Origin of the sequence: Pseudomonas viridiflava, assembly GCF_900602065.1 — a bacterium.
Taxonomy (GTDB): Bacteria; Pseudomonadota; Gammaproteobacteria; order Pseudomonadales; family Pseudomonadaceae; genus Aquipseudomonas.
The window spans coordinates 56,790-114,460 of the sequence record NZ_UWFN01000119.1 but is presented as its reverse complement, the minus strand read 5'-3'; the positions used below and the strand labels follow the sequence as shown (position 1 = coordinate 114,460).

At 57.5% G+C, this 57,671-nt stretch carries 45 protein-coding genes (2 of these 45 cut by a window edge); 16 read left to right on the top strand and 29 right to left on the bottom strand.

Features of this window, described 5'->3' with window-relative positions; translation table 11 throughout:
* Both EE949_RS08120 and EE949_RS08115 read right to left on the bottom strand, forming a co-directional pair.
* Window positions 1–162: the start of an outer membrane assembly lipoprotein YfiO gene (locus EE949_RS08120; RefSeq protein WP_122663841.1), read on the bottom strand. The gene continues 2,016 nt to the left of window position 1, outside the view; 162 of the gene's 2,178 nt are visible here — the first part of the coding sequence; it begins with the start codon at window positions 160–162; its stop codon lies off the left edge, out of view.
* An 80-nt stretch (window positions 163–242) separates the two neighbouring features.
* A complete protein-coding gene (locus EE949_RS08115) occupies window positions 243–782 on the bottom strand; it encodes a cytochrome b (RefSeq protein WP_122663840.1) in 540 nt (179 codons plus the stop codon).
* 709 nt (window positions 783–1,491) lie between these two features.
* Here EE949_RS08115 and EE949_RS08110 point away from each other — a divergent pair.
* The 5 genes from EE949_RS08110 to EE949_RS08090 all read left to right on the top strand — a co-directional run bounded on the left by EE949_RS08110 (window position 1,492) and on the right by EE949_RS08090 (window position 6,762).
* Window positions 1,492–2,640, top strand: a complete 1,149-nt coding sequence (locus tag EE949_RS08110) for a hypothetical protein (protein ID WP_122663839.1) — start codon at window positions 1,492–1,494, stop codon at window positions 2,638–2,640.
* A 138-nt stretch (window positions 2,641–2,778) separates the two neighbouring features.
* Window positions 2,779–3,696 carry a DUF72 domain-containing protein gene (locus EE949_RS08105; RefSeq protein WP_122663838.1) on the top strand — a complete coding sequence of 306 codons (918 nt, stop codon included), beginning with the start codon at window positions 2,779–2,781 and terminating at the stop codon, window positions 3,694–3,696.
* Window positions 3,693–4,478, top strand: coding sequence for an endonuclease/exonuclease/phosphatase family protein (locus tag EE949_RS08100; protein WP_430735978.1), 786 nt, complete (start codon window positions 3,693–3,695; stop codon window positions 4,476–4,478). Before EE949_RS08105 ends, EE949_RS08100 begins: the two co-directional genes overlap by 4 nt.
* Entirely contained in the window at window positions 4,475–5,758 is a 1,284-nt protein-coding gene (clsB, locus tag EE949_RS08095; protein WP_122663837.1) for a cardiolipin synthase ClsB, read from the top strand. Before EE949_RS08100 ends, clsB begins: the two co-directional genes overlap by 4 nt.
* Complete coding sequence (locus EE949_RS08090; RefSeq protein ID WP_122663836.1) at window positions 5,755–6,762, top strand: lysylphosphatidylglycerol synthase domain-containing protein; 1,008 nt, start codon at window positions 5,755–5,757, stop codon at window positions 6,760–6,762. The genes clsB and EE949_RS08090 overlap by 4 nt, the downstream gene beginning before the upstream one ends.
* A 756-nt stretch (window positions 6,763–7,518) precedes the next feature.
* On the opposite strand, the gene EE949_RS08085 is transcribed toward EE949_RS08090, so the two are convergent.
* The 9 genes from EE949_RS08085 to gloB all read right to left on the bottom strand — a co-directional run bounded on the left by EE949_RS08085 (window position 7,519) and on the right by gloB (window position 19,804).
* Complete coding sequence (locus tag EE949_RS08085; protein ID WP_122663835.1) at window positions 7,519–8,643, bottom strand: IS481 family transposase; 1,125 nt, start codon at window positions 8,641–8,643, stop codon at window positions 7,519–7,521.
* Window positions 8,644–8,856: 213 nt separating this feature from the next.
* Complete coding sequence (fabI, locus tag EE949_RS08080) at window positions 8,857–9,651, bottom strand: enoyl-ACP reductase FabI (protein ID WP_087274483.1); 795 nt, start codon at window positions 9,649–9,651, stop codon at window positions 8,857–8,859.
* An 18-nt stretch (window positions 9,652–9,669) separates the two neighbouring features.
* The gene (locus EE949_RS08075) at window positions 9,670–11,280 is read right to left on the bottom strand and encodes an ABC transporter ATP-binding protein (protein ID WP_122663834.1); all 1,611 of its coding nucleotides are present in this window, start codon (window positions 11,278–11,280) and stop codon (window positions 9,670–9,672) included.
* Between the two features lies 1 nt (window position 11,281).
* The gene (locus tag EE949_RS08070) at window positions 11,282–12,301 is read right to left on the bottom strand and encodes an ABC transporter permease (RefSeq protein ID WP_122663833.1); all 1,020 of its coding nucleotides are present in this window, start codon (window positions 12,299–12,301) and stop codon (window positions 11,282–11,284) included.
* A 1-nt stretch (window position 12,302) separates the two neighbouring features.
* Window positions 12,303–13,376 carry a microcin C ABC transporter permease YejB gene (locus tag EE949_RS08065; RefSeq protein WP_122663832.1) on the bottom strand — a complete coding sequence of 358 codons (1,074 nt, stop codon included), beginning with the start codon at window positions 13,374–13,376 and terminating at the stop codon, window positions 12,303–12,305.
* A gap of 1 nt (window position 13,377) precedes the next feature.
* Window positions 13,378–15,231 (bottom strand): extracellular solute-binding protein, encoded by a 1,854-nt coding sequence (locus tag EE949_RS08060; RefSeq protein ID WP_122663831.1) that lies wholly within the window; start codon window positions 15,229–15,231, stop codon window positions 13,378–13,380.
* Window positions 15,228–17,057 (bottom strand): extracellular solute-binding protein, encoded by a 1,830-nt coding sequence (locus tag EE949_RS08055; protein ID WP_122663830.1) that lies wholly within the window; start codon window positions 17,055–17,057, stop codon window positions 15,228–15,230. The genes EE949_RS08060 and EE949_RS08055 overlap by 4 nt, the downstream gene beginning before the upstream one ends.
* 281 nt (window positions 17,058–17,338) lie before the next feature.
* A complete protein-coding gene (locus EE949_RS08050) occupies window positions 17,339–18,925 on the bottom strand; it encodes a lytic transglycosylase domain-containing protein (RefSeq protein ID WP_122663829.1) in 1,587 nt (528 codons plus the stop codon).
* A 99-nt stretch (window positions 18,926–19,024) separates the two neighbouring features.
* Window positions 19,025–19,804, bottom strand: a complete 780-nt coding sequence (gene gloB / locus EE949_RS08045) for a hydroxyacylglutathione hydrolase (protein ID WP_122663828.1) — start codon at window positions 19,802–19,804, stop codon at window positions 19,025–19,027.
* Window positions 19,805–19,874: 70 nt separating this feature from the next.
* Here gloB and EE949_RS08040 point away from each other — a divergent pair, with 70 nt between their 5' ends.
* From EE949_RS08040 to EE949_RS08025, 4 genes are read left to right on the top strand one after another with little or no spacing between them, the layout of a single operon-like run.
* Window positions 19,875–20,636, top strand: a complete 762-nt coding sequence (locus EE949_RS08040; RefSeq protein ID WP_122663827.1) for a class I SAM-dependent methyltransferase — start codon at window positions 19,875–19,877, stop codon at window positions 20,634–20,636.
* Between the two features lie 30 nt (window positions 20,637–20,666).
* Window positions 20,667–21,119, top strand: a complete 453-nt coding sequence (rnhA, locus tag EE949_RS08035) for a ribonuclease HI (RefSeq protein WP_122663826.1) — start codon at window positions 20,667–20,669, stop codon at window positions 21,117–21,119.
* Window positions 21,112–21,870: a DNA polymerase III subunit epsilon gene (gene dnaQ, locus EE949_RS08030; protein ID WP_122663825.1), complete on the top strand. Its 759-nt coding sequence runs from the start codon at window positions 21,112–21,114 to the stop codon at window positions 21,868–21,870. The genes rnhA and dnaQ overlap by 8 nt, the downstream gene beginning before the upstream one ends.
* A gap of 40 nt (window positions 21,871–21,910) precedes the next feature.
* Window positions 21,911–22,462: a GNAT family N-acetyltransferase gene (locus EE949_RS08025; protein WP_122663824.1), complete on the top strand. Its 552-nt coding sequence runs from the start codon at window positions 21,911–21,913 to the stop codon at window positions 22,460–22,462.
* Between the two features lie 287 nt (window positions 22,463–22,749).
* Here EE949_RS08025 and EE949_RS08020 read toward each other — a convergent pair whose 3' ends face one another.
* Window positions 22,750–22,962 carry a hypothetical protein gene (locus EE949_RS08020; RefSeq protein ID WP_122663823.1) on the bottom strand — a complete coding sequence of 71 codons (213 nt, stop codon included), beginning with the start codon at window positions 22,960–22,962 and terminating at the stop codon, window positions 22,750–22,752.
* 294 nt (window positions 22,963–23,256) lie between these two features.
* Here EE949_RS08020 and EE949_RS08015 point away from each other — a divergent pair, with 294 nt between their 5' ends.
* Together EE949_RS08015 and EE949_RS08010 are read left to right on the top strand one after the other, a co-directional pair.
* Window positions 23,257–23,820 carry an NADPH-dependent FMN reductase gene (locus EE949_RS08015; protein WP_122663822.1) on the top strand — a complete coding sequence of 188 codons (564 nt, stop codon included), beginning with the start codon at window positions 23,257–23,259 and terminating at the stop codon, window positions 23,818–23,820.
* A 128-nt stretch (window positions 23,821–23,948) separates the two neighbouring features.
* A complete protein-coding gene (locus tag EE949_RS08010) occupies window positions 23,949–29,114 on the top strand; it encodes a dermonecrotic toxin domain-containing protein (protein ID WP_122663821.1) in 5,166 nt (1,721 codons plus the stop codon).
* Window positions 29,115–29,189: 75 nt separating this feature from the next.
* On the opposite strand, the gene EE949_RS08005 is transcribed toward EE949_RS08010, so the two are convergent.
* The 5 genes from EE949_RS08005 to EE949_RS07980 all read right to left on the bottom strand — a co-directional run bounded on the left by EE949_RS08005 (window position 29,190) and on the right by EE949_RS07980 (window position 36,810).
* Window positions 29,190–30,341: an acyl-CoA dehydrogenase family protein gene (locus EE949_RS08005; protein ID WP_122663820.1), complete on the bottom strand. Its 1,152-nt coding sequence runs from the start codon at window positions 30,339–30,341 to the stop codon at window positions 29,190–29,192.
* Between the two features lie 3 nt (window positions 30,342–30,344).
* A complete protein-coding gene (locus tag EE949_RS08000) occupies window positions 30,345–31,433 on the bottom strand; it encodes an enoyl-CoA hydratase/isomerase family protein (protein ID WP_122663819.1) in 1,089 nt (362 codons plus the stop codon).
* A 906-nt stretch (window positions 31,434–32,339) separates the two neighbouring features.
* A complete protein-coding gene (locus EE949_RS07995) occupies window positions 32,340–33,530 on the bottom strand; it encodes an HlyD family secretion protein (RefSeq protein WP_122663818.1) in 1,191 nt (396 codons plus the stop codon).
* Window positions 33,527–35,206 (bottom strand): MFS transporter, encoded by a 1,680-nt coding sequence (locus EE949_RS07990; RefSeq protein ID WP_122663817.1) that lies wholly within the window; start codon window positions 35,204–35,206, stop codon window positions 33,527–33,529. The genes EE949_RS07995 and EE949_RS07990 overlap by 4 nt, the downstream gene beginning before the upstream one ends.
* A 428-nt stretch (window positions 35,207–35,634) precedes the next feature.
* Window positions 35,635–36,810, bottom strand: coding sequence for an XdhC family protein (locus EE949_RS07980; RefSeq protein WP_122663816.1), 1,176 nt, complete (start codon window positions 36,808–36,810; stop codon window positions 35,635–35,637).
* A 469-nt stretch (window positions 36,811–37,279) separates the two neighbouring features.
* Here EE949_RS07980 and EE949_RS07975 point away from each other — a divergent pair, with 469 nt between their 5' ends.
* Both EE949_RS07975 and egtB read left to right on the top strand, forming a co-directional pair.
* Window positions 37,280–37,648, top strand: a complete 369-nt coding sequence (locus tag EE949_RS07975; protein ID WP_122663815.1) for a DUF427 domain-containing protein — start codon at window positions 37,280–37,282, stop codon at window positions 37,646–37,648.
* Window positions 37,649–37,776: 128 nt separating this feature from the next.
* The gene (egtB, locus tag EE949_RS07970; RefSeq protein ID WP_122663814.1) at window positions 37,777–39,927 is read left to right on the top strand and encodes an ergothioneine biosynthesis protein EgtB; all 2,151 of its coding nucleotides are present in this window, start codon (window positions 37,777–37,779) and stop codon (window positions 39,925–39,927) included.
* A gap of 157 nt (window positions 39,928–40,084) precedes the next feature.
* Here egtB and EE949_RS07965 read toward each other — a convergent pair whose 3' ends face one another.
* The gene (locus tag EE949_RS07965; RefSeq protein WP_122663813.1) at window positions 40,085–41,701 is read right to left on the bottom strand and encodes an inorganic phosphate transporter; all 1,617 of its coding nucleotides are present in this window, start codon (window positions 41,699–41,701) and stop codon (window positions 40,085–40,087) included.
* Between the two features lie 329 nt (window positions 41,702–42,030).
* On the opposite strand from EE949_RS07965, the gene EE949_RS07960 reads away from it, so the two are divergent.
* Both EE949_RS07960 and EE949_RS07955 read left to right on the top strand, forming a co-directional pair.
* Entirely contained in the window at window positions 42,031–42,858 is an 828-nt protein-coding gene (locus EE949_RS07960) for an aldo/keto reductase (protein WP_122663812.1), read from the top strand.
* Window positions 42,859–43,162: 304 nt separating this feature from the next.
* Window positions 43,163–44,185: a transporter gene (locus tag EE949_RS07955; protein WP_122663866.1), complete on the top strand. Its 1,023-nt coding sequence runs from the start codon at window positions 43,163–43,165 to the stop codon at window positions 44,183–44,185.
* Between the two features lie 789 nt (window positions 44,186–44,974).
* On the opposite strand, the gene EE949_RS07940 is transcribed toward EE949_RS07955, so the two are convergent.
* The 5 genes from EE949_RS07940 to EE949_RS07920 are packed head-to-tail and all read right to left on the bottom strand — an operon-like array spanning window position 44,975 to window position 50,049.
* Window positions 44,975–46,414, bottom strand: a complete 1,440-nt coding sequence (locus EE949_RS07940; protein WP_122663811.1) for an efflux transporter outer membrane subunit — start codon at window positions 46,412–46,414, stop codon at window positions 44,975–44,977.
* On the bottom strand, window positions 46,411–47,310 hold the full coding sequence (locus EE949_RS07935) for an efflux RND transporter periplasmic adaptor subunit (RefSeq protein ID WP_122663810.1): 900 nt from the start codon (window positions 47,308–47,310) through the stop codon (window positions 46,411–46,413). Before EE949_RS07935 ends, EE949_RS07940 begins: the two co-directional genes overlap by 4 nt.
* Complete coding sequence (locus tag EE949_RS07930; RefSeq protein ID WP_122663809.1) at window positions 47,307–47,516, bottom strand: DUF1656 domain-containing protein; 210 nt, start codon at window positions 47,514–47,516, stop codon at window positions 47,307–47,309. The genes EE949_RS07935 and EE949_RS07930 overlap by 4 nt, the downstream gene beginning before the upstream one ends.
* Complete coding sequence (locus tag EE949_RS07925; protein ID WP_162874704.1) at window positions 47,513–49,600, bottom strand: FUSC family protein; 2,088 nt, start codon at window positions 49,598–49,600, stop codon at window positions 47,513–47,515. The genes EE949_RS07930 and EE949_RS07925 overlap by 4 nt, the downstream gene beginning before the upstream one ends.
* Window positions 49,597–50,049, bottom strand: coding sequence for a MarR family winged helix-turn-helix transcriptional regulator (locus EE949_RS07920; RefSeq protein WP_122663808.1), 453 nt, complete (start codon window positions 50,047–50,049; stop codon window positions 49,597–49,599). The genes EE949_RS07925 and EE949_RS07920 overlap by 4 nt, the downstream gene beginning before the upstream one ends.
* A 531-nt stretch (window positions 50,050–50,580) precedes the next feature.
* Here EE949_RS07920 and EE949_RS07915 point away from each other — a divergent pair.
* Complete coding sequence (locus tag EE949_RS07915; protein WP_122663807.1) at window positions 50,581–51,249, top strand: polysaccharide lyase family 7 protein; 669 nt, start codon at window positions 50,581–50,583, stop codon at window positions 51,247–51,249.
* Between the two features lie 175 nt (window positions 51,250–51,424).
* On the opposite strand, the gene efeO (EE949_RS07910) is transcribed toward EE949_RS07915, so the two are convergent.
* The 6 genes from efeO (EE949_RS07910) to EE949_RS07885 all read right to left on the bottom strand — a co-directional run.
* On the bottom strand, window positions 51,425–52,243 hold the full coding sequence (efeO, locus tag EE949_RS07910; RefSeq protein WP_122663806.1) for an iron uptake system protein EfeO: 819 nt from the start codon (window positions 52,241–52,243) through the stop codon (window positions 51,425–51,427).
* Between the two features lie 39 nt (window positions 52,244–52,282).
* The gene (efeB, locus tag EE949_RS07905) at window positions 52,283–53,599 is read right to left on the bottom strand and encodes an iron uptake transporter deferrochelatase/peroxidase subunit (RefSeq protein WP_122663805.1); all 1,317 of its coding nucleotides are present in this window, start codon (window positions 53,597–53,599) and stop codon (window positions 52,283–52,285) included.
* A gap of 167 nt (window positions 53,600–53,766) precedes the next feature.
* Complete coding sequence (gene efeO / locus EE949_RS07900) at window positions 53,767–54,975, bottom strand: iron uptake system protein EfeO (protein WP_122663804.1); 1,209 nt, start codon at window positions 54,973–54,975, stop codon at window positions 53,767–53,769.
* An 8-nt stretch (window positions 54,976–54,983) separates the two neighbouring features.
* On the bottom strand, window positions 54,984–55,847 hold the full coding sequence (gene efeU, locus EE949_RS07895; protein WP_122663803.1) for an iron uptake transporter permease EfeU: 864 nt from the start codon (window positions 55,845–55,847) through the stop codon (window positions 54,984–54,986).
* A 256-nt stretch (window positions 55,848–56,103) separates the two neighbouring features.
* On the bottom strand, window positions 56,104–57,267 hold the full coding sequence (gene ampC / locus EE949_RS07890; RefSeq protein ID WP_122663802.1) for a class C beta-lactamase: 1,164 nt from the start codon (window positions 57,265–57,267) through the stop codon (window positions 56,104–56,106).
* A gap of 59 nt (window positions 57,268–57,326) precedes the next feature.
* Window positions 57,327–57,671 carry the 3' end of a LysR family transcriptional regulator gene (locus tag EE949_RS07885; RefSeq protein ID WP_122663864.1) on the bottom strand. The gene runs 549 nt beyond the window's last position, so the window shows 345 of its 894 coding nt (coding positions 550–894); the start codon falls outside the window, past its right edge — the gene reads right to left on this strand; its stop codon occupies window positions 57,327–57,329.

Here is a 57,671-nt window from a genome sequence, read left to right as displayed (position 1 = left end):
GTCGTTACCGGGGCTAAGGAAGGACAGGCTGCTGCATACGTCCAGATGCTCTTTGAGCAATGACCATGTCGGGTAGCAGGAATCATCGGAACTGGCATGAGCCGCCGAGCCGACGGTTGCACTCAGGGCAATGGCCAGAGCAGTGAGCAAGCGGGTATGCATGGAACGTCCTTGCTATCTGGAAGGCTCTGAAGGCGAGCGATGGCGATGATACCTTGCGTCACCGTCACGTCCACAAGTCTCTACAGCATCCGTTTGAGCGTATTGTCCTTGCGCACCGCGTGATGCCAGAGCGCGGCAATGACATGCAGGCCGATCACGTAGTAGAAAATCGACCCCAGCAGTTTGTGCAGATCTTCCAGAGATTCCGCGAAACGCTCGGACAGCGGAAAGGGTGACGGGATCAATAGGTGTGTCAGCGGGATGGGTAACGAGCCCTTTTCTATTAATACGGTAAACAGCCCCAATAGTGGTTGGGCTAACAGGAATGCATAAAGCAGATAATGTGAGAGGGTGGCCGCTCGCCGCAAAAAACCTTCAAGGGGCGGAGTGATGTCCGGGGGAGTATGGCGACGTCGCTCTGCAATGCGAAATACAGCCATGATCAACACGACAATGCCGACCCAGAAATGGCTTTGTACAACCAGTGCACGCAGTTCCGAACCCCGTGAAAACTGCGTACGGCTCAGAATAAGGGCGTAGGCCAGTACAATCAAAACCGCCATGACCCAGTGAAGCCAGCGAGCCCTGTAGCTGTAGCGTGCTACTGATGTTGTGTTCACGGCGTTTTCCTTGATTGATTTTATTGGGGAGGGGGTCCATCGACATCGCGTCCTTTGAACCGCCTCGACAGGAGCTGGCAGCTACGCCGGTTTCCTTTCGGACTCTCCGATATTCTCTGTTGCTTAATCTCAACAATAACCGTGACTTGTGCAATGACGTTTTTTTGACTGCTGGGTGTTTGTGTGTTCAAAGCAATCCCCATGCCTGATGTATGTCTTGCGCAAAGAGGGAGAAAGTCCACGGGGGCGGGAGAAAAAATCGAACGCTTGAATTAAACAGTTGAATTAAAAGAACTGGCTTTAAAAACGGCTCGGATTATATCCAATGATGATGGCAAGCACTGTTTCTCCATTTGACAGTAGTTTCGATTGGATCCATCTTGTTGTGCGGTGGATCTATTTATTGGCCGCGTATGTTTAGTGGGTGTGAGTGTATTAGGCGTTTTACACAGGCGAGCAGTGCGGGGTCTACAAGTCTTGAGTTTTTTGTGTGTCGTGTATAAGTAAAAGGGACGGAATTAGTCTGACGGCAAGTTAGCCGGTATAGGGGTTCTTTCGTCGGTGGTTTTTTATGGGTAAGTAGTTAAAGCCTGTTGGCCGATTTTAGGATGCGTCATCAAAACCGCAGAGGGCGTCGTCATTGCAGTCTGGTGCTCTTCGGAGCTGCAGACAAGGCGACGTAGAGCTCGCTGCGTTGGAGAAAACGTTAATGGAGCGGAAAAAGTTGATGTTAGTGGGCGGGGGGGATCTCTGCCTGCAAATTCTGAAAATGCTGGTGCCCCGTGATGGTTTTATCTTTTATGTCGCCGGTCGCGATACTGAAAAAATAACCCGAAGTTGTAATTTGTTGCGTTTGGGGTGTTTGCAAATGGGAGGGACTTGCACCGTTTATCCCGTGGCGATGGACCTTGCTGAAGGCAATGTCGAGGAAAACGCTGGCATCATTTATCGGCTTCGTCCTGATATTATTTTTAACAGTGCGTCCTTGCAGTCATGGCGAGTGATTACGCAATTACCTGCGGTGCACTATCAGGCGTTGGACAATGCCCGGTTCGGCCCTTGGTTGCCTATGCAACTGGCCCCGGCCTATGAACTCATGCGAGCGATCAAACAGTCAGGCATAAACGTTCTGACGATCAATGCGGCATTTCCCGACGCCGTCAATGCAGTGCTCGACAAAGTCGGCATGGCTCCCGATGCCGGAATTGGCGGCGTGGCCAATCTTGTCCCTGCCGTTCGACTTTCAATCGCCCGGTTAGCCCTGCGTCCTCCCGAGAGCGTCCAGGTCAGGCTGATTGCGCAGCAAGGTTTTTGTCATCAGGTGGCCCGAGAGGGATTAGCACCGGATGCGCAGTATCGACTCATCTATTGGGTGGATAACCGGGAATGTACCGGAGAGTTTGATGATGAGGTGATTTTCAATGCAGTGTGGACACACTTTCGTAGTCTGGGTGGGGTGGACATCAATTTCTTTAACGCAATCTCAGCCATTCGGCTGCTCGAGAATTTGCATGCCGAGCATGAAGTCATCACCCATGTTCCAAGCCCCGGTGGGCTGCCGGGCGGATATCCGGTTCGTGTGGGTATGGGGCAGGTGATGTTGGCGCTGCCTTACGGCGTGTCGCGTAGTGACGCGATTGCGGTCAATCAGGCGGGTCAGCGGCAGGACGGGATTCGAGCGATAGGTGCTGACGGCAGTGTCAGCTTCGAGTCGGAGAATATGCAAATCATCGAGTCATTGCTGGGGTTCGCTGTGTCGCACTTGAAACTTCAGGATGTTCACCAGTGTGCGGCAGAGCTTGGTCGTAAATATAACAACTTTGCGAGCGCTGTGGGCGAGGGGCGAATCAGCCGCTAGATCGGTATTGAACCTGTGCCAGTGCCAGGCTTCATATGATTTGAACATTCATGCTTGAACACGGACACGGACCCCAGCCAGGAGCTGCCCGGAGGTCTGAACTGCTCAAGCGACGCGCATAGCACTGGGCCTTTCATCATGAGCGATATCCGCATTGGCATCTCTGGCTGGCGTTACGTCCCGTGGCGAGGCGATTTCTATCCGGAAGGGTTGACGCAAAAAAACGAACTGAAGTTCGCTTCCAGAGCGGTCAACAGTATCGAGATAAATGGCTCTTTTTATGCCCTGCAGTCGCCTGATCTTTATGCGCGCTGGTATGCCGATACGCCGGATGATTTTGTGTTCAGCATCAAAGCGCCTCGCTTTATTACCCATGTGCGAAGGCTGAAGGACGTGGAAAAACCCATCGCGAATTTCTTCGCGTCAGGCATTTTTCAGCTCAAAAACAAACTCGGTCCGATTCTCTGGCAGTTTCCGCCGAGCTTCAAGTTCGATGCGCAGACATTCGAACACTTTCTGATGCTCCTGCCCCATGACATGAAAGAGGCCAGACGTTGCGCTGCCGGCTGTGACGAGAAAATGCACAAGCCTGGTTACCTGGATATTCCCAAAACAGGTCATCTGCGTCATGCAGTGGAAATTCGTCATGAAAGTTTCCGGGTCCCCGGGTTCATCACGTTGCTGCGCAAATACAAAGTGGCGCTGGTGACGGCGGACACGGCGGGGAAGTGGCCGTATATCGAAGACCTGACGAGTGATTTTTTGTACCTGAGGTTGCACGGGGACAAAAAACTCTATGCCAGTGGTTATAGCGATGAGGCTATCGAGCACTGGGGTGAGCGTATTGATGCCTGGCGTCACGGCTCACAACCTGCCGACGCAAACCTGGTGATGGCCAAAAGCGCTCCCGCGCGTAAATCCCGGGATATTTATTGTTACTTCGATAACGACATCAAAGTCCGGGCGCCTTATGACGCACGCCAGTTGCTGGAGCGCTTCGGCCTGGCCAGCGAATTGGACGTCGCGCCGGGCGATCTGAAAGGAGTTGAGTTTTGACCAGTGCCACAACGCCAGTTGGCGTGCGAACAGCAACACCTGCAAGCGTTTCCCTGAAAGTATTGACCATGAACATGCACATGGGATTTGGCTTTCTTAATCGTCGATTCATTTTGCCCGAGTTACGCGATGCCGTTCGTGCGGTGTCCGCCGACGTGGTGTTTTTGCAAGAGGTGCATGGCGAGCATCAAAACCACGCGCAGCGTGTCAAAGACTGGCCTACCACCTCTCAGTACGAGTTTCTGGCAGATAGCATGTGGACCGACTTCGCCTATGGGCGTAATGCGGTTTATCCCCATGGCCACCATGGCAATGCGTTGCTGTCCAAGTACCCGATCAGCTACCACGAGAACCTCGATATATCGATTCATGGCACTGAAGAGCGAGGTTTGCTGCACTGCGTGCTGGAGGTTCCCCATCACGGCCAGGTCCATGCGATCTGCGTGCATCTGGGCTTGCGGGAACATCATCGTCTGCAGCAGCTCAAACTGCTTGCCGGGTTATTGGAACGGTTGCCTGAGGGGGAAGCAGTGATCGTTGCTGGTGACTTCAATGATTGGCGGCAGCGCGCAGACGCGGTGCTGGAGGGCACAGGCCTGCACGAAGTTTTTGTCCAGCACTTCGGTGTGCCTGCCAAGAGCTTCCCTGCACGCTTGCCGCTACTGCGGCTGGACCGTATTTACGTACGCAACGCGACGAGCAATCGCCCCAAAGTATTGTCCAATCGTCCGTGGTCTCACCTTTCAGATCATGCACCGCTGGCTGTGGAGGTAACGTTATGAGTGACCAGGCGAATAACCGTGGGCAGTGGCAGGACGGCAATTCGGTTGAGTTGCTGATCAATGGCGAAGACTACTTCAGCCGGGTTTTCGAGTGTATTCGGGCCGCACGTAAAGAAGTGCTGCTTGAAACATTCATTATTTTCGAAGATCGCGTCGGTGAAGCACTGCAACAGGCCCTCATCCAGGCCGCGAGTAACGGCGCGCACGTCGTGGTTACGGTCGACGACTACGGCACCTCAGATCTGAGCAAATCGTTCGTCAGCCGCATGCTGGCTGCCGGTGTTCATATCCAGCTGTTTGACCCCCGGCCGCGTTTGATGGGCATGCGCACCAACCTGTTCAGGCGCCTGCATCGCAAAGTAGTGGTTGTCGATGGTGAGCTGGCCTTCATCGGCGGTATCAACTACAGCGTCGATCATATGAGTGACACCGGGCTGACCGCCAAGCAGGACTATGCGGTACTGGTGCGCGGCCCCATCGTCGCCGACATTCACAAGTCCGCCATGCGCCTGTTGAGTGAAGGCGTGCGGGCGAAAGTCCCGGCCTTGCGAGTAGCGACCCAGCACGCGGGCAGTGCGCGAATGCTGCTGTGCGAACGCGACAATGAAGAACACACCACTGACATTGAAGAGCAGTATCTGCTGGCAATTCGCAACGCGACCCAGCGGATCACCATCGCCAATGCCTATTTTTTCCCCAGTTATCGCTTCCTTCGTGAGCTGCGCAATGCGGCGCGGCGCGGCGTCAAGGTCACGCTGATTCTGCAAGGCCAGCCAGACATGCCTTTTGTGCGGGTCTGCTCACGCCTGACGTACACCTATCTGCTACGTGACGGGGTGAAAATCCATGAATACACCCAACGCGCCCTGCACGGCAAAGTCGCGCTGATCGACCGCGAATGGTCCACCGTAGGCTCCAGTAACCTGGACCCATTGAGCCTGGCATTGAATCTTGAGGTGAACCTGTTCATTCGCGATCAACAGCTCAACCAGCATCTGCATGAGCATTTGACGGGGCTGGCCGCCGCCCACAGTAAAGAAATGAGCCTGAGGGGCGCGGCACGCGGTCAATGGTGGCGAGCGCCAATGATCTTCCTGAGCTTTCACTTCTTGCGTCATTTTCCAGCCATTGCCGGTCTGTTTCCCGCCCATGGCATGCGCCTCAAGCCGTTGCGTGCAGATGACGTGATTCCAGAGGCCAGCGTTATTGAAAGCGAGCAAAGCAGTGTTGCGCAGCAGTTGAAGTCCAGTTTGCAGTCGGATCAGGAGAAGTCTCTATGAGCAAGGCTTATGAAGCGTCTTCAGACCAGCCGGCGGATCAGTCACCGGACAGGCATGGCAACAAGTGGAAGTGGGCCAAGCGCGCTTTCAATCTGTTCTTCTTCATCGCTGTGCCGGTGCTTTTGTTCTTGCTGGTGAAGAATCTGGACTGGCAAGAGGTGAAACAGGCGCTGCAGTCGTACAAGCTCAGTACCCTTGCCTTGGGTGTCGTTATAGCGCTGTGCAGCTACATGACCTATTGCTGCTTTGATGTGTTGGCGCGTTTCTATACAGGGCACAAGCTGACGATCAGGCAGATCGTCCCGGTGGCCTTTGTTTGTTATGCCTTTAACCTCAATCTCAGTTCCTGGGTGGGCGGCATTGCCTTGCGCTATCGTTTGTATTCCCGGTTAGGGCTGGATGTGCCGACCATCACTCGCGTGTTGAGTCTGAGCCTGATTACTAACTGGCTCGGCTATATGATTCTGGCGGGTGGCGTTTTTGCCATGGGCTTTCTGGAGTTGCCCAAGGATTGGGCGGTTGGTTCCGGGTCACTGCGTCTGATTGGCTTTGCATTGTTGGTCGTAGCGGGAGCGTATTTGCTGGCCTGTCGGTTTTCCAAACGGCGCTCCTGGACGATCCGCAAGCAGGAGATCAATCTGCCTTCGCTCAAGCAGGCGCTGTTGCAAGCAAGCCTTGGCGCATTGAACTGGTCGTTGATGGCGTTGGTGATTTATACGTTGTTGCCGGACAAGGCGTTCTATCCGGCGATTCTTGGGGTGTTATTGATCAGCAGCATCGCTGGTGTGATCACGCATATCCCGGCGGGGCTTGGAGTGCTGGAAACGGTGTTTATCACCTTGCTGCAGCATGAATTTTCCAAAGGCACGTTGCTGGCGGCGTTGATTGGCTATCGGGCGATTTACTTTCTGCTGCCGTTGACGATTGCTGTGGTGGTTTATCTGGTGCTGGAGAAGCGCAGCAAGAAGATGGGGGAGAGGAATCAGGCTGAGGGTGGGGCCTGATCATTTGTTTTGCGTACATATCCGTTGTTGGGGTAACGGCTGAAATTGGTTGCGCTTTTACAGCGCCTCACTTTTGAAAGGAGCGCAAAAGTAAGCAAAACGCTCTTGCCCCACCACTGGGTGCCTCGCTGTCGCTCGGCATACCCGTAATCCGACCTTGCTGCGTGGGGCCGCCGCCACCGGCCATCCATGGCCTGAGGCGGCTAAACCGGCATCCCTGCCGGTTTGCCCCACGCAGCAAGGTCGAATTACGGCCGGCGTGGTTTGACGGGGCGCCTAAGATCAAAATCAAAAGCGGATCAAAAGCAGATCAAAACCATATTGAGACAGCCAGTGGTAGCGCCTCGGACCGGTAGGAGCGAACTCGTTCGCGAGAACGTCACCACAACCAACGCATACGTCGTCTGACACAACGCATCGCAGCCTTCGGCAGCTCCTACAGAAGCCCGGAAAGCTCATAAACCAGGTCGGCTCTCAGGCAGCCGCGCTTTTGATTTTGATCTTAGGCGCCCCGTTAAATCACGCTGGCCGAACGCAGATCTGAAACCGTGGGCAACCCGGCAGGACGCCGGGTTAGCCGCATTGGGCCATGGATGGCCCGTTGCGGCGGCCCACGGTTTCAGATCTGCGGGCGGGCATCCCGAGCCTAGGCGAGGGACCGAGTGATGGGGCAAGAGCGTTTTGCTTACTTTTGCGCTCCATTGTATGGACCGGACACATCATTTACAGGTGTGCCGGGACATGATTTACGCATTATCAACCATAGTCTGGTTGATTGATGTCGATGGTTCGCAGGAGGTGATTGCAAAAATAGATCTTGAACAGTTCTTCGCTGTCGGGGTGTGGTCGTATGGCAATCAGTTGCCCGACGAGACCTTTGGCAATACTGAAATAACACCTCCGAAAGCGAAATCGGCTGTCATAGACCTTGGCCAGCACATCATCCGGCCCATACTCAAACTCTAAGAGTTTCTCTGGAAATGCCCAGGGACTGGCCCGATAGCGGCTTATCGGGACTTGATAGCCCAGTGCTTCATGAGGGCGCTGATGGTTATAAATTTCACGCCATTTATCGAACGCTGCCTGAGCTTCGATAAGGGTACGAAAATGGCGTCCGCTTAGAACCTCAGCTTTAAGTGAGCGATGAAATCGCTCCAGCTTGCCATTGGTTTGCGGATGTCGAGGTCGACTGAAACTTATCCGGATCCCCAAGCGGACTAACCAGATGCTCAGCTCAGAGAGCTCGCCAGGGTTACGCGGTGAGCCCCAAGGTGCCCCATTATCCAGATTGAGCCGTGCAGGCAGGCCGAAGCGGCGGAAAACATCGGTCAGCTTTTGCTGGACAGTGCCTTTTTGTTCATTGGCGCACGCCTCGATCGCCAGGTTGAATCGAGAGTGATCATCCAACAAAGTCAGTGGATGGCAGCGGCCTTGCTGGATGGCGAAATGCCCCTTGAAATCCATCTGCCAAAGGTCATTAGGGGCTTCGTGCTCGAAACGCTTATATCCCCCTTGGCCCGCGTTTTCAGACTGCAGAATCAGCCCATTGCGGTGCAAGACATTAGTGACGGTACTGGGGGCAATACGCTGGCTCAGCATGCTACTGATCTTGCGGCCGCCCCACGCAGGCTGTTCCTGCCGAAGCTTTACGACTTCCGCCTCCAGGGATGGCAGCGTCAGCTTAGGGCTGGAAATAGGCCGACGTGAGTGCTCCTCCAATCCTTCCAGCCCATGCATCTCGTAACGCTTGAGCCACTTGTATGCTGTAGGCGCGCTGATACCAAAGCGCCGACATAACTCTCTTTTGTTGCTACCGGGTTGCAGCGCTAGGGCGATGAACTCTTTTTTCAGGCTCATGGCATCTCTCGTATTCCAAGGCATGATGGCTTCCCGGCGAAGTGGGTTCGCTAGAAAGTGTTAACCATGTCCCCGTACACGTGTAAGCGATGTGTCCGGTCTATACACGCTCCATCAAAAGTGAGGCGCCGTAAGGGCGCAACCAATATCAGCCATCACCGCGATAACGGATATACACCCACAAAAAAGCCCGCAACTCTCACAAGCTGCGGGCTTTTTCACAGGCGTACTCGAAGATTACTCCTCGATATTGCCCATAGCGGTCGTGTTGAAACCACCGTCCACATACATGATTTCGCCGCTGATGCCGGACGCCAGGTCCGAACACAGGAAAGCGCCAGCGTTGCCGACTTCATCAATGGTCACGTTACGACGCAGCGGAGTTTGTGCTTCGTTCGCGGCCAACATCTTACGGAAGTTCTTGATACCCGAAGCAGCCAGCGTACGGATCGGACCAGCCGATACCGCGTTAACGCGAGTGCCTTCAGGGCCCAGGCTGCCTGCCAGATAACGTACACCGGCTTCCAGGCTGGCCTTGGCCATGCCCATCACGTTGTAGTTCGGCATGGTGCGCTCGGCGCCCAGATACGACAGAGTCAGCAGGCTGCCATTGCGGCCTTTCATCATCTCGCGACCGGCCTTGGCCAGAGCCACGAAGCTGTAGGCGCTGATGTCGTGAGCGATGCGGAAACCTTCGCGGGTGGTCGCGTCGGTGAAGTCGCCATCCAGTTGGTCGCCTGGAGCGAAACCTACCGAGTGAACGATCACGTCCAGGCCGTCCCACTTCTTGCTCAGGTCTTCGAAGACCTTGGCGATTTCTTCATCGCTGGCGACGTCACAAGGGAAGCACAGCTCAGGGCCCGAACCCCAGCCAGCGGCGAATTCTTCGACGCGACCTTTGAGTTTGTCGTTCTGGTAGGTGAAGGCAAGCTCTGCACCCTCGCGATGCATGGCGGCAGCAATACCGGATGCGATGGACAGTTTGCTAGCGACACCGACGATCAGGACGCGCTTACCGGCGAGAAAACCCATGTGTTGTTCCTCTTCAGGTTAATCGACAGCTACTGGTGCCAAAAAGGCGGCTTCCAGCAGCTGCTGTGTATAAGAATGTTGCGGTGCGGCAAAGATCTCTTGCGCATCACCCTGTTCGACCACTTGACCCTGCTTGACCACCATCAATTGGTGGCTGAGGGCTTTGACGACAGCCAGGTCATGGCTGATAAACAAATACGTCAGGTTGTACTTGGTTTGCAGCGAGCGCAGTAGCTCGACTACCTGACGCTGCACTGTCCGGTCGAGCGCCGAAGTGGGCTCGTCTAGCAGTATCAGCGCCGGTTTCAATACCAGCGCCCGGGCAATGGCGATCCGCTGCCGTTGCCCACCGGAGAACTCGTGAGGGTAGCGGTGCCGGGTTTCCGGATCCAGTCCTACCTCTCTGAGCGCTTCGATAATGGCCACTTCCTGCTCGGCCGCCGTGCCCATGCGGTGAATGCGCAGGCCTTCGCCGACGATTTCACCCACTGACATCCGCGGGCTCAGGCTGCCAAACGGGTCCTGAAATACCACCTGCATCTGTCGACGCAACGGACGAATCTGTTGCTGCGACAGGCAGTCTAGCGTTTCGCCCTGAAAACGTATGACCCCCTCGCTCCCAATCAGACGAAGAATCGCCAGGCCTAACGTCGATTTGCCCGAGCCGCTTTCACCGACAATTCCCAGCGTTTGCCCCTTGGGCAGACTGAAGTGGATGCCGTCCACAGCCTTGACGTGATCAACGGTCCGTTTGAACAGACCTTTCTTGATCGGAAACCAGACCCGCAGATCCTCAACTTCCAGCAGTGGCGCGCCAGCCGGGTTAGCCGCTGGGCCGCCGCTGGGCTCTGCACTGAGCAGAATTTTGGTGTACGGATGCTGGGGCGAACGAAACAATTCGTCACAGGACGCTTGTTCGACGATGCAACCGCGCTGCATGACACATACGCGGTTGGCTATTTGCTTCACAACGTTCAAATCATGGCTGATCAGCAGCAAAGCCATACCCAGACGTGCCTGCAATTCCTTGAGCAGTTCAAGGATTTTCAGCTGTACCGTAACGTCCAGCGCAGTGGTGGGCTCGTCGGCAATCAGCAACTCCGGCTCGTTGGCCAGGGCCATGGCGATCATCACCCGTTGCCGTTGGCCGCCCGATAATTCATGGGGCAGGGCTTTCAGGCGTTTCACCGGTTCCGGAATGCCCACCAGCTCCAGCAACTCCAGGGTACGGCGGGTCGCGTCCTTACCGGTCAGGCCTTTGTGCAGACCGAGAACTTCGTTGATCTGTTTCTCGATCGACTGCAACGGATTAAGCGAAGTCATCGGCTCCTGGAAGATCATCGCAATGCGATTGCCGCGAATCTTGCGCAGCTTTCTCTCGTCCAGAGTCAACAGGTCATGCCCGGCGTAGCGGATGCTGCCGCTCGGGTGGCGAGCCAGCGGGTAGGGCAGCAGGCGCAGGATCGAGTGCGCGGTGACCGATTTGCCCGAGCCGCTTTCACCCACCAGCGCCAGGGTCTCGCCCCGGCGAATGTCAAAATTGATGCCTTCGACCACGCGCTGACAGCCTTCGCCGGACACGAACTCGACGGCCAGATCGCGGATCTCGATCAGATTGTCATTGTTCATTTCATTTCCTTGGGTCGAAAGCATCGCGGGCGGATTCGCCGATGAACACCAGCAGGCTCAACATCAGGGCCAGTACCGCGAACGCGCTGATGCCCAGCCATGGGGCTTGCAGGTTGGATTTACCCTGGGCAACCAGTTCGCCCAGTGACGGCGACCCGGCCGGGAGGCCAAAGCCAAGGAAGTCCAGCGCGGTCAGGGTGCCGATGGCGCCGGTGAGGATAAACGGCATGAAGGTCATGGTCGAGACCATGGCGTTGGGCAGGATATGGCGGAACATGATCGCGCCGTTTTCCATGCCCAGTGCACGGGCTGCGCGTACGTATTCCAGATTGCGCCCACGCAGGAATTCGGCCCGCACCACATCCACAAGGCTCATCCAGGAGAACAACAGCATGATGCCCAGCAGCCACCAGAAGTTGGGCTGCACGAAGCTGGCAAGAATGATCAGCAGATACAGCACCGGTAACCCGGACCAGACTTCCAGAAAGCGCTGCCCGACCAAGTCCACCCAACCGCCATAGAAACCCTGCAAAGCACCGGCGATAACGCCGATGATCGAGCTCAGCACCGTGAGGGTCAGGGCGAACAGTACCGAAATCCGGAAACCGTAGATCACCCGCGCCAGCACGTCACGACCCTGGTCATCCGTGCCGAGCAGGTTTTCCGCGGAGGGCGGGGCGGGGGCGGGGACTTTCAGGTCGTAGTTGATGCTCTGGTAGCTGAACGGGATCGGTGCCCACAACGTCCAGCCGCCTTTGGCTTCGAGCAACTCCTTGATGTAAGGGCTCTTGTAATTGGCTTCCAGCGGGAATTCGCCACCAAAGGTGGTTTCCGGATAGCGCTCCAGTACCGGGAAGTACCACGCGCCGTCGTATCGGATGGCCAGCGGCTTGTCGTTGGCGATCAGCTCAGCGCCCAGGCTCAGGACGAAGAGGATCAGGAACAGCCACAGCGACCACCAGCCGCGCTTGTTGGCTTTGAAACGCTCGAAGCGTCGACGATTCAGAGGAGACAACTTCATATCAATGTTTCCTGCTTTCGAAGTCGATGCGCGGGTCCACCAGTGTGTAAGTGATGTCCCCGATCAGTTTCACCACCAGCCCCAGCAGGGTGAAGATAAACAGCGTGCCGAACACCACGGGATAGTCGCGGTTGATGGCGGCTTCGAAACTCATCAGGCCCAAGCCGTCGAGGGAGAAAATCACTTCCACCAGCAGTGAGCCGGTAAAGAAGATGCCGATGAATGCCGACGGGAAACCGGCAATCACCAGCAGCATCGCGTTACGGAACACATGGCCGTAGAGCACGCGATTGTTGCTCAGGCCCTTGGCCTTGGCCGTGGTCACGTACTGCTTGCCGATTTCGTCGAGGAAGCTGTTTTTGGTCAGCAGGGTCATGGTCGCGAAGTTGCCGATCACCAGCGCGGTAACAGGCAGCACCAAATGCCAGAAGTAGTCGAAAATCTTGCCGCCCGTGCTGAGTTCTTCAAAGTTGTTCGAGGTCAGGCCGCGTAACGGGAACCAGTCGAAATAGCTGCCACCGGCAAACACCACGATCAGCAAGATGGCGAACAGAAAGGCCGGGATTGCGTAGCCGACGATGATTGCCGAGCTGGTCCAGACGTCGAAGTGGCTGCCATGTCGGGTGGCTTTGGCGATCCCCAGCGGGATCGATACGAGGTACATGATCAGGGTGCTCCATAGCCCGAGGGAAATGGACACCGGCATTTTTTCGATGATCAGGTCGACCACTTTGGCATCACGGAAGAAGCTGTCGCCGAAGTCCAGGTGGGCGTAGTTCTTGATCATGATCCACAGGCGTTCCGGCGCTGACTTGTCGAAGCCGTACATCTTCTCGATTTCTTTCACCAGGGCCGGATCCAGACCCTGGGCGCCGCGATAGTTGGAACCGGCCACCGAGACTTCGGAGCCACCGCCAGCGATTCGGCTGGTGGCGCCCTCGAAGCCTTCGAGTTTGGCAATCATTTGCTCTACCGGCCCGCCAGGCGCAGCTTGAATAATCACAAAGTTGATCAACAGGATGCCGAACAGGGTCGGAATGATCAGCAGCAGACGCCTCAGGATATAAGCCAGCATGTCAGCGCTCCTCCTTCTCGGCGTTTACATCGGGTACAGGTTGCTGCGGCGGAGCAGGCTGTACATCCGGCTTTGCCCACCAGGTGTCCAGGCCAATATCCGACAACGCCTTGGCCTGCGGGTGCGCCAGATGATTCCAGTAGACCACCCGCCAGCTCTTGATATGCCAGTTAGGCACCATGTAGAAACCCCATAGCAGCACGCGGTCCAGCGCCTTGGTATGGGCGACCAGACTTTCCCGCGAGTCGGCGTTGATCAGGCCATCGACCAGCGCGTCCACTGCCGGGTCTTTGAGGCCCATGAAGTTGCGGCTGCCGGTGCGGTCGGCGCTGACAGAATGGAAGAACTCACGTTGTTCGTTACCCGGCGACGAGGATTGCGGGAAACTGCTGACGATCATGTCGAAGTCCCGCGAGCGCAGGCGATTCATGTACTCCGCCACATCCACGCGGCGGATAGTCAGTTCGATGCCGAGGTCTTTGAGGTTGCGCTTGTAAGGCAGCATGACCCGTTCAAAGGCGGTCTGCGCCATCAGAAACTCCAGCTTGACCGGGTTGCCTTGTGCGTCGGTCATTTGGTCATCTTTGATTCGCCAGCCGGCTTCTTGCAGCAATTGGTAAGCACGGCGCATTTGCGGGCGAATCATGCCGCTGCCGTCGGTGGTCGGCAGCACGAATTCATCGGTGAACACTCGATCAGGAATCTTGCCGCGCAACGGCTCCAGGAGCTTCAACTCCGCGGCAGAGGGCAGGCCGCTGGAGGCCATTTCCGAATTGTCGAAGTAGCTTTTGGTGCGCGTATAGGAACCGTTGAACAACTGCTTGTTGGTCCATTCGAAATCGAACAGCAGGGTCAGCGCTTCACGCACTCTCGGGTCCTGAAACAAAGGGCGGCGTAAATTCAGGGCAAAGCCTTGCATCCCTTGCGGGTTGCCGTTGGGCAGCTCCTCCTTGATCAACCGACCTTCGCGCACAGCAGGGATGTCGTAGGCTGCGGACCAGTTTTTCGCGGTATTTTCCAGGCGGTAGTCGTATTGGCCAGCTTTGAGTGCCTGCAACGCCACATCGCTGTCGCGATAGTAGTCGTAGTTCATCACATCAAAGTTGTACTGGCCGCGGTTGACCGGCAGGTCCTTGGCCCAATAGTCCTTGACCCGTTCGTAGCGCACCGAGCGGCCGGCTTTTACTTCGGCGACTTTGTAAGGGCCGCTGCCCGACGGGAATTCAAGGTTGCCTTTGTTGAACTCGCGAGTGGCCCAGAAGTGTTTGGGCAATACCGGCAGTTGGCCAAGGATCAAAGGCAACTCGCGACTGTGGCTGTCTTTGAACTTGAACAGCACCCGCAGCGGATCTTCGACGACCACCTTGTCGACGCCGGCATAGTAAGCCCGGTACATCGGCGCACCGTCTTTGATCAGGGTGTTGAAGGTGAACTCCACGTCTTCGGCGCGGATGGCGTGGCCGTCATGGAAGCGCGCCTCGGGACGCAGGTAGAAACGCACCCAGGTGTTGTCCGGTGCCTTCTCGATCTTCCCGGCCACCAGCCCGTATTCGGTCAGCGGCTCGTCCAGGCTGGAGCGGGCCAGCGTGTCGTAGATCAGGCTGATGTCTTCAGCAGGCGTGCCCTTGTTGATGAACGGATTGAGGCTGTCGAAGCCTCCGAAGCCCGCCTGACGCAGGGTGCCGCCCTTGGGCGCATCCGGGTTCACATAGTCGAAATGCTTGAAGCTGGCGGGGTACTTTGGCGCTTCGTCATACAGCGTCAGGGCATGCTGGGGCGCAGCCTGGGCGGTGCAGGCAATACCGACCAGCAACAGGCCGCCAGCCTGCTTGAGCAGGGAACGCAACGGGTTCATTGGGTCTTCTCCAGAGGCTTTAACCACCACGCACGCAAACCCAGGGTGTAGGGCGGGGTGGTGACCATGGCGAACCGGTTGCGGTACGCCAGGCGATGATTGTTCAGGTACCAGTTGGGGATCATGTAGTGCTGTGACAGCAGGACGCGATCCAGTGCGCGCGCGGCGGCCACTTGAGTGTCCCGTGTCTGCGCGGCGAGCAGTTGATTGAGCAGGCCGTCGACCACCGGATTGGCCACACCTGCGTAATTCTTGCTGCCCTTGATCGCGGCCTGACTGGAGTGGAAGTACTGCCACTGTTCCAGGCCGGGGCTGAGCGTTTGCGCCATGGTCATGCTGATCATGTCGAAATCGAACTGGTCGAGCCGCTGCTTGTACTGAGCGCGGTCTACCGTGCGTAAGCGAGCGTCGATGCCGATGCGGCGCAGATCCTCGATAAAGGGCTGCTGAATACGTTCAAGGCTTGGGTTTACCAGCAGGATCTCAAAGCGCAGTTGTTGATCTTTGGCGTTCACCAGGCCATGGTCCGACAACTTCCAGCCTGCTTCGCCAAACAGCTTCAAGGCTTTGCGCAGGGTTTCACGCGGGATGCCGCCACCGTCGGTTTTCGACACGCTGAACGGCTGGGTAAACAGGCTCGCGGGTAGTTGCTCGCGATAAGCCGACAGCATCAGCCACTCGGCGCCGGTGGGCAGGCCGGTCGCTGAAAATTCGCTGTTCGGGTAGTAACTCGTGGTCCGCGAATAGGCATCGCTGAACAGGGTACGGTTGGTCCATTCGAAGTTGAACATCAACCCTAGTGCTTCACGCACTCTTGCGTCAGCGAACATGCTGCGCCGGGTGTTCATGAACAGGCCTTGGGTCTGGGTCGGAATCTTGTGCTCGATCTGCGCCTTGATAACCTGACCATTGGCAATCGCCGGGAAGTTGTAACCCGTGGACCAGTTTTTGGCCTGATGTTCGATGTAGATGTCGAACTCGCCTGCCTTGAACGCTTCGAAGGCCACGTCGTTGTCGCGGTAGAACTCTACTTCAACCCGGTCAAAGTTGTACTTGCCGCGATTGACCGCCAGATCCTTGCCCCAGTAATCCTTGACCCGCTCGAAGACCAGTTGGCGGCCGGGTTGCACCTTGGTAATCCGGTACGGCCCACTGCCCAGTGGCGGCTCGAATGTCGTGGCCTTGAAGTCACGATCTTTCCAATAGTGTTGCGGCAGCACCGGTAATTCGCCCAAACGCAGGATCAACAGTGGATTGCCCGTGCGTTTGAACACGAAGCGGATACGGTGGCGATTGAGGATATCGACCCTCTGCACTTCCTGCAGGGCCGTGCGGTACTGCGGATGACCGTCTTTGAGCAGGGTGCGATAGGAAAACGCAACATCGTAAGCCGTAATCGGCTTGCCATCATGAAAGCGAGCCTGCGGACGCAAATTGAAGACTACCCAGCTGCGATCTTCGCTGTACTCGACGCTCTGCGCGATCAGGCCATAGCTCGACGTCGGTTCGTCGCCGGACGGGTCGTACTGACCCGTGCCGACCATCAATGGCTCATTGAGCTCATTGACGCCGTATTGCAGGAAGTTGGCCGTGGAAATCGGGCTGCTGCCCTTGAACGTATAGGGGTTCAGTGTATCGAACGAGCCAAAAGCCATCATTCTCAAGGTGCCACCTTTCGGCGCCTCGGGGTTTACCCAGTCGAAATGCGTAAAACTGGCCGGATACTTGAGAACACCAAACTGCGCGTAGCCATGGCTTTCGCTGATGGCCGCGTAGACGGGAAAGCTCAAGGCCAGGCTGATGATGAACAGGAAGGGACGTATCACGATCCAGACGGCTTGGGCTTTTGGGTCGTCAACAGTAACAGCTTGTATCGACAGGAAAAAGGGTTGCGGCCAAGTGAGGTGCTGCAGTGCGGCGGTCTCATGTGGGAGATTCTATGTAGGCCTGCAAGCACAATTCCCGTGGGAGCGAATTCATTCGCGAAGGGGGCGGTACATCCGCAGCCTGTGTATTGCCTGGAATATTGCCTTCCCGAATAAATTCGGTCCCACTGGTCCACCATAAGCCTGAGATTATGGTGGACCAGCGGGAATGGAAAACTCAATCAATGCGGCAAATAGACCGTCAGCGTCTGGCCCGGCTTGAGTGCCGAACCGCTGCGCGGGTTCCAGCGCTTGAGATGCTGCATCTCGACGTTGAAACGCTTGGCGACCAGATACATCGAGTCACCTTTCTGGATCTTGTACTGCATGGACTTCTTGTCAGCCGGTTTGGCGCTGGCAGTCGCCGTGCTTTTGGCTCTGGCGGTGTTGTCTTCCATCACCAGCGTCTGGCCAACCTTGAGGTTTTGCCCTGACAGTTTGTTCCAGCGCTGCAACTCTTTGACGTCAACCTTGTTGGCCTTGGCGATGATCGACAGGTTGTCACCGCTTTTGACCGTGTAATTCTTGCTGCGAGCTGGTTTTTCAGTGCTTGCCAGTGTTTCGAACACCGGTTGCGAAGGCGTCGAGCCCGGCTGCGTCGGGATGCTCAGGGACTGACCCACGCGCAAGCTGTTGCCAGACAGCTTGTTGGAGCTTTTCAGCGAACTCACCGAAACCTGATAGCGGCTGGCGAGGCTGGCGAGTGTGTCGCCCTTGCGAACCCGGTATTGCTGCCAGTCCACCAGTTCCTGAGGCTTCATGTTCGACAGGCTGGCCGTCAGCAATTGCTTCTTGGCCGTGGGGACCAGCAGATGCTTGGGACCGTCAATCGTCATGTGCTTCTTGAACGCGGGGTTCAGCTGAATCAGCTCGTCTTCGTCGATGTTGCCCATCGCAGCAACCTTGGAAAGGTCCATGCGCTGGTTCAGCTCAACGACTTCGAAATACGGTTCATTGGCAATCGGGTTGAGGTTCACGCCGTAAGCTTCGGGCGCCAATACAACCTGAGACAGGGCCAGCAGCTTGGGCACGTAGTCCTTGGTTTCCTGCGGCAGGGGCAGGTTCCAGTAATCCGTGGGCAGGCCGAGTTTTTCGTTGCGCTCGATTGCCCGGCTGACCGTTCCCTCGCCAGCGTTATAAGCCGCCAGCGCCAACAGCCAGTCGCCGTTGAACATGTCGTGCAGGCGTGTCAGGTAATCCATCGCCGCAACGGTGGATGCCTGGATATCACGACGCCCATCGTAGAAGTTGGTCTGGCGCAGATTGAAATAGCGGCCGGTCGAGGGGATGAACTGCCACAGGCCGACGGCTTTACTGCGCGATACCGCCATCGGGTTGTAGGCGCTCTCGATGACTGGCAGCAGCGCCAGTTCCAGCGGCATATTGCGCTCTTCAAGACGCTCGACGATGTAATGCATATAAAGGCTGCCGCGCTCGCCTGCGTTCTCCAGGAACGAAGGGTTGTTGGCAAACCAGAGGCGTTGCTGATCAATGCGCGGGTTCAGGTCGTTGCCTTGTTGCAACTGAAAGCCCTGACGCATCCGCTCCCAGACATCTTGCGGTGGCGCAAGTGGGGCAGGTTTATGAGTGAGAAAGATCGGTTTCTGCTTGATTCCCGCCGCCAGGTTAGGCGTGCGGTGGCTACTGCTGGGTTCGACGTGGCTGGTGGTCTGGCAGCCGGCAAGCGTGGCGCTAACGGCTACAGCAATAGCCTGAGCTAACCGAGTCAATGCGTCTGGATTAATGGTTCTGCGTATAGATGACGACATTGGCTGGGAGATAGTTCCAGGCGAAAATGTCGGGCGATTCTAGGAACACCCCTGCCAATGGTCAACCTTTCAACGATTTTGCGCTCAAGAACGCGCTTTTTAGAACGTATCTTTCCAAGCCCTCAAGGCAGCAAAAATCTCGCTTGGCGACTGATTTTCGGTACCGTTCCGTTCGTCTGCTTTTTGTTTAACAGATGTTTCATTGGTGCGAATGAATGGGTTTGTGAGACGTTCCAGCGCAAGATTCGAGGGTAGACTGATGCGGTTTTCACTGCGCCACTGGGTGACCTGTGCCAGGCGTTTCGTGATGTCGGCGTTATCAGGTTCCACGGCCTGGGCGAAGCGCAGATTACTGAGGGTGTATTCGTGAGTGCAGTACACCAGCGTCGCATCCGGCAGCTCGGCCAGTCGGCTTAGCGACTGGTGCATTTGCACTGGCGTACCTTCGAACAGCCGTCCGCATCCTGCTGCGAAGAGCGTATCGCCGCAGAACAAAAGCGGGGCTTCGGATGCCGCATGATAAAAAGCGAGATGGCCAAGGGTATGACCGGGTACAGCGAAGACGTCGAAATCCAGACCCAGCACATTAATGCGGTCGTTATCGACGAGCGCTACATCCCGGGCGGGGATATTTTCGTCGGCCGGACCGAGTACCCGGGCCTGGGTGTACTGTTTGAGTTGCACGACCCCACCCACGTGGTCGTGATGGTGGTGAGTGATCAGGATGTCGCTCAGCGTCCAGTCGGGGTGTTGCTCCAGCCAGTTGATGACAGGTGCAGCGTCTCCCGGGTCGACGACGGCGCAGCGTTTATTTGCAGGATCCTGTAACAACCAGATGTAATTGTCAGTAAAAGCCGGCAGGGCATCGATCTGTATCATGGCGCAGTTCGCTTGGCGGGAAACAATAAGGCATCTTAGAGTCTGATGACGCTTGATGCGAGGATCACACATGACCGATGAAGCATTCGCACAAGCTGATCCTGAGTGGCTAGCGCTGATCAGTTCAGCGCGTGACTGGCTGTCAGGCCCGCTGGGCCAGCTTTTACTGCAGGAAGAGCGGCGGGTTCTGGAAGAAGAGCTCGGGCGTTTTTTTGGGGGCTATCTGGTGCACTACGGCCCTTCTGCCGAAACCCCGCCGGCCGCGCAGCAGGTCCAGCGTAATGTGCGTCTGGGCGCGCCGCTGCCGGGTGTGGAAATTGTCTGCGAGGAACAGGCCTGGCCGCTCAGCGAGCACGCCGCCGATGTCGTTGTCATGCAGCATGGCCTGGATTTCTGCCTGTCGCCTCATGGGTTGTTGCGCGAGGCGGCCAGCAGCGTACGGCCTGGCGGGCATTTGCTGATTGTCGGCATTAACCCTTGGAGTGCATGGGGCCTGCGGCACGTTTTTGCCAAAGACGCGCTGCACAAGGCGCGCTGTATTTCTCCATCTCGGGTCGCCGACTGGCTGAATCTATTGGGCTTTGCACTGGAGAAGCGCCGCTTCGGATGCTATCGTCCGCCGCTTGCTTCAGCGAGCTGGCAAGCTCGTCTGGCGGGTCTCGAACGGCTCGGCGATGGCTGGCAAAGCCCGGGCGGCGGCTTCTATTTATTGGTCGCGCGCAAGCTGGTGGTAGGATTGCGGCCATTGCGCGAATTACGTCGCGAGCCAATGGGCAAGCTGATCCCGCTGCCGATGGCCAAGGTCAATCGCGATACCTGCGAGCCTGAGTAGCGCTGAAGCCCACCAATTCTGGATGTATTAATGAGCGATACCGTTGAACTGTTCACTGATGGCGCCTGCAAGGGCAATCCCGGGCCTGGCGGCTGGGGCGCTTTGCTGGTCTGCAAGGGCGTTGAAAAGGAACTGTGGGGCGGCGAAGCCAATACCACCAACAACCGCATGGAGTTGATGGGGGCCATTCGCGGCCTTGAAGAGCTCAAGCGCTCTTGTGAAGTCCTGCTGGTGACTGACTCCCAATACGTGATGAAAGGCATCACCGAGTGGATGGTCAACTGGAAGAAGCGGGGCTGGAAGACCGCAGCCAAGGAGCCGGTGAAGAATGCCGACCTCTGGAAATTGCTGGATGAACAAGTCAATCGCCACACCGTGACCTGGAAATGGGTGCGTGGCCACATTGGTCATCCCGGCAACGAGCGGGCCGACCAGTTGGCTAACCGGGGTGTGGACGAAGTAAGAGGCATCAAACATGCGTAGTGTTGTACTCGATACCGAAACGACCGGTATGCCGGTCACTGATGGCCATCGCGTCATCGAGATCGGTTGTGTCGAACTGATGGGCCGTCGCCTGACCGGGCGGCATTTCCATGTTTACCTGCAGCCTGACCGGGAAAGTGACGAGGGCGCGATTGGCGTCCACGGCATCACCAACGAATTCCTGGTGGGCAAGCCGCGTTTCGCTGAAGTGGCCGATGAGTTCTTCGAATTCATCAAAGGCGCGCAACTGATCATTCATAACGCGGCGTTCGACGTTGGTTTTATCAACAACGAATTCGCGCTGATCGGCCAGCAAGACAGGGCTGACATCACTCAGCACTGCACCGTGCTCGACACCCTGATGATGGCTCGTGAGCGGCACCCGGGCCAGCGCAACAGCCTCGATGCCTTGTGCAAACGTTATGGCGTCGACAACTCCGGCCGTGAATTGCACGGCGCATTGCTCGACTCCGAGATTCTTGCTGACGTTTATCTGACCATGACCGGCGGCCAGACCAGCTTGTCCCTGGCGGGTAATGCCAGTGATGGCAATGGCTCCGGTGAAGGCTCGGGTAATACCGCGACCGAAATTCGCCGTCTGCCCGCCGATCGGCAGAAGTGCCGGGTAATTCGTGCCAGCGAAGGTGAGCAGGCCGAGCACTACGTGCGCATGGCTGCCATCGCGAAGGCCGCTGGTGCACCTGCGTTGTGGGTCCAGTTGCAGGAAGCGGCGGCTGCCCAGCAGGCGTGACCCACCGGCTCGACCGATTCATTGGCTGCTTAACGAGGTCATGACCTTGGCTAATCCGGCACTGAGCATTCGCGTTGCAGACGAATGCTTCGAGGACTACATCCTCAACAGCGAATTCACCTTCACCGTCAGTGGTTATGCGGCGGCGCAGGTGGGGCAGAGCGTTGAGCAGTGGCAGGTCGAGGCCGTGGAGCCTTACAGTAAAAACTACGGCATCGATTCTCAGGAGTTTTGCGACTATCGGGATGCCGCAGACAGTACGGTAATGGTTGCCTGGCTGGGCGAGCGCGCCGTCGGGCACATGGTCCTGAGTCGACACTGGAATGGTTTTGCGCACATCGATGAGTTGGCCGTCGATGCATCAGCGCGTCGTAACGGCGTGGCGCGGTCACTGCTGGACGTCGCGCAGTTCTGGACGCGCAAGCAGAACCTGCCGGGGATCATGCTGGAAACCCAGAACAATAATCTGGCTGCCTGCCGGTTGTATGAAAGCTATGGCTTTGTGATGGGCGGGGTTGACCACCTGCGCTATCGCGCCATTGACCCCCAGACGCGCGAGTCTGCGATTTTCTGGTATCTGTTGTTTAGCTGACCAACCCTGGAGGGCTGGCTTTAGCCGGGAGGAGTGAGTATCAGGCAGTGAAGATGTTATTTACTGGCCCGCTCGCGACCAAAGCTGCTCTCATCAAATAACCTGTAGTTATCTGATTTCATACAGAACCCGTGGGACCGAATTTATTCGGGAAGGGGCCGTCACATTCGCCGCACTTTTATCGTCAGCAATGCCGCCTTCCCGGATAAATCCGGTCCTACCAGTCCTCTGTTTGCTGCGCAACAGCGCTGTGTCAGTGATATCGAGCGACCTCGTATGGGTCACTCTCAGGAAGTACGGGTCATGGTAATGCCGGACTGGACCAACTGAAACTCATCCCCGCCCAAGTGATTGACCCTGTCGCCAATCGCCAGTTTGTAGATTGAAACAGGCTCCGTGCCACCCGCCTCGGCGAGCTGTGATTCCCGGAATTCATGCACTGAATAAATGCGGCCTTCGGCGTCGCGTGCATGAAATTGTCCAACCTTGATTGAAGCCATTTGCTTTGTAACCTCTGAAGATAACCGCCTGTTTTACCCTTGCATGCTAACACTGCGCATCGAGCGCCAGGGTCCGTATCCCGCAAGACTCGGACAGACGTAGCACGCAGCGTGCAATCAAGCGAAGTAGACCGCTGTTTTGACGGGTAGTTTGCCTGCGATTAAAAAATAGTCGGCGTAGGGATTTTGGACCGTTTGTGCTGTTTAATCTCCCATCGCTGCAATGCAATCTGCACCTTGGCACCGACTTGATCTATAACTAATGGCTCTTTTCATTCGTTGAAGGACATATCCATGAGTCAGGTTTATTCGATCGCTGTGGTAGTTGGCAGCCTGCGGGCTGATTCCATCAATCGTAAGATCGCGCTGGCCCTCGCCACACTGGCTCCGGCCAACCTGCAACTGAAGATCGTCGAAATCGGTGATCTGCCGCTTTATAACGAAGACATCGATACCGCGACCTCAAGCCCTGAAAGCTATACAGCATTTCGTCAGCAAATCAGTGCGGCCGACGGCGTGTTGTTCGTGACGCCGGAATACAACCGGTCGGTACCAGGGGCGCTGAAGAACGCCATTGACGTCGGCTCTCGTCCTTACGGCAAAAGCGCCTGGAGTGGCAAGCCCGGGGCCGTGATCAGCGCTTCGCCTGGCGCTATCGGCGGGTTTGGTGCCAATCACCATTTGCGCCAGTCTTTGGTTTTTCTCAACGTGCCGTGCCTGCAGCAGCCTGAAGCCTACCTGGGCAACGCCGGTACATTTTTTGATGCGTCAGGCACCTTGTCAGAACAGACCAGGCCTTTCCTGCAGACATTCATCAATGCCTACGCCGCCTGGGTTGAGCAGAATCATAAGGCCTGAGGCCGACATATTCGGCAATGCGCTGCTTTATGTACCGTCTGCAATGAAGTAGCCCCCGATAAGCTCCTTTGCTCTTTCAACCCATCGCCCTGTGAGGCGATGGGTTTTCATTGCAAAAGGAACTTGTCATGTCATCCACAGATTCCCCCTGGTTTTATTCCGAGTCGCTCAGTTCGCGATTTCCTCTGGATATTGCCGATGCGCTGGAAGCCGGGCGCATCACCGACCAGCAGGCGCGGTGGCTGGAGCTACTCGTCCAGCCCGGTGACGACCAGACGACCCCGCCGCGAGTTGATCGATTGACCCGCGGTGACGACGGCCTGATACACGCTGAACTGGCGGGTGCATTGCTAATCAGCGACGCCACGAATCTCACCCCCGAGGTTTATCTCTGTAGTTCTCTCAATGGCGTAGAGAGGTTTAGCACTCGTCAGGCACTGGTGGCCGGGTTAACCGCGCGGTTCGGTTTGCAAAGTGGCGACCCGGCACAATTCGAATACGAGCAGATCGAAGGCGAGGTGTCCGGGCACCGGATGCTCTCGATCATTGATCAGCAGGCACAGCAGCTTGAGCAGCTGTCTCGTTGCCTGCAGCTTTTGCCGTCACTGCGCGCCGCCATGGGCGAAGCACTGAAACAAGAGGTTGCCACTCGTTTTCCCGGCTCGCAGCTCAATCCGCTCACCCATATCGCGCAGATCAAGCAGGTTGAGGACGGCACACAAAAGGGTGCCATTCTGGGCACGCAGACGCTCGTTGATGTGGCAATACGGGGTTTTTGTGGCACGCCGTTGATCAGCGGAATACGACAGCAATGGCTGGACATCAAAGGCAATGAGCTGACGGGGGAAGCTGCCAGCTCATGGCAACGAGCGGTCACCAGAGCTTCAGGCGCTCTGGCCGGTGTCTATGAAAACCTTCTGGATAATTACTGGCGCGCCTGGGTAGCGGACGGCATGACCCGTCGTGATGTGCTCGGTCAGGCATTCATCGGTTGTTTTCGACAGTATTTGCTGAGTGCTCGGCAAGACTGCACGGTCACCGCTGCTGAATACGCCGAGCTCAAGACTCTGTGTCAGGCCGATGGGCGAGTATCAGACAGCGTAGAAATGTCGCGGGTTTCGGTCGCGATAGCCGATCAGGAACCGCTGAAGCTGGCGGGCGTCGTGCTGATCGGATTCACCCCAGAGCCGTTGTCGGATATTTTTCTGTATTGCGCTAAACGCGGCTTGCGAAGGTTCAACAGCGTAGGCGCGGTGGCTGAGCATTTCTCCGGTATCGAGGGCCGCCCCGAAATATTCGACTATACGTCGCTCAACGATGACAACTTGTTGCGCGCTCAAGGCGCGCTTCACCTAAGGCTGGACCCGGTGAGCAAGATTCCACTCATAAGGCTCGCCGATTCAGTGATTGCACTGCAAAAGCGCAACCTTGCCGACATCCTGAAATCTGCCTTCAAGTCCCCCGCTCAAGCCTCGGTATCCCTTGAGGTTGCACTGGATATTCGCTATCTGATTGACCCGCGTCTGGTCATTGCCGGTGAGACAACGCAGTGGAACGAGGCACTGGCTGGCTCCGAACAGCTCTGGACCCGCTTCAGTTCACCGTCGAGAATCTCCGCGTTGGGTATCCACATCCAGGACGCCAGCAAGGCTGCGCCCCTGCTATGGGCTACCTACCTGCGTGATGCACGCATGCGGGTCGACAGTATTTTCGACGCTCACCCAACCGTTTCTGAATGCGCTCGCAGACTTCTGAATCGCTATTTTTCGGTATTGCACGGTGGCGTGGATGCCCAGCGCATGTGGTTTCGCGATGACGATGGCGGCGTTGTGAGTTTGTCTGTGCTGCTTCTCGACCAGGTCACCGGGCATCGCGGAGCCAAGGTGCCTGAGTATTGCAAGGTTTACGTCGATCCACCTGATTCTGCTTACGCCAGGCAACTGTCGTGGCTGACGCCGGAATTGCTCGATCACGTAATGAGTCGTGCCCGTCAGAGCTTTGCCAAGGAGTACCTGGATCAGGTAAGGGCATTTTATGGTTCGCAATTGCGGGTGCGCGGTTCCAGAGTGATTTCGGCTAATGCCTCTCGCCTGATTCAGGAGGGGCTGATCAGACTTGCCCTGAGCATGCACCGCTCATCCACCGAGGTGGGTAAAAATGCGCTGGATATGCTTGAGCAAGTGCTGGACCGACCCCTGTTCAAGCTTCGTGAGCGATTTGGTTTCGAGGCCGTCGAAGTGTCCATTCCTTATCTGGTTTACGACAGCAGTCAGCCACCCTTGCAACTCACTAATGTGTTCGTCCTTCAGCAGCCCCTGAAAGGCGACGGTAAACCGTTGCTATGTTCTGCGGTGCTCGGCCTCATGGAGTTTGAAAGCATCAGCGCACTCCAGCTCGAACTCAATGCCAGGCTCGCGTATCCCGGATCCCGAGACCGATGGCTGAACCTGCTCGCAGAATCCGATAAACCCGTGCTTCAAGCATTTTTCAGTCGCACCGCAATACCGTCCCTCACCATCAATCTGGCCAGGGTCGACGAGGATTTCATCGAGCGTATCGTCGCGGATGAGCTGAGCAGACAATGCCTTGGTATCGAATCAGCTTACCGCACGGCTGTTGACTGGCAGGCCGATGCCGGACTTCTGAAAAGAATGCTTGCTCCAGTGGCGTCGGACGATAAGTCACGAACAGTCATTGATACGTTGTCCTGTCGACTTGAGTTCACCTTGTTGCAAAGGCTCATGCCTGATTGGCTGAGTAAAGCCCCCGAAAGCGACCTGGTAGCATTCAGACGGCTATTGATGCGTTTTTGGCAGCTCTACACCTCCCGACAACGAGTGGTTTCTCTTGCATCGCTGGATCAATACACCGCGGCACAGGTCCGCGAGCGGTTGCAAAAGGATTTCCCCGCCGCGCAGCTGGACCCAGAGCAGATATTGATCACCCTCACGCACTACAGCGCAGCACCGGTGGGGATAGGGCAGATACCTTCGTCGATTCCTGCGGCGACCAGCACGGTCAGCGAAAACCTGTCTGATTTCGCGATCAATCGCTTTTCCAATTTTCAGGACGCATCCCTGAGTGTTTCAGCCAGCAACGCGACATCGTTGCCTGCTTCGCTGGATGCTATCTATGTGCGCAATATGGCCCGAACTCTGGATATCGGTGCGGGTTATCAGCAATACCTGAAGGGCAAATTCAGTGACACCTCGCCGGACTACCTTGAACGACTCGGTCAGTTTGTAGAGCAGGCGCCATGTGCATTGCTGCTGACGGCTTTCCAGTTAAAGCTCCAGGGCTTATTGACCAGCACCGCTTACGGCTTTATCGAAAATCTGATCAACATGCCGGATGGGTTCGCCCGACTGCCTGTAGACGGGAAAGCGATCATTTTCAGCCCGCTGCAGTTGGTGCCTGCTGCTGGCTATCTGCCGGATGTCGCCGCGGGGATTTATCTGATTGGTCCGCAAGGTGAGGATAAGGGCCCATGGATTTTGCATGTTGTTGCCAGCGCGGCTTACACCTTTAAGGAGTATGCCAGCCAAGAGGCATTTCTTACCGATTTGCAGACCAGTACCGAGTTGCAAGCCCTGGTGCTGGAGCGTCTGGATCCGAGCGTGCGTTTTGTCTATCAGCGAGGAGGTTTTCTGACACCTCGGCTTTCCTGGGTCACAGGCGGTTTTACCGATTTGGGGGACTCTAACCCAGGCCCGGTGCACTTGAAGGTCGAGGCGGTTCAGGAAAACTTCCTGTTAAGCCTGTTTCGGGCTGCGCAGGAGGTGATGCTGCTGATGGCCAGAAAAAACAGCGTGAGTACGGCAGAGGCCGACCGCGCTGATTGGCATCATTTGATGTTACTGGGCGTCGAGCAGTCGCTGACGTTTTTACCCGGCAGGGTCGGCGGGCTGGTGGGTTTATGGCAGGCAAAGGATTTATTACATTCATCGCTGGACTCAGCCCAGGATAAACAGTGGGGTGAGGCTGTTGCTGAATTTGCGGCGGCCTTGCTGGTGCTGATTACTACGGGTCAGCAATTGAACGAGGCCTCCGTGCAACTTCAGGAAGGCGACAGCGACCCTGATGATGTGTCCGAACATCACTGGTATGACCCGCAAATGCAGCAGGATCTGGAGGTCATGTTGCGCGAGTTTGAGGTGCATGATGTTTCTCTGAGTCAGTTGGAAAAAGACAATACACGTCATGTGTTCAACAGTCCTGTCACCCGCAAGCAATACGCCGCGGTGTCCGGCAGGGTCTACGAGGTGCGTAGCGGACCCGGTGGCTGGCACGTTATTGCAGGCGGAAAAGAGGGGCCTCAGATCATTCTTGATGCCCAGCAACACTGGATGTTTGGCACGGGCGTTGGCAGGCGGCGTAACGGCGGGGCGCTGACTCGACTCAAGACTGACATTATTGACTACAACGTGGACAATATTTTTAACGTGCAAGCGCGTGGGGTGGCCGAGATCCAGCGGTTGTATCCGCTGAAGTCTACGCAACTGGTCGAAGCTCATCGGCAGGCCAGGGTCTACCTCCGGAACGCCCTAGATAATCTGACTTTACGCTCCCCCAGTCGTGTTCTTGATCCTCGTGTCGAGCAAATTCTTAAGGATTTCTTTGGCGTCAGGGCTTTAACTAATGCGCTTGTCATTCCCGTTAAACTGGCGATCACTGATATTTATCGACTGCTACTCGACCCCACGCTTTCTCCGCATTCATCACCGCGTTACGTGACGGGCACCAACAACATCGAATCCCGGCTTGTCACGGCATTCACTTACACCGATGATCCGCTGAAAAGAGTGTTTCTGAGTGAGCGCTTTTTCGGTACGCCGTTTGTGCGCCTGAAACCCGCGCAATCGAGGCTGGGTGGATTTAACGTCGGCGTCCATTTCCGTGGAACGGCGTTGATTCATGAGCTGTCCCACATGGCCGGGAAAACGGAAGATATCGCGTATCTGGACTCAGACCGACCGTATTTAGACCTGCTCGAGGATGTGGGTGAGTACCGCATGGGCCTGAAGAGGGAGCAGGCCAGAGTTCAGAGCCGGCTCTCGCATCTGACCCCTCGTGATAATTTGTTCAAGGTGGAGGAGGAGGACGGGACCGTGCGCGACCTCAAGACCAGCGATGGTGGCGCCAAGAGCAAGGTGCTGAAGTTGACTGGCGTCTCTAGCCTTGACGCTGCACGAGACATATTCCTGGACGATGCGCAGATACGCGCCAAGGTGATACTGGCCAATGCCGATTCCATGGCCTTGCTGGTGACGCTACTGGGGCGCGAACGGTTTTGACTCCGTGACATGACCTGATATGCAGCGCTGATCATAGTCGTGGGACCGGGTAAAACCGGTCCCACGCCGGCAGTATCAGATCAAGTAATGCTTCAGTTCCCTGGCAATCAGCAGCCGCTGTATTTCGCTTGAGCCTTCGTAGATTTGAGTGATGCGGGCATCCCGGTAATAGCGCTCGACCGGGTAGTCCTCAAGATAGCCATAACCGCCATGAATCTGGATCGCCTTGGAGCAGACCGACTCTGCCATCTCCGACGCGAACAGCTTGGCCTGCGACGCTTCTGACAAGCAGGGTTGGCCTGCGGTGCGTAGTCGGGCAGCGTGCAGGATCAGCAAGCGCGTGGCATTTATGCGGGTGTGCATGTCGGCGAGCATATTGGAAATGCTCTGGTGTTCGATGATCGGCTTGTCGAACTGCACCCGTTCCCGCGCATAGGTCAACGCGGCTTCAAACGCGGCGCGGGCTATCCCCAGGGCTTGGGCGGCAATGCCGATGCGTCCACCTTCCAGGTTGGAGAGGGCGATGGACAGTCCCTTGCCACGCTCGCCCAGCAGACTGCCTGCGGGCACGCGACAATTGTTCAGGGTGACGGCGCAGGTGTCCGAGGCGCGAATGCCCATCTTGTGTTCCGAGCGGTCCACTGTGTAGCCCGGATTGTCGGTGGGCACCAGAAACGCTGACAGGCCTTTTTTGCCCAACTGCGGATCGGTGACAGCAAACACAATGGCCAGCTTTGCCCGTTTGCCATTGCTCACAAACTGCTTGGCGCCATTGATGACCCATTCATCGCCGTGCAACTCAGCGCGGGTGCGCAAGTTATGGGCTTCTGAACCGGCATGCGGCTCGGTCAGGCAGAAACAGCCAATCGCACGCCCGCTGGCCAGTTCAGCCAGCCAGGTCTGTTTCTGCTCCTGACTGCCGTATTTCAGAATCGGGCCGCAGCCCACCGAGCTGTGCACACTCATCAACGTGCCAGTGGCGGCATCTGCTGCTGAAATTTCCTCGACGCCCAGTGCGTAGGCGACGTAGTCGATGTACGTGCCGCCCCATTCTTCGGGAACAATCATGCCCAGCAAACCCAGGTCGCCCATCTTGCTGACCAGCGCGTCGTCGATCCAGCCTGCTTTCTCCCAAGCCTGTGCATGGGGTGCGATTTCATTGCGGGCGAAATCGCGTGCCATGTCGCGGATCATCACTTGTTCTTCGGTGAGTTCGATATCGTGCATTGCTCAATCTCCATGGCCGCTGAAAAAACTCTGCACATGTTCGGCGCTTAGCGCCTGAGCACTGGGCGGGTTCCATTGCGGCTTCTTGTCTTTATCGATAATCAGTGCGCGTACGCCTTCGATGAGGTCGCCACGTTCAAACCATTGTTGGTCCAGATGCAGCTCCAGCGTGAAGCAGTCTTCAAGTGACAGGTGACGTCCGCGCCGCAGCATCTCAAGGGTGACGGCCATGGCCAGCGGCGAACGTGTCTCCAGCAGCGCTGCGGTACTTAGGGCCCAGCTGTGGGTGTCCAGAACGGCTACTTCACGCAGTTGTTCGATGATGCTGGGGATGTCCGGCTGGGCAAAATAGTGATCGATGGCTGGGCGAAGTTTTTCCAGAGAAGACCCCGGCAAGTGCTGGCTGGCGACTTTCGCCAGCGCGCCTTGCAGGTCCTTGAGAGGCTGACTGCGCCACTGCAGACGGTCGAGCTTCTTGTCCAGTTCTGCCAGTGCTTCACTGTGCAGGTACCAGTCGGCGAGCCCGCAATACAAGGCGTCTGCGGCACCTATCTGGGTGCCGGTGACGCCCAGATAGATCCCCAGCTCGCCGGGGATTCTCGGTAAAAAGTAACTGCCGCCCACATCGGGGAAGTAACCGATGGCCACTTCCGGCATTCCCAGACGGCTGCGTTCGGTCACCACGCGCAAATCTGCGCCCTGCACCAGCCCCATACCGCCGCCCAGGACATAGCCGTCCATGAGCGCAACGACTGGTTTGCGGTAGCGGTGAATGGTCAGGTCCAGCGCATATTCTTCGGCGAAGAAGGTCTGGTGGGTGGCCTCGCCGTTTTTATAGCTGTGGTACAGAGAGCGGATGTCTCCACCGGCACAAAACGCCTTGTCTCCGGCGCCGCGCAGGACGACGGCGTAGACGGAATCATCACTGGCCCAGGCGTCCAGTTGTGCCTGAAGGCTGCGCACCATACTTAGATCAATGGCGTTCAGATCGGCCGGGCGATTGAGCGTCAGATGGCCGATGTGATTACGCACTTGGGCCAGAATGCTGTTATCGATAAGCGGTTCGTGGGCAGGTAAAGCAGATGCAGTCATTACAAACTCCCTGTTCGTTTTTGTTTTATAGGCTGCGAGAGATGACAGTCACGATGCTAACAGTGCAAATTTGCAAAAGACAGCCGGTAAAGGTGCATAGTCCTAGGGCGTTCTTGCACGGTGCGGTTGATATCCATGATGCGTTTGTTCTTGTGTGCATATCCATTTTTGCGGTGACGGCTGACATTGGTTGCGCTTTTACAGCGCGTCACTTTTGGGGCCCAAAAGTAACCAAAAGGCTTTTACCCCACCACTCGGCACCTCGCTAATGCTCGGTGTACCCGCCCGCAGATCCTGAACCGTGGGCCGCCGCAACGGGCCATCCATGGCCCAATGCGGCTAACCCGGCGTCCTGCCGGGTTGCCCACGCTCCAGAATCTGCGTTCGGCCAGCGTGGTTTGACGGGGCGCCTCAGATCAAAATCAAACGCGCGGCGGCCTGACAGCCGACCTGATTGTTTTCGCTCGCCGGGCTTCTGTAGGAGCTGCCGAAGGCTGCGAAGCGGTGTGCCAGACGTCGAATGCGTTGGCTGTGCTGACGTCCCGCGAACAAGTTCGCTCCTACCGGTCCGAAGTAAAACCGCTGCTTTTGATCTGCTTTTGATTTTGATCTTAAGCGCCCCGTTAGACCACGTCGGCCGGAATTCGACATTGCTGTGTGGGGCAAACCGGCAGGGATGCCGGTTTAGCCGCCTCAGGCCATGGATGGCCGGTGGCGGCGGCCCCACGCAGCAAGGTCGGATTACGGGCATACCGAGCGACAGCGAGGTACCTAGTGGTGGGGCAAGAGCGTTTTGCTTACTTTTGTCTGGGCCGGCTTCCGGATGTATCAAAAGTGAGGCGCTGTAAAAGCGCAACCAATAGTCGTCATAACGCACCAACGGATATGTACACAAGATGAGCCCCCTTACTCACCACCCGGATCCGCTGGCACCTCACCGTCCTGACTGGTATCAATACTGACCACCACCGACATCCCTGGTCGCAAACGCTTCGCCAAAGGCTGATCGGGGTCTACGATGATGCGCACCGGGACCCGTTGGGAAATCTTCACGAAGTTACCCGTGGCGTTATCAGCGGGCAGCAGGCTGAACTCCGAACCTGTCGCAGGTGAAATACGCTGCACACGTCCGTGCATTTTTTCGTGACCCAGCGCGTCCACGGTGAACGTGACAGGCTGGCCGAGGCGCACATTGACCATCTGCGTTTCTTTCATGTTGGCGATGACCCAGAGTCGGTCCGGTACCAGAGCCATCAACTGCGCGCCGGAATTGACGTAAGCGCCCAGACGTACGCCGATCTGGCCCAGTTGGCCGTCCCGTGGCGCGAGAATGCGGGTATTGCTCAGATCGATACGTGCCAGTTCGATGGCGGCTTCGGCGTTGGCCACTGATGCCTCCAGCGAGCCACGGTTGACGATCACGGTTTGCAAGTCTTCCTTGGCGATATCCAGTGCCGCGCGCGCTTCGGCGATGGCGGCAGTAGCCTGGGCATCGGCGGCTCGGCTGACGTCCAGTTCGCTTTTCGAGACCGAACCATCGGTGACCAGCGCCTGGTTGCGACGCAGGTCTGCTGCCGCCTTGCGCCCTTGGGCGATCGTGTTTTCCAGAGCGGCTTTGCGCTGGGCGATGGTCGCTTCGGCGCTGCGTCGTTGTTGCAGGTTGTTGGCCAGTGAGGCTTTCTGGATGCCCAGCTGCGCCAGTGACTGGTCTAGATGTTGGCGGTAAATGCGGTCGTCGAGGCGCACCAGCAGGTCGCCCGCCTTGACGAACTGGAAGTCTTGCACAGGCACTTCATACACGTAGCCGCTCAACTGCGGGCCAATAATCGTCGTCTGGCCTCTTACCAGCGCATTCTCAGTGCTTTCCACAGGGCTGCTGAACGGCGGCAGTTGCCATGCGTAGAGCACAATCAGAATGCCGACCAGCGCCACGCTGGCAAAAATAATCGACGAGATAATGCGCGTCCGTGACGAGCGCGGCTCACTGCTGGCAGGGGCGGCGGCTGGTGCCGGAGGCGGCCCGGATGCCGCGGGTTGTTCAGAGGCCGGACTAGGCGCTGCGGTGGACGAAGCAGGAGGCGTGGTCGGTTCGTTCATGAAGGTTGGGCGCCGCTGGAGGTTACGGGAGTGGGTGTCGGCGCTGCTGGCGTACTCGCCATCAGCGGTCTGGTGGTCATTTTCAGCCAGGTCACGCGAATGGAAATCCAGACCATGGTCAGGACTGCGATCAGCGCAATGAGCATGAATACGTCGTTGTAAGCCAGAATATTGGCTTCCCGGGTGGCAGTGGAGGCAATGGCGCGTATCCCCTGGTTCGTCCTTGATGATGGGTCGGCGATGGCAGAAGCGTAGCTGGCGCTGGAACTCTGCAGACGTGCCTGAACCTGAGGATTGATCAACGTCAGGTGCTCGACTAAAACGCTTGAATGAAATTTTTCCCGCACGATCTGGAACGTGCCAAATACTGCCGAGCCAATCAGCCCGCCAAGGTTCTGGGTAATACCAAACAGGACTGAAAAGCTGACCATGTTGCGTGGGTTGGCGATCACGCTGCTGATGCCCAGCACCAGCGTCGGGCCGAGAAAGAACGTACCGCCGAAGGCCAGCAGGAACTGGCTCAGGTACATGTTCGATTGCCGGGTTACGTTGGTCGAGCCGCTGTCCATCCAGGCGCCGACGGCAATCATCGCAAGAGAAATCAGCAACGGTTTGATCAGGTGCTGCGGGTTGATCGTCCACGCACTGACCGCCAGTCCGGCGACGCTGCCCAGCAACATCACGGCATATAGCGAATGCAGTTGCTCGGAGCCCATGTTCAGGGTTTGCAGGAAGCCTACTGCGCCGATGGATTGTTCCGAGAGGACCACTCGAAACAGAATCACCGCGAGCCCCAGGCGCAGGATGGATCCGCTGCCCAGCCAGCGCGTGATCAGCAGCGGGTTAGTGCGGTTATGCTCAATGGCCAGCCCGGCGCATATGAGCCCGATGGAGGCCGCCGATGCCAGGCCGATCCAGGGTTTTTCCAGCCACCATTCGATACGTCCCAGCGACAGCACGGCGCAGAGCAGGGCGAAGCCTGTGGAAAGCAGTCCGAAGGTCAGGAAGTCGAGCTTTTCGAACGCCTTGAAGCGGTCTCCCGGTGGCAGTTTGAGCATCAGCACGCAACCCAGCGACAGCAGCGCCATGCCCAACTCGAACAGATAAATCCCGCGCCACTCGGCGATCTGCAGCAGATCCTCGGACACCAACCGGGCCATGGGGATCGCCAGTTGCGCCGTCCCCAACCCCAGCACCAATGCTTTCAGGCGCCACTTTTGCGGGAAGGCCTGAATCATGTAGTACAGCCCAAGGGTCGACAGTGCAGCGCCGACCATGCCATGGGCTGCACGCACGGCGATGGCCGAATTCAGGTCGTTGACGAACAAGTGTGCAAAGGTCACCAGCGCATAGAGCACCAGAAACAGTTCAGTAAAAGTCCGTAAGCCAAACTGCTGGCGGAATTTCACCAGCACCAGGTTCATGGAGACGTTAGTCATTACATAGGCTGCGGGAAGCCAGGCGACTTCTGCCGTAGTTGCGCCCAGTGAACCTTGCAGATAGGGCAGGTTGGCGACCACCAGCGCATTACCCAGGCCGCCGGTCAGCGCCACGATCACCCCGACCAGCGCGAATGCCCAGCGCTTTTGGGTCGAATGGAGCGGGGTGGACGGCGAACCCGGCATGGTCGGCCGTTCGTGCGGAGCCCAGTCGCGCTGAATGTATTTACTGCTCATGGGTAGACCTGGAACGGTTGTACTTCACTGTCTGAAGGTAGTCACGGGTTGAGAGTGGCGAATAAAATTCGCACACAGGACATCCATGCCCTTGGCTCACACTGAACCTGTGCAGACTGTGTGAAAACTACTGCGCTCGGCAATACTGCGTTAAAAACAGGCGAAAAATGCTCATTTAGAACACCTAGACTCCGCTTTTTCGCCTGTTTTTGCCTTGTCTTGCCGTCGCTCGCTACGTTTTCACACAGTCTGTGTGGGACCGAATTTATTCGGGAAGGCGGCGTTCCAGACGATACAAAAGCTGCCGATGTACCGGCCCCTTCGCGAATGAATTCGCTCCCCCAAGGAGTTGTGTCTGCAGCCCAGCATAGAATTTCCCACAGGGCCTGTGCGTCTTGATGGATCCCGAGAAGCTTCGCTAATGTTGCCTAAGACCCGCTCTTAAGTAATCCCGTTTCACCCGCCATCATCACATCTGCCGCATGAATACTCGCTTCACGATGCTTGAGCATCCCGCCACTGCGACGGTTAAGCACTGCGTTGATTTCCGCCAGGATCGACAATGCAACGCTTGCCGGTGTATCGCCACCCAGATCCAGGCCTACCGGGTAGTGCAGCGTCGCGAAAGCAGGTAGTCGACGAGCTTCGCTGCTCATCTCGTCCAGCAAACGCTCGGTTCTGCTGCGCGGCCCCAGTTGGCCGATGTAACGTGGTTGCAGGGCGAGTACCTGCCCCAGCCAGTGGCGATCCTGAGTGTAGCTGTGGGTCATCACCACTACGGCAGCGTCGTCGACCAGTGCTTGCATCCCGGCGAAAGGCTGCAAGGGCAGGGCGCTGACTTGATCTGCGTCGGGAAAGCGTTCTGGGCGTGCGAAGTGCGTGCGCGCATCGATCACCGTCGTGTGCCAACCCTGCAGGTGCGCCATGTTGACCAGCGGCACCGCATCATGACCCGCACCGAAAATCACCAGACGGCGCGGGGCCGGGATGTATTCGAGCAGTACCTGGATCGGGCCTGAATGGCCTTCATAGCTGCGAATCGCTGATTTTTCTGCATCCATCACTGTCTGCAAATCAGCGGCAATGGTCTGGGCCAATAGCCGATCGTGCATCTGCAGCTCAAGCTTACCGTCGGCGTCGAGTGCAACCCGCTCGCCCAGCGCTGTTGGCTGTTCACTTTCGGACCCTATGACCGTGGCCAGGGCCGCCGGTCGAGCGCTGGCCTGCACCTGCTTCAGTACTTTGATTGCCAGTGAAGGTGTCTGCGCACTGACCCGCTCGAAGAGAATGTGCACCGTGCCATTGCAGCCCAGCCCAAAGCTAAGCTCTGCGTCTTCGAGGTCATCGTCGTCCTCGCCAGTGCTGTAGGTGCGGATTACCGGTTTGCCTGAAGCCGTCAGCCACCAGGCTTTCTTGCTTACATCACTTTCCAGACAGCCGCCGCTGACGGTGCCGGTGGCGCCGCCTAGCTGAGGGATCACCATTCGCGCACCGGGGCGCCGATAAGCCGATCCTTCGACCTTGACCACCGTCGCGATGACCGCGTCCTGCCCGTCGGTATGAGCAAGGGACAAAGCCTCCAGCAGGCGGGATAGATCATTCATTACAAAACCTCGGAAATCTGTGTGCACAGCATAGAGTGTTCGGATGCAGGGTCGTCGAAAACGTTCCGTATGCAGGCGTTCAAGCCGCAGAAAATACGTGGTTGCGCCGCTCAGTCAAGACATACGAACGCGTTAAATGCTGACTGGCCAAGGCTGGCTACACTGATGGCAACTGCCTCAAGAAACCCCATTGTGCGAGTTGCCGAGGCCTGTGAGTGACGGTGTATCGCGTTCGCCGCCTCAGGCAGCTCGTCAGAAACCCTGCAAACTGATGGATTGAAATGCATTTTCTGTAGGAGCTGCCGAAGGCTGCGAAGCATTTTTCCTGACACGCCGTGATCGCAGCCTTCGGCAGCTCCTACAGATCTTATATTTGCTGCGCGACAGCGCGGTGCCATGGACACATAGGCAGCTCCTGCAGGAACTCAATTCCGGCGGGCTCTCTGCTATTGGATAACAGGCGGCGAACATGAAAACTCCCGACTACGATCACCCCATCACCATCACTTCCTGCAGAGGCACCGTCAGTGTTCTGTTCAGAGACACGCTGCTCGCCCGCAGCGATCACGCTTTGTTGCTCGAAGAAGCTAAATACCCGCCCGTTATATACATACCCCGTTCAGATATACGGATTGAACATTACGTTAGAACCGAACATCAAAGCCATTGCCCGTACAAAGGCGATGCCCATTATTTCAGTCTCGATATCCATGGGCTGCGTATCCCGAACGCAGTCTGGAGCTATGAACAGCCTTATCGAGCCGTGGCGCAGCTCAGGAGTCACGTGGCGTTCTACCCGGATCGGGTGACGTTCGTGAGTGAGTTGCCGCAGGGCTGAAAGCGCTTTTGGGCAGATGCAGGTGGCCAGTGGACCCATGTCCGTTTTTACCGGTTGCTCATAAATGAAATGCTCGACGCCGCACTCCCTGAACAAACAGGTTGCGGCCACGCCGGAGATTCACACTGATGATCAGCCCCTCACGCGAGCCTCGCCAGATTCCAGCGGCCAACGAACTGCTCAAGCGTTATCAGAACGTACGCAGCCGAACCCGTAATCTTGCAGCCCTTCTGAGCGCCGAAGACATGGTGGTCCAGTCCATGCCGGACGCCAGCCCGGCCAAATGGCACATGGCGCATACCACCTGGTTTTTCGAGACCTTCCTGCTCAGCGAAAACATTCCCGGCTACGAGCCTTTCGACCCAGCCTTCGGCTACCTCTTCAACTCTTATTACGAAGCCGTTGGCCCGCGCCATCCCCGCCCGCAACGTGGTTTGATGACACGTCCCGGGGTCGATCAGGTCATGGCCTATCGCGAACATGTCGATCGTCACATGGACAGTCTGTTGCAACGGCCGTTGTCGTCGACGTTGAGCAGCCTGATCGAACTGGGCCTCGCCCATGAAGAGCAGCATCAGGAACTGCTGCTGATGGACATCCTTCATCTGTTCAGCACCTCGTCGCTCAAGCCCGCTTATGACCTTCAATGGCCCAAAGACAGCGCCGGGCGGCGTGGCCGGTATAAGCCGCTCAAAGGCGGGCTGACCGAGATTGGTCATCAAGGCAGCGACTTTGCTTTTGACAACGAAGGTCCGCGGCACACCACTTATTTGCAGTCCTTTGAAATCAGCGATCGATTGGTCACCAACGGCGAATGGCTGAAGTTCATGGACGCAGGTGGTTACAGTCAGGCAGGGCTGTGGTTGTCCGAGGGCTGGACCATCGTCCAGGAAAACGGCTGGGACGCGCCCATGTACTGGCAACACGATGACGATCACGGATGGCGTTGCATGACGTTGCGCGGCCTTGAGCCCCTTGATCCGGAGGCGCCAGTCACGCACATCAGTTATTACGAAGCGGCAGCCTTTGCGCATTGGGCCGATGCCCGATTGCCCACCGAAGCTGAATGGGAGGCGGCGGCATTGGCAGGGCTGCTTGAGCAAGTGGACGATGTGGCCTGGCAATGGACGCAAAGTGCGTACAGCGCGTATCCCGGATTTCGTCCTGCGGCCAGCGCGGTCGGTGAGTACAACGGCAAGTTCATGATCAATCAAATGGTCTTGCGCGGCGGGGCCAGCGTGACGTCGCCCAGCCATTCGCGAGCGACGTACCGTAACTTCTTTCACCCGGAAAAACGCTGGGTGGTTTCCGGCTTGCGTTTGGCGCGGGACAGTCGCCAACCCGGTGTCGTCAATCCGCATGACAGCGAGTTCGCCCGTGACGTAATCGCCGGGCTGTCCTCGCCAGTGAAAAACCTTTCGCCTAAATATTTTTACGACGCATCAGGCTCGCAACTGTTCGAAGCCATCTGCGAGACCGCGGAATACTATCCGACTCGCGCGGAGACTCGCCTTCTGACCGACGTGGCAACCCAAATGGCCGGGTTGATTCCTCAGGGCGCTGCGCTGGTAGAGTTTGGCAGTGGTGCCAGTGACAAGACCTGTTTACTGCTGGATGCTGCACCGCAGATCGCCGTGTACGTGCCCATCGACATCAGCGCCAACGCGCTGAATCGAGCAGCGCATCAGCTCAGCAATAAGTACCCGCATTTGACGGTGGCGCCGCAGGTCGACGATTTTACCCGGGCCTTGAAGTTGCCAAGGGCGGCTGACGGTTTACCGCGGGTGGGGTTTTTCCCGGGTTCGACCATCGGCAATTTCACCCCTGAGCAGGCCGTTAAATTTCTCCGTGCGGCGCACAGTCTGTTAGGCGACAACGCACACTTCATAGTCGGGGTCGATCTGGTCAAGGACCCGCAGACGCTGGTCGCGGCTTATGACGATGCTCGAGGCGTGACCGCACGCTTTAATAAAAACCTGCTGACCCGAATCAACCGGGAACTGGACGGCACGTTCAACGTTGATGATTTCGAGCATCTGGCGCTGTGGAACGATCAGGACCTGCGGATGGAAATGCATCTGGTCAGCCGTGTGGAGCAAGTGGCCTCGGTGGCGGGGCATACCTTCCACTTCGGCGTCGGTGAGCGGCTGCATACAGAGAACTCTCACAAGTTCACCGTTGAGTCGTTTACTGCGCTGGCTGCCAGTGCCGGGTGGTCGGTGAGCCAGCATTGGGTCAGCGCCGAGCCTGAGGTGGCGCTGTTTACCCTGCACGCCTAGCGGTATTTGCCTGCCGGAAAGCCAGCGCGACGTGCGCTGGCGCTGATCAGGAGTGCCGTTACAACCCGGCGATCTGGCCCGCCAGTCAGCATGCATCGCCGAAGCTGCGGGCCTTGATCGATTTTCTCAAAGCGCACTTACTGCCTGCGGGCGACTATCAGAAAATCTGAATGAACACCCAGTACAGCGATCCCGACAGCAGGATCGCCGCTGGCAGGGTCAATACCCAGGCCATGGCCAGATTGCGCAGTGTCCTTAGTTGCAGGCCCGAGCCGTTGGCGACCATGGAGCCGGCCACCCCGGATGACAATACATGCGTGGTCGAAACCGGCAGGCCATACATGTCCGCTGCGCCGATGGTCATCATCGCCACGACTTCTGCAGAGGCGCCCTGGGCATAGGTCATGTGGGTCTTGCCGATCTTTTCGCCGACCGTCACCACGATCCGTCGCCAGCCCACCAGCGTGCCCAGACCCAGCGCGATGGCCACCGCGATCTTGACCCAGGTTGGAATAAACCGCGTGGCACTGTCGATCTGGTCCTTGAACAGTTTGAGTTTGTCCTGAGTGTCAGCGTCGAAATTGCCGACCTTGTTTTTTTCCATCAGGCGGATGGTTTCCGAGGTCAGGTACATGTCATTACGCACGTTAGCGACTGCTTCGGCGGGGACTTTGGACAGCGAGCCATAACCTTTGACCTGGATGCCGATCTTGCCCGCCATCACCGCCAGGGCCGGAATCAACTCGGGAGTTTCCTGCTTGCTGACCAGGTACTGTGAAAGTGTCTGGCGTGGATCAGCCGGGGCGGGCAGTGGCGCGTTACGGGTCAGCGCCTGTTGAGTGACTTCGGCTACGGCGGCAAATTGAATGGATTGATCGGCGGGCATGGTGCGGTTCAACGCGTAAGCCATCGGCAAGGTGCCGACCAGAATCAGCATGATCAAGCCCATGCCTTTTTGCCCGTCGTTCGAGCCGTGAGCGAAGGAGACGCCGGTGCAGGTCACGATCAGCATGCCGCGAATCCACCACGGCGGAGGCGAGTTGCCTTCTGGCGCTTTATAGAGCGCACGGTTCTTGATGAACGCGCGCATTGCCAGCAGTAGCAACGCGGCACAGCCGAAGCCCACCAAAGGTGAAAGCAGTAGCGAGTAACCGATTTTGGTCGCCTGTGACCAATCCACACCGCTGGTGCCATCGCGACCGTGCATCAAGGCATTGGCAATGCCGACGCCGATGATCGAGCCAATCAATGTGTGAGAAGACGAGGCGGGCAGGCCCAGCCACCAAGTGCCAAGGTTCCAGATAATCGCGGCAATCAGCAACGCGAAGATCATCGCAAACCCCGCGCCGGAGCCGACCTGCAAGATCAGTTCAACCGGCAGCAAGGCGATGATGCCGAACGCCACTGCACCGCTGGAAAACAGCACACCGAGAAAGTTGAAAAGCCCTGACCAGGCCACTGCAAATCCTGGCGGCAGAGAGTGGGTATAAATCACCGTCGCGACGGCGTTGGCGGTGTCGTGGAAACCGTTGACGAATTCGAACCCCAGGGCGATCAACAACGCTACGCCCAACAATAGAAACGGCGTCCAGGTGGTCACCACGGTGCCCATATCGTCCACGTCTTGCTTGAGGCTATAGGCGGTGAACAGCAAACCCGTGGCAAGAATGGCGAAGAAAATCACCATCGTCAGGGTGCTGGGTTTGCGGTGCAGTTGGGGTTTTGAGGCGTTGCCCTGTTCGAAGGCGTCCGGGGCCAGTGTGCTGATAGCCATGGTGCGTGATCCTGCTGAAGAATGGATTCGCCCATGTTCATTACAAAATGTTACCGAGATGCTACACAGGTCAACGATCGTTCGATTAATCAGGGGTTTCGGATGATTGGCACACCGCTGAATTGAAATGCTTTCTCTGTAGGAGCTGCCGAAGGCTGCGATTGAATGTTCATGACACACCGCCTCGCAGCCTTCGGCAGCTCCTACAGTGATCCTGTTTACAGCACCTGACTCCACCCCTCAGGCCCGCTTTTTGCTCATTTCACTGAACCCTTTCTCCAATTCACTGCCTCACTCCTCATCATTTAACTCACTGGCGGGCACTACCCATGCGTACTCTCGAATTAGCGGATAAACAGGTCCCGGTTATCGGCCAGGGTACCTGGCATATGGGGGAGCGCCAGGACCTGCGTTCGGCCGAGATTCGCGCACTGTGCCAGGGCATCGAACTGGGGATGAGCCTGATCGACACCGCAGAGATGTACGCTGACGGTACCGCCGAACACATCGTCGGCGAGGCCATTGCCGGGCAGCGCGATAAAGTCTTCGTAGTGAGCAAGGTTTATCCGCATAACGCCAGCCGACAAGGCATCCCGGCGGCTTGTGAACGCAGCCTCAAGCGGATGAAGACCGACTACATCGATCTTTACCTGCTGCACTGGCCGGGTTCTTACCCTCTGGAAGAAACCGTCGAGGCGTTCGAGCGTCTGCGTGAAGAAGGCAAGATCGGCCGTTGGGGCGTATCGAACTTTGACGTGCCCGACATGCTGGAGCTGGGCAACCCTGCGTGCGCTACCAATCAGGTGCTGTACAACCCGGAAGACCGTGCCATCGAGTTTGACCTGTTGCCTTGGGCGCATGCCAACAACCTGCCCATCATGGCGTACTGCCCGATTGGCCAGGGCCAGGCGGGGAACCTCCTGCACCATCCGGCGCTGCACGAAATCGCTTTGCGTCACAATGCGACGGCGGCGCAGATCAGCCTTGCGTGGGTATTGCGTCAGAGCAACATGATCGCGATCCCCAAGGCCGTCACTCCCAAACACATCGAGCTCAACGCTGCCGCAGCTGAGCTAGTCCTCACTGCGCAGGACCTTGCCGACATCGACAGAGCCTGGCCAGTGCCGAGTCGCAAAATGCCGTTGGCGATGGTTTAAAGCCCGAGCGATCAGCTTCAGTTGGGAAGAGGTCGGTACAGCCGATGCATTTTGTATCGTCAGGAATATCGCCTTCCCGGATAAATCCGGTCCCACAGGATCGTGTTGAACCTGTGGGAGCGAATTTATTCGCGAAGAGGCCGTTACATCTATAGTTTCTTTGTCGTCAGAAATGCCGTCGTCCCAGATGAAGCCGGTCCCATGGGAATGATCGAGAATGCAACAAATCTGCAACAACAGCTTGCCATGATGCGCACTTCGTCCCTTTGCCATGGACCCGGCGCATCTCGGCCAGCGAGCATTCATGAACCAAAGCATCGTGCAGAACCACCAGGATTCAGACCTGTTCGGCCTGCTTTACGGTTTCAGTTTCAAGCCTGGAGAAAGCGGCAGGGAAATCGGTTCTGCTGCCGCACTGCACTGCCTGGATTCCAGCCAGGACAGTGAAGAGTTCATCTGGCTGCATCTGAATCTGGCCCATGCGGCCTGTGAGCGCTGGATGAAAACCCATCTGCGCCTGCCGGACGAGTTCTTCGAAGCGCTGCACGAAGGCTCCCGCTCGACCCGTATCGAACATGTGGATTCCGCGCTGCTGGCGGTGGTCAACGATGTGGTCTTCGACTTCAACATGTTGTCGACCGACATTTCGACGTTGTGGGTCTGTACTCACCACAATCTGCTGATCACTGCCCGGCTGCATCCTTTGCGTTCGGTGGACAAGTTGCGTTCTTCTGTCAAACGTGGCGAGCGGTTTCGTTCGCCCCTTGAGCTGTTGGTGCACCTGCTTCGTGATCAGGGCGAAGTGCTGACGCAGTTTCTGCGCAAGACCAGTTTGAGTGTCGACAAGATCGAAGATCAGTTGCTGTCGCAACGCTTGAGCAATAACCGCTCGGAGCTGGGCGCGATGCGCCGGGTGTTGGTGCGTCTGCAACGTCTGTTGGCGCTGGAACCTGGTTCGCTGATGCGCTTGTTGCATCGTCCGCCTGACTGGTTGCTGGAAGCTGACGTGCAGGAGTTGCGGCAATCCACGGAGGAGTCGGCTTTGGTGATCAGCGATCTGGTGGCGTTGGGGGAGCGCATCAAGTTGCTGCAGGAGGAGATCGCCGCGAACCTTAACGAGCAGAGCAGCCGTACGCTGTTTACGCTAACGGTGGTGACTGTGCTGGCGCTGCCGATCAACATCGTTGCGGGTTTCTTCGGGATGAACGTCGGCGGTATTCCGCTGGCGAGTGATCCGGAGGGGTTCTGGGTGTTGGTTGCGCTGGTGGCGACGTTTACGTTGATTGCGGGGCGGTGGGCGTTTCGCAAGAATCGGGATCAGGGGTAATGGGGGGCGCTTTCGCGCGTTAGGTGGTTTTGAGTACATATCCGTTACTTAGGTGTTCTGGAATTATGGTTCCGCCCTTACGGCGGGTCACTTTTGGCAAACGCCCCAAAAGTAACCAAAAAGTCTGTGCCCCCACCACTCGGCACCTCGCTGTCGCTCGGTGTACCCGCCCGCAGATCCTGAACCGTGGGCCGCCGCAATGGGCCATCCATGGCCCGGTGCGGCTAACCCGGCGTCCTGCCGGGTTACCCACGCTTCAGAATCTGCGTTCGGCCAGCGTGGTTTGACGGGGCGCCTCAGATCAAAATCGAAAGCGCGGCGGCCTGACAGCCGACCTGATTTGCGAATTTGCCGGGCTTCTGTAGGAGCTGCCGAAGGCTGCGAAGCGGTGTGTCAGACGACGTCTGTGTTCGCTGTGCTGGCGTCTCGCGAACAAGTTCGCTCCTACCGGGCCGAGGCGATCCTGCCGTATTCGCTATGCTTTTGATCTGCTTTTGATTTTAGGCGCCCCGTCAAACCACGCTGGCCGAACGCAGATTCTGAAGCGTGGGCAACCCGGCAAGGATGCCGGGTTAGCCGCATTGGGCCATGGATGGCCCGTTGCGGCGGCCCACGGTTCAGGATCTGTGGGCGGGCATGCCGAGCCTAGGCGAGGCACCAAGTGGTGGGGCAAGAGCCTTTTGGTTACTTTTGGCTGGGCCGGCTTCCGGCCCCAAAAGTGACGCGCTGTAAAAGCGCAACCAATATTCGCATCACCGCGGTAACGGATATGTACACAAGCCGCAACACTCAGGGCTTAGGCGCCGAGCCGCTACTCTCCCAACCTCCACCCAACGCCAGAAACAGATCAATCTGCCCCATCGCCACCTGCGTATTGGCTGTCGCCAACTGCGCCCGCACATCCGTATAAGTCCGGGTCGCCTGCAAATCAGCCAGAAACGAAGCCCGTCCGGCCTTGAAGAAACGATGCGTCTGATCCGCCGCCTGCTCAGCCGACTGCGCTGCATCGGTCAGCGCATCACGGCGTTGCAACAGCGCCGTATATTGCGCCAGACCGGTCTGGGTTTCCCGGATAGCATTCAGCACCACACCATCAAAGCGCGCCAATGCCGCCTGACTCGACGCCTCAGCCTGATGAATCCGGGCACGGGAACCATTCGACGGGATAGTCCAATTGATCAACGGACCAAACCCCCAACGATTCGCCACCGGCTTGCCAAGATTCTCCACCAGACCAATAGTCGCCACCGTCGCGCCAATACTGATGTCCGGATACAACTCACCCGTCGCCACACCGATTTCAGCGGTCGATGCCGCCAGACGCCGTTCTGCCTGACGTACATCCGGGCGACGCTTGAGCAGCGCTGCGCCATCGCCCACCGGCATGACCTGCGCGATATGCGGCAACTCATTACAGGTGCTGACACCTTCCGGTAATTGATCCAGCGGTTTGGCCAGCAGCATCGACAAACGATACAGACCGGTCTGACGCAAGGCCTCGTAACGCGGCAGTTCAGCACTCAAGGATTTGAACTGAGTTTCCGAGCGCGTCACCTGGGTTTCGTCACCACGGCCCGCATCGCGCAGACGCTGGGTCAGGCTGACGCTCTGCTTTTGCAGGTTCAGCGATTCCATGGCGATGTCGTGTTCTTCGTTGGCCGCGCAGACTTGGGTGTAGGCGCGAACCACGTCAGCTACCAATGTGATACGTGCGGTATCGGCCGCAGCCTGCGCAGCGTCGACATTGGCGCTGGCCGCTTCGATGCCTCGTTGCAGCGTGCCGAACAAATCGAACTGGTACGACGTGGTAATGCCTACATCACCCACGTTGCCCACCGGGACTTTCTCGGTCAGCAAGAAGGCTTCACCGGATTCCTGAAGACGCTGGGCGCCGGCCTTTGCGCTGGTGGTAAAACCGCCTGCGGCTTCTGCCTCTGAAGTCTGATAACGCGCGCGTTGCAGGTTGGCCGCAGCGATGCGCAGGTCGGTATTGGAGGCCATCGCCTGCTGCACCAGTTGATCCAGGCGCGGATCCTGATACAGACGCCACCAGTCAGCAGGCACGGGCGCAGAAATCGTGTTGACCGACTCTCCGGCCAATTCGCCTTGCAGGTCCGGGCGATTGATCGCGGCGTCCTTGGGCAGTTTGTAGTCGGGACCAACCATCTGACACGCCGACAGCAGCAAGCCAAGCCCGACCGTTGCCGTCAGGCGCGTAAGGTGTGTCATTTGCCAGGCTCCTCTGTGTGAATCGCCTGACTGTCTTCGATGATCGATACCGTGGCCGTACGCCCCGCGATCATGCGGAAGTTGTCCGGCACTTCGTCGAAGGCGATGCGCACTGGAATGCGCTGGGCCAGGCGTACCCAACTGAACGCCGGGTTGACGTTGGGCAACAGGTTGGAGCCACTGGTGCGGTCACGGTCTTCGATGCCGGCGACGATGCTCACCACGTGACCACGCAGGCGGGCGTTGTCGCCGATCACCCGAATGTCCACGCTCTGGCCAATATGAATGCCATCGAGCTTGGTTTCTTCGAAGTAGCCATCAATGTGGAAGGACGCGTTATCCACCACTGACAGGACAGGTCGGCCAGCGGTGACGAACTCGTGAGAGCGCGGTGCCCGGTCGTTGAGGTAGCCGTCCACGGGGCTGCGAATCACTGAGCGATCCAGGTTCAGTTGCGCGGCATCCACCGCGACTTGTGATTCCTGCAACGCCGACAGCGCGCGAGCTTCCCGGGACTGGCTTTCTTCCAGTTGCTCACGGGCCACCAGATTGCCGAGGCCACGGTTACGCTTGTTCTCGCGGCGGGCCTGTTCCCAGGTTTCCTGACGCTCGGCAACTGTCGCTTTCGCCTGGCGCAGGGCCAGGCGGAAGCGGTCCTGGTCGATGGTGAACAGCACCTGGCCTTTGCTGACCAACTGGTTATCACCGACTTCGACCTTCTCGATCAGCCCGGACACGTCCGGCGCGATCTGCACGATGTCGGCGCGGATGTGACCGTCGCGGGTCCAGGGTGCGTACATGTAATACATGACCATGCGCCACACGACGATGGCAGCGAATGTCACAACCAGCAGAGTCAGGACCACGCGGCCCAAAGTAAGCAGAGGTTTTTTCATTTCATCAGGTATCGACTGAGAGTATCCACGGCGCCGAGCAACAAAGCGTATAGACCTACGTTGAACAATGCCCGGTGCCAGACCAGACGGTAGAAACGGGTGCGCGATAACACCGCGTGCACGCCGAGAAACAGCAAATAGGTAATGCCCATCAGCGCGAGAAACGTGGGCACGAAGACCCCGCTGATGTCCAGATCGCCAATCATAGGGACGCTCCGTCGAGGCCGTGGGGCGGTAGTGCTTCGGTTTCGGTAGCCGCGTTGACGATTTCCACGCCGGGCAACAATGCCAGGCGAAGGCCGCTCAGTGCGTGCAACAAATGCTGGCGGGCCGGATCCAGCCCCAGTGACTCAACACTCAGCGCACGGCGGGCGCGGTCCATGGTCATCAACATGCCTTTAGGCGCGGGCAGACGTTCGTTCGCTTTCAGGCAGGCCTGAAAGTGGCTGCCGACTTCTTCCACGACCTGACGCAACATTAACTGTTGTGCCGCATGCGCCCTGGGTAACCAGGCGAGCATGTCGAGCAGATTCAGCGCCACACGCAAATCACGCAGGGCGATGCCGGTGTCTTGCGCCGTGATGGTCAGCCGCGGCAGTTGCTGCATCAGACGATCAAGCATCTGCGCGCCCATGGCACGGTGCTCCGCCAGTGTGGCCGGTTCGCTCAGGGCCACAATGTCGCGCCAGCTGAAGCGGGTCAGGCGTTTGACGGCCAGCTCTACCCCAAACGGACGCATGATCAGGGTCCAGATAAAGGCAAACAGCAGACCTACCGGCCCCGCCAGATTCGAATTGATGAAGTTCAGAAAGTCCGCGTCGTAGGCGCTCTGAATGCTGACAAAGGACGAAGTGTTGACGATGGTCAGCAAGGTGCCGAGATAAAAGCGCGGCTGTACGGTCAGGGTGCCGACACAAATGAACGGCACTGCAAAGGCGAGCACCAGCATCGGAAAATCATGCAGGTTGGGCAAGACCACAAACAGGTAAAGACTGGCGAATAGCACGGACAGCATGGTCCAGAAAAAGAACCGGTAAATCTGCGGAGCCGGGTCATCCATTGCCGCGAAGAAGCTGCAGGACACGGCGGCCAGAGCCACGGCGGCTGCACCGTCTGTCCAGCCCAGCAGAATCCACAGCACCGAGGCAATGATGATCGCCAGCACCGAGGTCATCACCGAATAGAGCATCAGCCCGCGATCGAGAAACGGCGTGATGCGTGCCAGCCGCCAATGCCGGTAGACGGCGCGCCAGGGTGTCTGGTCGTCGGTCTTGATCGCGTGTTGCAAAGTGCGGCAGTCCTGCCACAAATCGATGAACTCACCCAGCCGATACAGAGCGTTGGACAGCAGCAACTGGCGGCGGTCGTCGAGCTGCGCTTCAGTCGGCTGCAGGTGCTCAAGTTCCAGATGCAAGGTTTGCCATTGTCCAGTCTGTAAGCCGCTGGCGGTATTTTCCAGCCAGGCGCGGGTCTCGATCAGTAGCGGCGCGAGGTCGGCGACCAGTTCCGGCGTGCGTCGCTCCAGGGCCCATAAGGCATCGTCCAGCGCATCAATCACCGGCAACAGGTGGATCATACGACCGCGCAGCTCTTTGGCATTGCGCACCGTTTGTTTGCTGGCGCCCTCATGGGGCAACTGGCCGATCATCAGTTCAAGGGTGTTAAAGGTGCCGACCATCGAGCTGCGCAGGGCGCCGACTTCCTCAGCACTCGTATTGCGCGCCAGAAAGCGATCGCTGTAGGCCGAGGCATCGGTAAACCATTTATCCGCCGCGCCCTGCATGACCGGCGCCAGCCGACGTGGCCAGAACATGCTGCCGACAACGGCCGCGCAGATGATGCCGAGGAAGATTTCTTCAGTACGGGACACGGCGATCTCGAACACCGCTTGCGGGTTGTCCACCACCGGGAAGGAAATCAGCGGCATGGTGTAGCCCGCCAGCATCAGCGCGTAGCTGTTGGCGGTGCGCAGATGCAACGACAAAAACAGCAATGTGCCGGTCCACAGGGCAATCACCACGGCCAGCAGAAACGGGGTCTGCACGAACATCGGCACGATGAATACCGAAGCCGCTGCGCCGGTCAGCGTACCCAGCGCGCGGTACAACGCTTTGGAACTGGTCGGACCCACGAACGGACTGGAAACGATATAGACCGTTGCCATCGCCCAGTACGGCCGCGGCATTTCCATCAGCAGGGCGATATACAGCGCCAGCATGGACGCGCCGAAGGTCCGGACGCCATAGAACCAGTCCCGCGCCGGGGGCACGCCTGCGAAGAAATCTTTCAAAGCGACCCCGTACTGTCTTGATTGGCGGCGTCGCTGAACGCCTTGAAGACCCGCAGGGTCGCTTCGAGGTCTTCTTTGGCGACGCCTTTGAGCACCTCACGACGCAAGCGCAGTAATTCGTCCTCGATGGCCAGCGCTACGACGCGACCATTTTCGGTGAGGCTCAGGGATTTCGCCCGACGATCTGACGGGTCTTCGGTGCGGCAAACGATGTCGGCGTTGCAGAGCTGGTCCAGCAGGCGGACGAGGGTGGGGCTTTCCATACCGGCGGCGTGTGCAACGGTGACCTGATTCACGCCATCACCCAGACGCAGAATCATCAACAGTGGAGCCGCGCAGGCTTCGGAAACGCCGTAACGCACCAAGGTGTTGTGGCAGATCCTGCGCCATTGGCGGGATGAGGCGACCATGCCGCTGCTGATGCTCATCTGCAGTGCATCAAGAGACATAACGGAACCGGGGGAATTAGTTAGCGAGGACATTGTTCGTGACAACATAATTAGCTTGCTAACTATAATCCTGTAACAAAGTCTTACAGTCAAGCCCGAATTGCCGAATGGCAGGGATGCTTTCCAGAGCCGGAGAAAGGGTAAAGAGGACGATAGCGACACGGGTAATTAAAAAAAGTGCCCGGCAAAGTAATTATTTTCATACCGCTCGTCGGCGATTAGTGAGAGTTTTTCGCCTGTCAAAGCGTGTTTCAGGGACGCTCGTCCAAAAAACTGACGTGGTTCACATTTTAGGGTTTGTAGATTTGATGGCCTCTCCAGGTCAGATGAGGGGGCGGGAAGGGGGATGATGAGTGATGCCTAAATAGTGGCTTTAGAAGTTGAGTGTTGTTTTATTGACGCCAATCCAGTGCCGTATCCCGTTCAGAAAAAAATCGATTCAGCCGATATGCCAGACGAAGCCATCGGGTAGCCAAAACGCCCGGTTTAGAGACCTTTGTCGGTGCGCTTGTCGCACCTTGTGAGCATGCAATGATCGACCTCGCCACCTGGAACCTTTCCATTCCTGTAGGCACTCCATCCGTCATTATCGATACCCCCAAGCTGGTTCAGGGTTATCAGGATGGTTATTTTCGTTCGGGCAATACTTTGTTCTTCTGGGCACCCGTGACGGGGTCCAAAACCGAGAACGCTAAATTTCCAAGGACGGAACTGCGAGAGACGACAGCGGACGGCAAGGTTTACAACTGGAAATATTCCCAGGCGGACAACTTCCTGCGTGCTGCACTCACGGTCAATCAAGTGCCTTCTACCGGCAAAATCGTCATCGGCCAGATTCACGCTTTCCAGAGCACCGAGCCGTTGCTCAAGGTGGAGTACCAGTTCAAGGAAAAACTGCAGACCGGCAATATCGTTGCCAAGTTTCGTCGTGGTCCGGACTCTGAAATCGAAGTGATCAACATTGCCTCAGGCGTGCCTTTGAACGAACGCTTCAGCTACAGCATCCATCTGACTCCGGCAGGCAATCTGTCAGTCAATGCGGCTGATTATGTGTGGAGTGCCAAGCTGGATGCAGGCTGGAAAGACAAGCTGCTGTACTTCAAGGCGGGTGTGTATACCCAGGACAACACTGGATATGCCACTGAAGGCGGGGCTGCAACGTTTTACAAGCTGATCATCAATCACGACAAGAAGGCGTAAGGGCAGGCTTGGTGGATATTCCACAGGGGATGCATAACCCCTGTGGGAGCGGTGCTTGCCCGCGATAGGAACACTGCGACTCTCAGCCAGACCGCATGTACCTTATCGCGGGCAAGCACCGCTCCCACAGGATCGGGCTAGATCAATCCATCCCAATCCCAAAGGTCGGGTTAACTCAATTCAAGCCCAGCTTGCCGCGCAGGGTCGACAGGTCTTCAGCCAGGGTGTTAACCGGGCCGACCAGTGCTTTGCGGTCGTTCTCTTTCACTTTGTCGTACGTTTCAAAACCGCCATCTTTGGTTTTGTACTTGGCCAGGATCTTGTCCACGGTCGCGAAGTTCTTGTCGACCTTGGCAGCGAACACCTTGTCGGACTTCTCGATTTGCGGACGGAACAGGTCGACGATTTTCTTCGCGCCGTCGATGTTGCCCTGGAAGTCATACAGGTCGGTGTGGCTGTAGCGGTCTTCTTCACCGGAGATCTTGGTCGCAGCGACTTCTTCCAGCAACGCAGCAGCACCGCCCACTACTTTTTCAGGCGGGAAGGTCAGACCGGCGACGCGGGTTTCCAGGTCTTTCACGTCGGCCATCAGCTTGTCAGCGATCGGACCCTGATCTTTAGTGGTGTTCTGCGAAAACAGTGCGTATTCCAGGCGGTGGAAGCCGGTGAAGTCTTCGGCATTCACGCCTGCTTCGTGGTCATCAACACGTGAGTCGATGGACGCATCAAGGTCGCTGAACAGTTCAGCCATTGGCTCGATTTCTTCATAGAACACGCGAGTGGGCGCATACAGCTTTTTGGCGGTAGCCAAGTCGCCTTTCTTCACTGCATCGGTGAACTTCTGAGTGTGGCTGACCAGTTCGCCGATCTGTTCGGTGACGTAGATCTTGTAATCCGAAACCGGCCCTACCAGGTCCAGCGGCGCGGTGGCGGCGAAGACCGGGGTCTGCAGCAGACCTGCGGTGAGCAGCAAAGCAAAAGGCAACTTCTTCATGGGACTCTTCCTGTTGAGGTGGCTTTTAAGGGGGAGCGATTACGCGGTTTTGGTCTCGGACCTGGCCGAAGCCTGAAGCAGTGAACGACCGATGAAGTCCTGGTCATTGACCACGCCGGGCAAGGTGAAGAAGTAGCCGCCGCCAACCGGCTTGAGGTACTCCTCCAGAGGCTCGCCATTGAGGCGGGTCTGTACGGTGATGAAGCCTTTTTCGAGATCGGACTGGTAACAGATGAACAGCAGGCCCATGTCGAGCTGACCGTTCTTGTTGACGCCGTTGGAGTAGTTGAACGGCCGGCGCAGAATCAGGTTGCGCTGGCTTTCAGCCGTGCGCGGGTTGGCCAGGCGGATGTGCGAATCCAGTTTGGTTTTCTTGCCGTGAGGGTCGGCAACGTAGTCCGGCACGTCGGTTTCAACCTTGCCGTCCATAGGCGCGCCGGTGGTTTTGACCCGGCCAAAAATGGCTTCCTGTTCCTGCAGCGGGGTGCGGTCCCAGCGCTCGACGAAATTGCGGATGATCCGCACCGCCTGGTAGCTGCCATTCACGGCCCAGGCCGGTTCGTCGCTGCCCGGCTGCACCCAGACTAGTTCGTTCATGGTCTTCTGGTTGTTGGAGTCCGGGTTGGCCGAACCGTCGCGGAAACCGAGGAAGTTACGGGCGCTTTCCGGTGGCTGGCCGGTTTTTTTCGGCGCTTGCGGCGGCACGGTGCCTTCCTGTTTCCAGCGCACCAGCAGCAGGTCTGGCAGGTTTTTCACGATGTCGCGCAGGGCGTGGATATTGCTGTCGGCACTGTTGGCGCAGAACTGAATGCTCAAGTCGCCGTGGCAGCTGTCTGCTTCCAGTGCATCGTTGGGGAAACCCACCATGCGGCTCAGACGCTTGGGCTTGACGCTTTCCAGGCCAAAGCGCTCGTCGAACAGCGAGTCGCCCACTGACACGGTGATGGTCAGGTTATCCGGGCTGACCACCGGGCCGAGGATGCCGGAATCTACCGGCGGCAACTTCGGATCGACCTGCGGTACCGTTCCGCCGGTCATCAGGAAGCTGATGCGCTCGTTCAGTGTGCGAAACAGACGCTCCAGATCTTCGCGGTCAGCGGCCAGCACATCGAAGGCCACCAGCATGCCGGACGCAGGGCGCGGATTGACGATCCCGGTCTGGTGAATGCCATGGAATTCATTGTGGTCAGCAGTCTTTTCGCTGTTCGGTGCTTCGGTGACTTGGGCCGGAGCCGCGGCCAATACGTTGCCGCTCAGGCTGCTGCCCGCCAATGCCGCACCGGCAGCGCCGAGGCCGAGCAGCACGCGACGGCGTTGTACGGATTGCGGGGCGTTGCTGTTGTCTGAGTCGTTCATGGCTAATCGTCTTTCTCGAAATCAGTTGTTTGGTGGATACCTGTGGGAGCGGTGCTTGCCCGCGATAAGCTTGACGCGGTTCACTTTAGGTCGCGTCGCCCTTATCGCGGGCAAGCACCGCTCCCACAGGAATGCATTCCAATTCGTATGATTGGAATACCAGGCAATCAAAGCCCCGAAAGCCCCAGCGCCTGGTCTATCCCGTCGAGCGCATCCGCCAGCGCCTTGGCTTTTTCGGCAATCAACTTGCGCTGCATGGCATCCACCTGATCGTACGGACGCATGCCGCTGTCAGTACTCAGCCCATTCAATTCGGTATCCAGCGCAGCGGTGGCTGCATCGATCCGGGTCAGCAGCGGCTGGGCGCTTTTGGCAAGCATCGGACGCAGCAGGTCGATGACTTTGCGGGTGCCTTCAAGGTTGGCGACAAAGCCGTTCAGGTCGCTGTGGCTGTAGCGTTCTTCTTCGCCGTTGCTGCGGATTTCGGCGAGGCTGCGCATGTTGCGGGCGACGACGCTGGCCAGTTGTTCCGGGGCCATGCTCTGCGCCAGCAACTGCTGCTTGAGCGTAGTGACATCGGTTTGCAGACGCTGCGCGACGGGGAGCAGCCCATCCACGCTGTGGTTGTCGAACAGGCCGTACTCGATGCGATGGAAGCCGCTGAAACCGGCGTCCTGCTCACGCTTTTCGTAATAGTCGGCACGCGCATTGATGGCGTTGTCCAGTTCGGCCAGGCGTTGCGCTGCTGGGGCAATACGCTGATAAGCAGCGCGGGCCGGAAGGTAAGCAGCCTGAGCTGCGGTGAGATCGCCGGCCGCGATGGCCTCCTGCAAGGCGTTCACGGCCTTGATCAGCGCGGAGCTCTGCATGCTCAGGTAGACCCGGTACTCCGACAACGGGCCGATAAAAGCCACCATCGATGGGCGCGCCTTGGCGTTGGCTTCCGACTCTGCGGTGGGGGTTACGTGCAGCGTGCCTCGCGGGTTGCTCAGCAGACCGCAAGTGATGGCGTAATCGCCGGGTTGCAGGTTGGCGTTGATGACCTGGCTCAGGCCCGGGGCGATGTTTTCCCGTTCTTCCACCACCAGCACGCCGTCAAGAATTTCCCATTCAACGGCCCGTTCGGAGCGGTTGACGATACGGAAGGCGTTCTTGCCAGCCGGTACAGTGAGGGCATTCGGCTCGCAGGCATGGGCATGAATGGTGACCACGGTTTCCGCGTTGTTATTGGCGGCGCGCTTTTTCATGGCGGTCTGTGAGGCGTAATAAAACAGCCCTCCGGCGGCGATCATGAGCACCACGGAGCCTGCGACAGCCAATTTCAAGGCGCGGGGTGGCTTGGCTTTATCTGAAAGCCCTGTATGACGATTCGACATGAGTTGCCTTATTCGTTTGTAGCGGAAGAGGGGTGCGAATGCGCCGGCCGGGTGGGCAAACTCACTACCCGGGCATGGGGCATGAAGAACAGCGCCAGCGCGAAGACCAGATAAATCAGGTAGGCACTGAGGGTGCTGACGGTCGGCGCATCCTGATAACCGAACATGCCCGCCAGTACCGAGCCGGTTGGGCCATCCATCGGCAACGTTGCGCTGATGTCGAAGACCACGGTTTGCAGGTGATTCCAGACCCCGGCTTCATGCAGCGCCTGCACCGAGTTGGCCAAAATACCTGCTGCCACCACAAGGATGAACAGCCCGGTCCAGCGGAAGAACAGGCTCAGGTTCAAGCGCATGCTGCCGCTGTAGATGGCGAAGCCCACGGCAACCGCGAGAATCAGTCCGAGCAGGGCACCCAGTGGTGCGCCTGCACCTTCACTTTGCTGGAAAACCGCCAGCAGGAAGAACACTGTTTCCAGCCCTTCGCGGGCCACGGCGAAGAACACCATGGCAATCAGCGCGTAGGTCTGATTTTTCGAGCCTGCGAGTGCGGCGTCGAGAGATTCGTGCAGTGCATGCTTGATGGAACGCGCCACTTTGCGCATCCAGAACACCATGGAGCTGAGGATCGCCACGGCTAAAAGACCGACGATGCCTTCGAACAACTCCTGTTGTTTTTGCGGGAATTCAGCACTGACCAGTTCCAGGCCACCCCCGACAAACAGCGCCAGAGCCACGGCCAGGAAGACACCGATCCACACGGCGGGCATCCACTCGCCACGGCCGGTCTGCTTCAGGTAACTGGCGATGATGCCAACGATAAGCGCGGCTTCAATCCCTTCGCGCAGCATGATCAAAAAAGGAACGAGCATGTTTCACCAGGTTAATGCGTTAGGCTGGTCTGTCTCAAAGGCGGCAAATGAGCGCTACGCCTGAAACAATGCGTAACATAATGATACTCATTATTGAATGCAGATAGTTGTTTTTTTGTGCTGGTTCGTATTTGAGCTGTTTGTTCAGGTGGGGTTCAGGCGGGGGAGACGTCTGTAGGAGCTGCCGAAGGCTGCGAATAGGTGTGTCAGGTAAAATCAATCGCAGCCTTCGGCAGCTCCTACAGGGATAAAGTGGTTAATTCAGTCCCTGCAAAATCTCATGCGCCAACTTCACCCGCGCTTCATTCGGGTAGTTCTTGTTGGCCAGAATCACTATGCCGATCTTCTTCTGCGGAACGAACGCCACATAGCCGCCATAGCCATTGGTGGAGCCGGTCTTGTTGATCCAGACGTTTTGCTGCGGTTCGAGCGGCGGACTGATCGGGCTGGCAGGTTGGGTTTCGAAAGCCATTTTGTTCGAGTTACCTGCCTGCAACGTTTCCAGACTGACCGGGTAGGGATACTGTTCCCAGATAAGGTCCTGAGTCATTTCACCGACTTTGAAATGACCCACATGCGTATCAGTAATCGCCTTGGCTAATGCACTGTCTGCCTTGTCAGGGTTGATGTTCAGCTCAACGAAACGCAGCAAATCCTTGCTGCTGGATTTCATCCCGTAGGCTTCATCGCCCAGCACGCCGCTCTGCAAGCGGACCGGCGCGTCCTGTTTGTTGTAGCCCTGCGCGTATAACTTCATCTTGTCGGCAGGCACATTCAGATAGCTGTTGCTGAGGCCGAGCTTCGGAAACAGATGTTGCTCCATGGCCTGTTCGAATGGCATTTCCATCGCCTTGGCGGTGATCATCCCCAGCATGCCGATGCTTGGGTTGGCGTAGGTGCGTTTGCTGCCCGCCGGGTACTGCGGTTTCCAGGTTTTCAGGTAGCTCATCAATTGTTCGGTGTTCTGCACCTCATCCGGCACCTGCAACGGAAAACCGCCCGCTGTGTGCGTAGCGAGGTTGATCAGGGTGACCTGGTCGAAGGCGCTGCCTTTGAGTGGCGGCAGGTATTGGCCCGGATGATTCTCCAGCGACAGCTTGCCCGTCGCCTGCGCGTAACTGGCTAAGGTTGCAGTGAGGGTCTTGCTGATAGAGCCGAGCTCGAACAACGTGTCGCTGCTCACTGCCTGGCGGGTGTCTTTGGAGGCGACGCCGTAGTTGTAGAAATGCTGTTGCCCATTGGACGTGACGGCGATGCTCATGCCGGGAATGTTGTATTGCTGCATGACTTGCGCGGCCGCTTTACGCACGGAAGCCTCAAGGTTTGCCGCATCACTATCTTGTTTTGCCTGAGCAGCGCTTGCCAGGTAAGTGAACGAAAGGCTGCACGCGAACAGCAACGATTGAGTCATCAGACGCATCAAGAGATTCCTTGGATTCCATTCAGAGCGCGGAAAATATTTGTTTGGACGTCGCGTCCTCAATAAACGTTCTGTCGCAAGGTATTTCCCAAAAGCTCAATAAACTGCCGTGCCGCCGGGCTTAAACCCTGACCGCTTCGGGTGATCAAACCGATGTCGCGACTCACACCAGGGTGGTCAACGGGCACGCAAACCATATCATCCCGCCCTTCATTCGCTGACTCCGGCAGTAGCGTCATGCCCAGGCCTTGCCGAACCAGCGCCAGCACCGTGGACATGTAATTGGCCTCCAGGCCGGGCATTAGCGTCAGGTGTTCATCGGCGAATAACTGCTCGACCCGTTCACGCACGCTGCTGTCGCGGCCGGTCAAAATAATCGGCTGATCGGCAAGCTCATCAAGTTT

What these genes read in the sequence shown, in the direction of transcription:
- EE949_RS08110 (WP_122663839.1), top strand. Translation starts at nt 1,492, where the DNA reads ATGGAGCGGAAAAAGTTGATGTTAGTGGGCGGGGGGGATCTCTGCCTG.
- EE949_RS08105 (WP_122663838.1), top strand. Translation starts at nt 2,779, where the DNA reads ATGAGCGATATCCGCATTGGCATCTCTGGCTGGCGTTACGTCCCGTGG.
- clsB (WP_122663837.1), top strand. Translation starts at nt 4,475, where the DNA reads ATGAGTGACCAGGCGAATAACCGTGGGCAGTGGCAGGACGGCAATTCG.
- EE949_RS08090 (WP_122663836.1), top strand. Translation starts at nt 5,755, where the DNA reads ATGAGCAAGGCTTATGAAGCGTCTTCAGACCAGCCGGCGGATCAGTCA.
- EE949_RS08085 (WP_122663835.1), bottom strand. Translation starts at nt 8,643, where the DNA reads ATGCCTTGGAATACGAGAGATGCCATGAGCCTGAAAAAAGAGTTCATC.
- fabI (WP_087274483.1), bottom strand. Translation starts at nt 9,651, where the DNA reads ATGGGTTTTCTCGCCGGTAAGCGCGTCCTGATCGTCGGTGTCGCTAGC.
- EE949_RS08075 (WP_122663834.1), bottom strand. Translation starts at nt 11,280, where the DNA reads ATGAACAATGACAATCTGATCGAGATCCGCGATCTGGCCGTCGAGTTC.
- EE949_RS08070 (WP_122663833.1), bottom strand. Translation starts at nt 12,301, where the DNA reads ATGAAGTTGTCTCCTCTGAATCGTCGACGCTTCGAGCGTTTCAAAGCC.
- EE949_RS08065 (WP_122663832.1), bottom strand. Translation starts at nt 13,376, where the DNA reads ATGCTGGCTTATATCCTGAGGCGTCTGCTGCTGATCATTCCGACCCTG.
- EE949_RS08060 (WP_122663831.1), bottom strand. Translation starts at nt 15,231, where the DNA reads ATGAACCCGTTGCGTTCCCTGCTCAAGCAGGCTGGCGGCCTGTTGCTG.
- EE949_RS08050 (WP_122663829.1), bottom strand. Translation starts at nt 18,925, where the DNA reads ATGTCGTCATCTATACGCAGAACCATTAATCCAGACGCATTGACTCGG.
- gloB (WP_122663828.1), bottom strand. Translation starts at nt 19,804, where the DNA reads ATGATACAGATCGATGCCCTGCCGGCTTTTACTGACAATTACATCTGG.
- EE949_RS08040 (WP_122663827.1), top strand. Translation starts at nt 19,875, where the DNA reads ATGACCGATGAAGCATTCGCACAAGCTGATCCTGAGTGGCTAGCGCTG.
- rnhA (WP_122663826.1), top strand. Translation starts at nt 20,667, where the DNA reads ATGAGCGATACCGTTGAACTGTTCACTGATGGCGCCTGCAAGGGCAAT.
- dnaQ (WP_122663825.1), top strand. Translation starts at nt 21,112, where the DNA reads ATGCGTAGTGTTGTACTCGATACCGAAACGACCGGTATGCCGGTCACT.
- EE949_RS08025 (WP_122663824.1), top strand. Translation starts at nt 21,911, where the DNA reads ATGACCTTGGCTAATCCGGCACTGAGCATTCGCGTTGCAGACGAATGC.
- EE949_RS08020 (WP_122663823.1), bottom strand. Translation starts at nt 22,962, where the DNA reads ATGGCTTCAATCAAGGTTGGACAATTTCATGCACGCGACGCCGAAGGC.
- EE949_RS08015 (WP_122663822.1), top strand. Translation starts at nt 23,257, where the DNA reads ATGAGTCAGGTTTATTCGATCGCTGTGGTAGTTGGCAGCCTGCGGGCT.
- EE949_RS08010 (WP_122663821.1), top strand. Translation starts at nt 23,949, where the DNA reads ATGTCATCCACAGATTCCCCCTGGTTTTATTCCGAGTCGCTCAGTTCG.
- EE949_RS08005 (WP_122663820.1), bottom strand. Translation starts at nt 30,341, where the DNA reads ATGCACGATATCGAACTCACCGAAGAACAAGTGATGATCCGCGACATG.
- EE949_RS08000 (WP_122663819.1), bottom strand. Translation starts at nt 31,433, where the DNA reads ATGACTGCATCTGCTTTACCTGCCCACGAACCGCTTATCGATAACAGC.
- EE949_RS07995 (WP_122663818.1), bottom strand. Translation starts at nt 33,530, where the DNA reads ATGAACGAACCGACCACGCCTCCTGCTTCGTCCACCGCAGCGCCTAGT.
- EE949_RS07990 (WP_122663817.1), bottom strand. Translation starts at nt 35,206, where the DNA reads ATGAGCAGTAAATACATTCAGCGCGACTGGGCTCCGCACGAACGGCCG.
- EE949_RS07980 (WP_122663816.1), bottom strand. Translation starts at nt 36,810, where the DNA reads ATGAATGATCTATCCCGCCTGCTGGAGGCTTTGTCCCTTGCTCATACC.
- EE949_RS07975 (WP_122663815.1), top strand. Translation starts at nt 37,280, where the DNA reads ATGAAAACTCCCGACTACGATCACCCCATCACCATCACTTCCTGCAGA.
- egtB (WP_122663814.1), top strand. Translation starts at nt 37,777, where the DNA reads ATGATCAGCCCCTCACGCGAGCCTCGCCAGATTCCAGCGGCCAACGAA.
- EE949_RS07965 (WP_122663813.1), bottom strand. Translation starts at nt 41,701, where the DNA reads ATGGCTATCAGCACACTGGCCCCGGACGCCTTCGAACAGGGCAACGCC.
- EE949_RS07960 (WP_122663812.1), top strand. Translation starts at nt 42,031, where the DNA reads ATGCGTACTCTCGAATTAGCGGATAAACAGGTCCCGGTTATCGGCCAG.
- EE949_RS07955 (WP_122663866.1), top strand. Translation starts at nt 43,163, where the DNA reads ATGAACCAAAGCATCGTGCAGAACCACCAGGATTCAGACCTGTTCGGC.
- EE949_RS07940 (WP_122663811.1), bottom strand. Translation starts at nt 46,414, where the DNA reads ATGACACACCTTACGCGCCTGACGGCAACGGTCGGGCTTGGCTTGCTG.
- EE949_RS07935 (WP_122663810.1), bottom strand. Translation starts at nt 47,310, where the DNA reads ATGAAAAAACCTCTGCTTACTTTGGGCCGCGTGGTCCTGACTCTGCTG.
- EE949_RS07930 (WP_122663809.1), bottom strand. Translation starts at nt 47,516, where the DNA reads ATGATTGGCGATCTGGACATCAGCGGGGTCTTCGTGCCCACGTTTCTC.
- EE949_RS07920 (WP_122663808.1), bottom strand. Translation starts at nt 50,049, where the DNA reads ATGTCTCTTGATGCACTGCAGATGAGCATCAGCAGCGGCATGGTCGCC.
- EE949_RS07915 (WP_122663807.1), top strand. Translation starts at nt 50,581, where the DNA reads ATGATCGACCTCGCCACCTGGAACCTTTCCATTCCTGTAGGCACTCCA.
- efeO (WP_122663806.1), bottom strand. Translation starts at nt 52,243, where the DNA reads ATGAAGAAGTTGCCTTTTGCTTTGCTGCTCACCGCAGGTCTGCTGCAG.
- efeB (WP_122663805.1), bottom strand. Translation starts at nt 53,599, where the DNA reads ATGAACGACTCAGACAACAGCAACGCCCCGCAATCCGTACAACGCCGT.
- efeO (WP_122663804.1), bottom strand. Translation starts at nt 54,975, where the DNA reads ATGTCGAATCGTCATACAGGGCTTTCAGATAAAGCCAAGCCACCCCGC.
- efeU (WP_122663803.1), bottom strand. Translation starts at nt 55,847, where the DNA reads ATGCTCGTTCCTTTTTTGATCATGCTGCGCGAAGGGATTGAAGCCGCG.
- ampC (WP_122663802.1), bottom strand. Translation starts at nt 57,267, where the DNA reads ATGCGTCTGATGACTCAATCGTTGCTGTTCGCGTGCAGCCTTTCGTTC.